Genomic DNA, 57,671 nt, shown 5'->3' with positions numbered 1-57,671 from the left:
GATTTAATTGATGGTGTTAAAAATGTATATAATTGGGATATAGCTACATTAAAAGAAGCTATTGATATGGGTTCAAAATATCCAGCAAGATCTGTTGGACTTGATAATGAATGTGGCATTTTGCAAATCGGAAGAGATGCAGATTTTATAGTTTTAGATAAAAATTTTGTATTATTAAAAACATTTATAAATGGTGAATTAAAATATCAGAAATAATTAAGGAGAATTTATGTTTGGATTATCAAAGGATGAATGGAAGAATTTAGATGGTTTGTATACAGCTTCTGAAATCTATCAACAGCCAAAATTGTGGAGTGAGGTATCTAAAATTTTAGAAGATAGAAAAGAAGAAATAAAATCATTTTTAGATAATGTGTTATCCAAAGAAAATGTGCAAATTATATTTACAGGAGCTGGTACATCTGCTTATACAGGAGATTTTATAACTCCATATTTAAATAAAAAAGTAGCACATAAGTTTAAGTCTATTGCAACTACAGACATTGTGTCTAATCCTGAAATATATTTAGATAAAGAAAGTCCTATATTATTAGTTAGTTTTGCACGCTCGGGAAATAGTCCGGAATCAGTTGCAACCTTAAATGTAGCGAATAAAGTAGTCAAAGAAATTTATCACTTAGTTATTACATGTAATAAAAATGGTAAGCTTGCAGAATATGCAGGGAATGATGAAAATGCCTTAGCTATTATTCTTCCTGAAGAATCAAACGATAAAGGTTTTGCTATGACAAGTTCATTTTCTTGTATGGCACTCACTGCTACTTTAATATTTGATAGTAATTATTCTAAAGAGGAACTTGAACTAACTGTTGAAACAGCTTCAAATATGTTAGGTAATATTGAAGAAAAATTAAATCCGATAGTTGATTTTGATTTTAATAGAATAGTATATTTAGGCTCAGGTTCATATCACGGACTTTCAAAAGAAGCTTCATTGAAATTGTTGGAATTAACTAGAGGAAAAGTTGTTGGATATTATGAAAGCAGTTTAGGATTTAGACATGGTCCAAAATCAATAGTTGATGATAAAACTGTGGTTTTAGTATTTCAGTCAAACAATGATTACTCATTAGATTATGATAAAGATATATTAAGGGAAATGTATTATGATAATGGTAACCATAAAGTTGTATCCATTGGTATAAATAAAGATGTAAAAGACTATACTCATTTTTATTTGGATATTCCTGTTGAAAAATTAAAAAATGATGTATTTTTAGGACTGTTATATGTTTTATATGCTCAGGCATTTAGCTTGTTGGCATCTGTAAAAAACGGGATAAATCCAGATAATCCAAATCCATCAGGAGCAGTAAATAGAGTAGTTAAGGGAGTTATTATCCACGAATTTAACTAAAAATAAAAAACGCCGCCACTTCAAGTTGATATTAAGCACAACTTGAAGTGGCGGCTTCCAATTTATAAATTATTTAATGTATTTTATTAATTCATTGTAAACTATTTCTTTATCGTTTGTTGAAATAAATAGATCTACTATTTCAGTTTTTTTTAGTAACTTAGCTAGACCGGATAAAATTCTTAAATGATTATTTCCTTTACCTGCTGAAGCAATTAATAATTCAGCTTTATTTCCATTTCCAAAATCAATGCCATCTTTGAATTGTAAAAATACAATACCTGATTGAATGATTAATTGTTGAGATTCTCTATCACCATGAGGGATTGCAACACCATAATCCATATATGTTGTCAATAACTCTTCTCTGTGTAACATTGATTCTACATATCCATCAGCAACATATCCGGCTTCAAGTAATTTATTTCCAGCTAATCTTATAGCTTCTTCTTTTGTTGTAGATTGTAAATTTAAAAATATATTTTCTTTTTCAATTGCGATATTTGCCATTATTCCTCCTAAAAACTTTCTATTTAATTATAACACTCTTTTTTAATTATTAAAAATTTTATTTTTTTTAATTATTTGGTACTATAAACTTAAAATAAAGTTAAAGATGAGAAACTATTAAATGGCAAGGTAGGAGAGAAAGTGACAATGTAACCAAATTCAGCGGAGGAGATTCATTAGGTAGAGGAGAAATGTTAGGTGGACTAGGGATAACTGGTAGACTTATAGTTGTAGTAATTTTATTACTTTTAGGACAAAATTCATTAAGTTTATTAGAAAATATAACTGGAACAGGGCAAACTGATACTATACAGTCACAAACATATACTCCGAGAAATAAAGAAGAAGCAGAATTAGAATAGTTATTACATTTGATTGTATAATTTTTGTTATAACCATTTAATATATACTGTCAAAATGTAATTAACATAATTTTTGGGTAATTCTGATGTCGATTTTAATTTTTTCATTTTATTAAATAATAATGAAGAAAATTGCTACAAAGTAACTAAAAAACATATCTTATAGTAACTATTTTATATAAATATTTAAAATAAAAAACTACTACAAATAATTGCAGTAGTTAAATTATAAAAATTATTTTTTTATTTCCATAATTTCAGTTTTTCCAGCAATTACATCACCGGTTTTCTTTTCTAAGTTTTTAATTTCTTCCATATTTGTTATAACTACAGGAGTTTCTGTTGGATATCCGTTTTCTTCAAGATAGTTTAAGTCAACTTCAACAAGTTTATCACCTATATTTACTTTATCACCTTCTTTTACGAATACTTCAAAACCTTTTCCTTTTAGTTCTACAGTATTCATACCAATATGTATTAAAATTTCGATGCCTTTAACATTTATGCCTAAAGCGTGTTTTGTATGAAATACTTGAATTATTTTACCGTCAACCGGAGATACAACAGTACCTTCTGTTGGTTTAATAGCAACACCATCACCTAAAAATTTTTGTGAGAAGGTAATATCTTCTACTTCTGTAATATCAACAAGTTTACCTGTCATAGGTGAAACTAATTTAATTTTTTTACTAAATAATCCCATCATTTCCTCCTAAGATTTTATCTGTAAAAATTTACATCAAAAATATTCTACCATATTTATAAAAAAAATGAAAATATCTATAATATTTGTATTTTTCTTATGCTATAATGATTTATATATTATTATAGGAGAAAATTATGTTTTTTGAATTATTTGGAAGAAAATCTATAATTGAAAAAATAAATATTGCTGATTTAGTAAGTTCTTTAGGTGGTAAAGAAAATATTTTAAGTCATGAAATATGTTCTTCTAGGATAAGGATTACAATTTTAAAATCTTCTGATTTTAATGAACAAATGTTAAAAAAATGTAATTTACCGGGATATTCACTTCCTGAGGATAATAAGGTTCATTTGATTATTGGACCTGACGTGTCAAAATTTTATGAGAAATTAAAATGTTATATATGATATAATTTATTAGGTGTGATTAAATCCATTTATTGGAGGAAATATGAGATTGGATAAATTTTTAAAAAATTCAAGAGTTATAAAAAGAAGAACTGTTGCTAAAGAAGCTGCAGAATCTGGGAGAATAAAAGTTAATGGGAAAACAGCAAAGCCGGGACTGGAAATTTCTTTAAATGATATTGTAGAAGTTACATTTGGAAATAATATAGTCAAATTTGAAGTTTTGCAAATAATTGAAAATCCTAAAAAGGATGAAGCAGATAAAATGTTTAGGATAATACAATGAGAAAAGATGTAAATTCTAGAAAAAAAATTAAAAGGAAATTTATTTCTGATCCTAGAAAAGTTAATATAATTTTTTGTATTTCGGCTATATTTTTGATAGTGTTTTTGGTTATTTTCATTGGTCAAAAAAGACAAATAAAACAACTTAAACAAAATACGAATAAGTTAGTTACTAGGCAGAAAGAATTAGAAGATAATATCTCTAAATTAAAAACAGAAATTGAAAATTCTAATTCACTGGAATATATAGAAAAAAAAGCAAGAGAAGATCTTGGAATGATAAAAAAAGATGAAAAAATTTATACAGATGATGAAAATAGTATAAATACTGTTCCAAAAGAATCACATGATGAGACAAAAAATGAAACAAAAAAAGAAAATTAGGATTTTATATGAAAATTGATAAAAATATTATTGATTTAATTAGAAAAAAAAATATTCTAATAGGGGTGAGTGGCGGAGTTGACTCAATTGTATTATTTGATTTGATAAATAAAATTAAAGATGAAATAAATTTAAATATTGAAATAGCTCATTTTAATCATTCTACTAGAAATGGAGAATCTGATGATGATGAATTATTTGTTAAAAAAATATGTGAAATAAATTCTATAAAATTTCATTCGAGAAGAGATTCTATGTCCAAATATGCAAAAAATAATAAAATCTCAGAAGAAGAGGCTGGTAGAATTTTAAGGCATAAATTTTTTTGTGATATTCTAAAAGATAAAGACGATTTAGAAAACTGGTATCTTGCATTGGCTCATAATTTGGATGACCAAATAGAAACTATTTTTATGAGAATATTTAGAGGAACCGGTATAAAAGGACTTGAAGGTATGCATCAAATAGATGGTAAAATTATTAGGCCCTTGCTTAATTTTAAGAAAGAAGAAATTTTAGAATATGCAAAAAAAAATAAATTAGAATATCATCAAGACTATACAAATTTTGAAAATATTTATACAAGAAATTCTATCAGAAATGAACTAATACCTATTATAAAAGAAAAATATAGCAAAAATATTTATGACTCTATTTTAAATTTGTCAAAGTATTCAATTGAATATAACGAATATATAAACAATAAACTTAATGAGAAACTTAATGGATTAGATATTGAGATTTCACAAGATTACACTAAAATAAAAAAAACAGATATACATAAATTTACAAGTTTTGAAAGAAATATTTTTCTTAGAAATGAAATTGATAGGATAAATAATAGTAATTATGATTTTACTAAAAACCATTATTCAGAAATAGGAAAAATAATTGATTCTGATAAAGGAGTATATGTCATAATTAATGGAATGATATTTTATAATTCATTTAATTATTTTATAATAAGAAGGTATGATGATTTTAATGAAAGCGTTGATTTTGAAGTAAAAGAAGATATAATTGATTTTGGTAAATATAAAATATTTTTTAACAAAAACTGTGATAAGCCAGGACTTTTGAAACTTAATTCAGGAGATAAAATAAAGATTAGGTTTAGAAAAAATGGAGATAAGATATGCATCAATGGGAAAATAAAAAAACTTAAGGATTTTTTAATTGATAAAAAAATAGATAGATTTGAAAGAGATTTATTGCCTGTTATTGAATATAATGGTGAGATAGTTATGGTTTCAAATTTATATAAAAGAAAAATAAAAGATAATGGGAAAATTACTATACAAATAAAGGAGAAATAATGAATAGAAGAAAACAGAGTTTTATGTCATTTTTACTTCCTATATTATTGATAATACTTGTATTTTCATATATTGGAGATATATTTAATACATCAAATAATATTGGAATTGGTGAGCTTGTAAAAAATATCAGCTCAAATAAAGTGAAGAAAATTACTACAAAAGGCTCGAAAGTGGAAGGCGTTTTAAAGGATAATTCAACTTTCGTTTCTGAATTACCGGCAGAATTTCAAAATAATTTCTATGATAATTATTTGAAAAAAAGTGTAGATGCTGGACAAATTGAATATCAAGGATTACCGGCTGATGGACCAAATATATTTATCCAAATTTTACCAACACTTATACTTTTAGGAGGGCTGAGTGTACTGTGGTATATTTTTATGGCTAGAGGTGCAAATGGAAGTTCTCAAGCTATGAAGTTTGGTAAGAGCAGGGCAAAAATGAATCTTGAAAAAAATAATAACATTACATTTGCTGATGTTGCCGGGTTAAGAGAAGAAAAAGAAGAAATGGAAGAATTAGTTGATTTCCTAAAAAATCCTAAAAAATATGTTGAACAAGGAGCTAGAATTCCTAAAGGTGTTTTACTTGTAGGACAACCAGGTACTGGTAAAACATATATTTCTAAAGCTGTTGCCGGAGAAGCAAAAGTGCCATTTTACAGTATAAGCGGTTCTGATTTTGTTGAAATGTTTGTAGGGGTTGGAGCATCAAGAGTTCGAGATATGTTTGCAGAAGCAAAGAAAAATGCCCCATGTATTATATTTATAGATGAAATAGATGCTGTTGGACGTAAGAGAGGATCAGGTTTAGGTGGTGGACATGATGAAAGAGAACAGACACTGAATCAATTACTTGTGGAAATGGATGGTTTTGAAAAAAATGAAGGAATCATAATGATCGCTGCAACAAACAGACCTGATATTTTAGATCCCGCTTTATTAAGACCGGGTAGATTTGATAGAACTATTCATATTGGAATGCCTGATGTAAAAGAAAGATATGAAATTTTACAAGTTCATACAAGAAATAAAAAATTATCAGAAAGTATAAATTTAGAAAATGTTGCAAAATCAACTGCTGGATTTTCTCCAGCGGAACTTGAAAACTTAACAAATGAAGCTGCACTATTGGCAGCAAGAAATAATCAAGAGTTTATTACTCCTGATTTAATGGACGAAGCTGCAATAAGAATTATGGCAGGTCCAGAAAAGAAATCTAAAGTAGTTATTGAAAGAGAAAGAAAACTTACAGCATATCATGAAGCAGGACATGCTGTTACAGCACAATTTTTAAAAGATTTAGATCCTGTGCATATGATAACAATTGTGCCTAGAGGTCAAGCTGGTGGATTTACAGCATATCTTCCTGATGAAGATAAAACATTTAGAACTAAAGGCGAAATGAAAAATAGAATTGTTGCTTTATTAGGCGGAAGAGCTGCAGAAGAGATTGTATTAGATGATATATCAACCGGTGCTTCAAATGATATTGAAAGAGCTACACATATTGCCAGAGCAATGATTAAAATCTATGGTATGAGTGATATACTTGGACCTGTTCAATATGATGATGCTAGTGGAAATGTATTCCTTGGAGGAAACAATTATTCAAAAGGTGATCATTATTCAGAAAAAACGGCTATTGAAATTGATAAAGAAGTTACAGATATTATTAAATCAGCTTATGTAAAAGCAAAAGAAATAATAGTAGAACATAGAGATTTGTTAGAAGAATTGGCTCAAGAATTACTAAAAAAAGAAACTATCAGAAAAGATGAGTATATTGAAATTGTAAAAAAATATGATATAAACTTTAAGGAAGAGGAAGTTTCTTTCACACAAATTGATGAAAAATAATTATAAAGGAGAATAATATGTTTTTAACTCAAACTCAGCAAGGAGGGATTAATTCATTTATATATATTTTATATGGTGGATTGATTATGTTTTTTATCTATAAATTTTATAAACAACATGTTGCTGCAAAAAGTGCAAAAGGACAAATTTTTAGATTTAGAAAAGATGTAAATAAAATAATGATTTTATTAACATTTTTAATTACCGGATTTGGAATTTATAATATAATCACTGGACAAATTATTTCAGGTGTAATAATGTTAATATTAATTTTAATATTAGGAGTTGAATATACATATCCAAATGTTTTCGCTGAAAACGGATTTGTAATTGATGGAAAATTTGTTGAATGGCATGAAGTTAAAAAATGGGGATTTGATGTTGAAAGGGGGGAACTTTTAGTAAGATTTAAAAAAGATTTTGAGGAAAAACAAGGCCTTTTAAGGATTGCAAAGAAAGACATCAAAGAGGTTGAAAATTTATTTAGAAAATATAAATTAAAAAAATAAAAAAAATAAAAAAATAAAAAAATAAAAAAATTAAAATGACTGGTATCTTTTAAGAACTAGATCGGAGGAAAAATGAATAACAAAACACAAAACATTACTTTATTAGGAATTTTAACGTCAATAATTATAATTATGACAGCAGTGCCAGGTATTGGTTTTATACCAATTGGATTAGTAAACGCAACAATTATTCATGTGCCTGTAATTATTTTAGCAATAGTTAAGGGACCAAAAATGGGGGCTATTATAGGACTTATATTTGGACTTTCATCGATGGCGAATGCTTTTTTAAGACCAACACCAGCATCGTTTTTATTTATGAATCCAATTATAGCAATAGGGCCTAGAGTTTTAATAGGTATATTTTCAGGCTATAGCTTTATTTTTATAAAGAAATTATTAAAAAATGATAGCATTTCCGCAGGTTTAGCTGCTGGTATTGGTTCAATGACAAATACAGCAGGAGTTTTGGGGTTAATTTATATAATTTATGCACAAAGATATTTAGAAGTGACAAATAGAGCGGGGCAAAATGCGTTTAATGTTTTACTAGGTATTGCAGGTGGTCAAGGAATTATTGAGATGCTTGTATGTATTGCGATTGTAATTCCGGTAGCTACAATTTTATTAAAACTAGATAAAAGAGGAATTTTATGATATTAATCATAGATATTGGAAATACCAATGTTGTATTAGGTATTTATAAACAAGATAAAAAAATCAATAGTTGGAGATTGGAAACTAGACAGACAAAAACGATGGATGAATATGGGTCACAAATTGAATCGATTTTATTACATGAAGGTATATCAGTAAATGATATTGAGGATGTAATTATTGGTTCAGTGGTTCCAACACTACAGCATACATTTAAACTTATGTGTAAAAAATATTTAAGTCATGAACCTATTGTGATTGGAGAAAATACTAGAACCGGCATGCCTATTAAATATGAAAATCCAAAAGAGGTAGGAGCAGACAGGATTGCAAATTCTGTTGCAATGATTGAGCATTATGAGTTACCGGCAATATTAATTGATATGGGAACAGCTATAACATTTGATGTTGTTAGTTCAAAAGGAGAATATTTAGGAGGAGCAATTGCACCTGGTATGAATATTGCTTCTAATGCTCTTTTTGAAAAAACATCAAAGTTACCTAAAGTTGAGTTTGATATACCGAAATCATCAATCGGAAAGACAACGGAAGAAGCTATTAAATCCGGTTTAGTTTATGGTTATGTTGGTTTAGTTGATAATATAATAGAGCAAATTCTTAAAGATTTAGGCGTTACAAAGGAAGATACGTCTATAATAGGTACTGGTGGGTATTCTAATTTGATTTCACAAATGTCTAAGTATATTACAGATATAGATAAGGATATTACACTGGAAGGTATGAGACTTATATATGAAAAAACAAAAAGGAAGGCTTAATGAAAAAATCAAAGACAAAACTTAATTTACTTGAGGGAAGTATTCTAAAAAAATTAGTATTATTAAGTGCTCCTTTGATGGCTACATCTTTTGTAAACATGGCTTACAATATGACAGATGCAGCATGGTTAGGCAGATTGGGGTCCGATTCGGTGGCAGCATCGGGATCGGCTCATTTTTTTGTTTGGATTGCTAGTGCATTAATAGGAATTTCAAGAGTGGGAACAAGTATATTTGTTGCTCATGAATATGGTTCAAATAATAAAAATAGATTAAAAAATACAATAAAAAACGGTATTGTTTTATTATTTTTAATAGTGTTGGCATATTCCTTATTAATAAATATTTTTGCTGAAAATTTAATAGGAATCTATAATCTAAATTCAAAAGTTTCAGGCCTTGCTATAACTTATCTTACAATATTTTCATACGGATTTATTTTTACAGGATTAAATATGTTGTTTTCAAATATTTATAATAGCTTGGGAAATAGTTTTTATCCATTTGTTGCTAATGTTGTAGGGTTGGTAATAAATATTTTATTAGATCCTATATTAATTTTTGGATTTGGTCCAATTCCATCAATGAGTATAGCAGGAGCAGCATATGCTTCAGTATTTTCACAATTTGTGGTTTTAGTAATTTTATTAGTTGATATCTTCAGGACTAAAAATGAAATTTATGAAGGAATATTTCAAGGTGTGGTATCTTTTAAGGATTTATCGATTAAATTTAAAAAGGGTTTTCCAGCTGGACTTATGAGTATTACCCATGCAATTATTTCTTTAACTTTAGCAAGATATACTTCATTTTATGGGACAAAGCCAATGGCTGTCGCATCAGTAGGAGCTATTATTGAATCAATAACATGGATGACAACAGAAGGACTACAAGGAGCCATAATAGGTTTTGTAGGACAAAATTTTGGAGCAAGATTACATAAAAGATTAAATAGGGTAATTAGTACATCATTAAAAATTGTATTTGGAATAGGAGTTATCGGGACATTTGTATTGATAACATTTAGATATCGTTTATTTAGCTTATTTATTCCAAATGAATCTGATACTATTGTGATAGGTGCTTCTTATTTACTAATTTTAGGAATGTCACAATTATTTATGGCTATGGAAATAGGAATTGCAGGCGTACTTAATGGTCTTGGAGAAACTAAATCTCCAGCAGTTGTTTCAATGATATTTAATATTTTAAGAATACCAATGGCTCTAGCACTTATGCCACATTATCAATTTTATGGAATTTGGATTGCAATGACAATTTCTTCAATTTTTAAGGGAATATTTGCATACATTATATTAATAAAGGAAAAACAAAAAGTTGAAAAAGTATTTGAATAATAAAAAAAGGGATGTTGAAAAATAAAAAATAGCTTTTAAATTACAAAAAATTAATAAAAATAAAACAAGCCCTAGATTTCAACATCTAGGGCTTGTTTTTAGGTATAATATTAATATGAAAAGCAAAAATAATATACCATGCTTAAATTTTAATTTAAATAACGGGACAAATTCAATTTCTAAAGTGTATAAATGTTTCGATTGAAACTTCAATTAAAAAGAAAAAGCTATTACAAAATAACATCTTTAGTTATTTTGCAACAGCCCTTTTTAAGTTTTTTACATTGTAATTGTAAAATCTGTACCTTTACCTAATTCAGAATTTACATCTATTTTAAATCCTAGTAGTTCAACATATGTCTTAGTTATTGCTAATCCTAATCCTTGACCACTTACTTTTGTATTTCTAACATTATCTACCCTGTAAAATCTTTCGAAAATATGAGGTAGATCATCTTTACTTATCCCAATTCCATTATCAGATATTGTTATAACATCTCGATTTGAAAATGATTGAAATATGATTTGAATTGTTCCATTTTCATTACTTGCTTTAATTGCATTTGATATTATATTTGCTACTACCTGTGTAAGTTTATCATAATCAGAATTTATTATTTTACTTTTATCAAAATTTTTAACTAATTTTATATTTTTTTCTTTCAGTAGAGGCTCAAAACTTGAAGATACGGTTTCTAATAAATTTACTATATCAAAATCTTCAATTTTTAACTCATTAAAGTTTTCTTTTTTATTAAATGTTATTTCCAAATTATCTATCATAGAACTAATTCTTCTAGTTTCAGATAAAAGCATTGAAATAGTTTCTTTATCTGCATCAATAATTTCATCTTTAATAGCTTCTAAATGAAGAATTAAATTTGTTATAGGAGTTCTTAATTCATGTGCTATATCATGGGAATAGTCAATTCTATATTGTTCTTGCATTTTTAAGGATTTTGATAAATAGTTTATATTATCAGATAATTCATCTAGTTCATATATATCATATTTTTTTTCAGAACTTACATATTTTTTCTCTATTAATTTTTTAGTTTTATCTTGAATTTCTTTTATAGGTATAGTGATATTTTTACTTAGTAGTACAATCAATATTGTTGCGATTATAATAGAAATAATGAAAATAACCACATACTGGGTAATTATATCTGATTGAAATACATTCATAATTTTATTGTAAGAATAAACATTGTCTATGTATGATACTTCTAATGTACCGGCAATTTCATTATTGGAATTTATTATATTATATGAAGATTTAACTATATCATTATTTTTTAGATTTTTATTATTTTTATAATCTAAATTGTCATATTGTAGTAAAAGTTTTTTTTCATTATTATAATATTTAATCAAAATTCCCTTATTTTTTGAATATAATTCCAATAGAAATGGATTTAAGCCATTTTGACTTTTTATTATTTCGGTAATATCATCTTTTATTTGATTAAATTCAGTTTGTCTTTGATTTCTAAGATAATATTTTAATGTATTATCAAATGTATATATTGATGTGAATGCTGAAATCATTAGAACAAAAATTAATAAAGAAATAAACGTAATATTTAATTTTTTACCTAGATTCATTAGTATCTCCAGCTTTATATCCTAATCCATATATTGTTTTAATATATATTGGATTTCTTGGATTATCTTCAATTTTTGCTCTAATATTTTTGATATGAGTATCAACAGCTCTGTCAAATGCATCATATTCATATCCAAATGCTATTTCAATTATTTCATTTCTTGTAAATGTTTTTGACGGGTTTTTGTATAATGTAAGAATAATCATTAACTCATTTTTTGTTAAAGCAACTTCCTCATTATTTTTTAATACTCTATTATTGGTTATATCAATTTTAAGTTTTCCATCATTTGTAGTTATAATTTCATTGTTATGTATAGTTTCAGTTCTTCTTAATACTGCTTTCACTCTCTCAACTAATTCTAATGCTGAAAAAGGTTTTCTAACATAGTCATCAGCACCTGATTTAAGTCCTTTAATTATGTCATCTTCATTTACTTTAGCTGTCACTAAAATTACAGGAATTTTAGAGGTTTCTCTAACTAATTCCAATACTTTTTCACCACTTAATTTAGGTATCATAAGATCTAAAATTATTAAATCAAAATTATTTTTATAAAATTTATCAATTGCTTCAGAACCATCTTGTGCAATTTCTGCATAAAATCCATTTTTTTCTAAATATGATTTTTCCATTCTTGCAATGCCGGGTTCGTCTTCAACTATTAGTATTTTGTATTTCATATTAACCTCCAATTTTATAAATTTAGCTGCTACATTTTGTAGCAGCTAAATAAAATTCTAAAAATCAAGAATAGACCTTCTTGTGTTTAAATTGTTTTCTTTTTGAGTTTCTTTTTGAGTTTCTTTATTATCTTCCGGATTTTGATCCGGTTTGTTATTAGTGGTTCCTTTTTTTATGTTTGTAGTTACTTTACCATCTTTTGTAGTTGTTTGGGTAATTACAGTACCATCCGGTTTTGTAGTTATTACTTCATTATCTCCATTTGGTTTAATTGTTGTAATAACAACACTTCCATCAGGGAGTTTTTTAACTTCAGGTTGTATTACTAGTGGTAAATTAGAATATTTTGTCGGTACTAAGTAAGCCCAATCTTGAGGAATAATATTATTGAATTCTCTAGGATTATATGGGATTGGTCTGTTTATAAATACTCTTTTTTCTACAATACCTAAAGGTGCATTATCAGCTGCAAGTAAATTATTTCTTTTATCTATATTTACCAATACATGAGCATTTGATACTTTTTTAGGTTCAGTACCTTTTTTAAAATATTCTGTATATACCATATTTCCTCTTGGGTCAAGAGCTGTATATTTCGATGGAAGTAATCCGTCAACTTTGCTTACTTTTACTTTTATAATATTTTTAGGTTTTTCAAATTTTTTAGCTTCCTTTCCATCTAGTAGTTTATTCATAAAATTACCGTAAAATGATGTCAAGTTTGCTGACTTACCGTACATGTGTAGATTATTATTATCAAAACCTATCCATGTAGCAGATGTATAATATGGATTAAAACCTGCAAACCAAAAATCCGCATTGTCATTATTTGTACCGGTTTTTCCTGCTGTATCAATACCATTTTTATTTAGTGCATCATTATGGTAATCAAAATCATTTACAATACCTTTTAGTACATCTGTAATTAAAAAATTTGTTTCTTTAGAAAATACTTTTATTGGTTTATATTCGTTTTTATAAATTAAACCAACTTTAGGTTTTTCAATTTTTGATATGATTGATGCAGGTATTCTTTCACCATTATTTGCAAATGTTTGATATGCATTTGCCATTTTGAATACACTAAATCCTTCAACTACTGAACCTATACCCATTGCAGGTCTTTCGTCATTCTCATTTGGATTTTCCTCCGCACTGACAAATGTATCTTTATCTGGATGTTCTTTATCTATTAATCCTAATTTTTCAAGATATGGTAATGATTTGCTTACACCTAAATCTTCTCCTAAGATTTTAACGGCAGGAGGGTTTAGTGATTCCTTTAATGCATCTCTTGTTGTTACAATACCTCTATAAATATTGTCGTAGTTAACAGGCCATGGTTGATTACCTATCAATTGATAAGGCGTGTCATCAACAGGAGTTGCTAATGTACGGCCTTCTTCAATAGCAGGTGCATAAACAGCTAGCGGTTTTATTGAAGATACAGGTTGTCTGAAGAAATTTGTAGCCCTATCAATTGTGTCATCTGTACTATTTCCTCTTTTAGCTACCATTGCTACTACCTCTGCTGTTTTACTATCTAATACAACTGTTGAAGATTGGGGTTGTACTGTACCATTTTTTTCAACTGAATAGTACTTTTTATTTATAACTAAATTGTCATTTTTAATATTGTAAAAATCTTTAACATTTTCAAAAAATTCTTTTTTTATCATAAATTTTTCGTCATTTATTTCTTTTAGATAATCATTTTTTATTTCTATATTTGAAATCCTAAATGTATATAATTGATTATCATCGCTTATTTTATAAAATGGTTTTATATATATACCATTATTAATTTTAGCTAGTCCTGATGATGAAAAAATTAAGTTTTTATCTTTATCAAATTCATACCATCCTGATGGGATATATAATTCTTCTTTGTCAGTTAAAAGATTTGACTTCTTATAATATAATTTATTTTTATCTGAATTTATAATATCTCCCAAATTATCGAATTTAATGTCTCCGAATAGGGGACCTCCATTTGTTTGATAGCTAAATATATTTGCAAAATCATTATAAGTTTCTTCTAATTTTTTTTGGGCATTCCAATCAATAGTAGTTGTTATGTCAAGACCACCGGTATAAAGAAGATTTTTTGCTTCTTCATATTTCATATCTTGAGTTTTCATTATAATGTCTATTGCTTGTGATTTAATTAGAGAAGAAATAGCGGTTGCGTATTGTTTATTCTCTTTTGAACCGGGTTTAACGCTTCCCAGCAAATCAAATTTTATTGCCTCATCATATTCTTTTTTAGTAATTTTGCCTAAATTATACATTTTTTTCAATGTGAAATTTTTTCTATCAAGTATTGAATCATTTAAAACTGCAACATATTCCACTCCTTGTAGTCTATATGTCCCAGCAGTTTTTGCATCCTTAGGCACATCAGCAGGACTATACGCATAAAATAGACTATAGTTTGATGGAGCTTGAACAATTGAAGCAATAGCAGCCGATTGAGCAATATTTAAATCTTTTGCAGACTTTGAAAAATAGGTTTGAGATGCCGCTTCAACACCATAAGAATTTTGTCCTAAGAATACTCTATTTAAGTATCCTTCAAGAATTTCATCTTTACTTATTTGTTTTTCAACACCTAATGCAAGATACATTTCCTGTATTTTTCTTTCCCAGCTTACTTCATTTGTTAAATAAACATTTTTTATAAGTTGTTGTGTAATTGTTGATCCACCTTGAGATATCCCGCCGGATGTAATATTTGTAAAAAATGATCTTATAACACTTTTCGGATCTACTCCTCTATGTGTTTCAAATCTTTCATCTTCTAAACTTATAAATGCATCTTTTAGAGATTTTGGTACATCTTTTATACTTATAATTTCTCTGTATTCATCAAACGCTATTGATTCAATTAAATTACCATCTCTATCTAAAATATTAGAATTTTGATTTAAATTTAATGAAATATTTTTAGGATTGATTTTTGGAGAATTTTCAGCAACTTTAATTATTGAAACTCCAAGCATCGCTCCAACTGTAATTACTAGTATTCCTATAACTAATACAAATAATAAAATAATTTGCACTATTATTTTTAACATGGATGTAGGAATATCAGATATTTTTTTCTTCATATTTTACTCCTTGGAAATTTAACATATTTATATTAAATTCTTGTGTTTAAATATTTTCTATTATATTATAACATAATACCCGAATAATTAAAATATACACATTCTTACTTATTTGTTATAATGAATTAAGGTGGTTTAAAATGAAAAAAGAAAAAGTAATAATAGTTGATGTAAACTTAAACAATAAATATACAGAAAGTCAATTAGAATCAAGAATTTTTGAGTTAAAAGAGCTAGTAAGGGCTTCAAATTCTGAGTTTGTAGCAAGTGTAGTACAAAATTTAAAAGAAATTAATTCTAAATATTATATTGGATCCGGTAAAGCACAAGAATTAGCAGAAATGGTTCAAAATCTTGAAATAGATACAGTTATTTTTAATAATGAGCTTACTGGCTCCCAAATGAAAAATCTTGAAGATGTGATTAATAAAAAAATTGTAGATAGAACGGGATTAATTTTAGATATATTTGCAACTAGAGCTAGAACTAATGAATCTAAGCTTCAGATTAAACTTGCACAATTAGAGTATAGATTGCCTAGATTAGTCGGATTTAGAAATTATCTTTCTAGAGAAGGTGCAGGTATTGGGACAAGAGGACCCGGGGAACAAAAACTTGAAATAGATAGAAGATCGGTTCAAATGGAAATAAATTCCATAAAGAATAAATTAAAAAATATAGAAAATAAACGTATTGTAGAAAAGAGAAAAAGATTAAATTCCAGTATACCGATAGTTTCTTTAATTGGTTATTCAAATGCTGGGAAATCAACGTTATTAAATACAATAAGTGAAAAATATGCAGAGAATGTAAAAAAAGTATATTCAGATGATTTATTATTTGCAACTTTAGATACATCTGCAAGAAAAATTAAATTGTTAAATGGTAAAGATATTATAATCACTGATACTGTAGGATTTATTTCTGATTTACCTACAAAATTGGTAGAATCTTTTAAATCTACTTTGGAGGAAGTAAGAGATTCTAATTTAGTTTTAATTGTTGTTGATGCATCAAATTATGATTATGAAATACAGATTAAAGCGACAGAAGATATATTGGCAGATATGGATTTGAGCGGAAAAAATATTTTATATGTCTTTAATAAAATGGATAAAAATCCTGATTTTAGGTTTTATAAAAAAGTTGATAATGAAATTTACATTTCTGCAATGGATGAAAATGATATAGAAAGATTAATTAAAAAGATAGAAAATCTATTATTTGGAGATTATTCAATTTATGAAGTTTTTGTATCCTATTCAGATTATGATAAAATAAAAAAACTAGTTCCTTTTTCATTAAAAAAAGACGAAAAGTTTGAAGCAGATGGAATTAAAACTTATTTATTATTAGATGATAATATGAAAATAAAATATAGAAAGTTTATTAAAAATGAAGTATAAAGAATATAAATCAATTTTAAATGAATATTCAAGTGAAATAGAAATAAATAGATCTAGATTTATTTCTAATATAAAATATTGTGAAACAGAAGAAGAATCTTTAGCTTTTATTGAAAAAATAAGTAAAAAGTATAGAGATGCTACTCATAATTGTACAGCATATATAAATGGTGATATCTCAAATATACAAAGGTATAATGATGATGGTGAACCTCAGGGAACAGCAGGTATACCTATGCTGGAAGTATTAAAAAAAGAAGAGTTAACTAATTTGTGTGTAGTGGTTACAAGATATTTTGGTGGTAAAAAACTTGGAGCATCAGGTCTTATAAGAGCATATGGAGGTGCTGTTTCAGATGTTTTAAGGGTTTCAGAAATTATAGAATTTAAAAATTATTATAAAGTTAAACTTGTATTTGATTATAATTTTTTAGGAAAAATTGATAATTATATAGGAGAACAAAACTTTTACATTAAGCAAAGAGATTATTTAGAAAAAATAGAAAATATAATGTATATAAGTGTTTTGAAATATCAAAAATTTAAGGAACAATTATTTGAAATTACAAGTGCAAATATTGATATTAAAATAATTGATGAAGTATTATTAAAAGTTAGAAATGGAGAAATTATAGACTTATGAGTATTTTTTGTAAAAAATATGCTAAATTAATAACAGTTTTATTTTCTTTTTCTTTAATATTATTTTTACTTACACTTTCAATAAATATCGGTTCAGAAGATTTTAATTTTTACAAAAATTTTTCTATTGAACATAATTTGAAAAATCAAGTTGGAGTAAGTCAAGATAATTTAGAGAAAATGTATAAAAGTTTGCAGGGACAAATAAAAACCGGGGATGAAAAAGAAATTAAACAATATTTTAATGATAGAGAAGTTTCACACATGAAAGATGTGTATAAATTGTTTAATCTTAATAGAAATATTAATAGGATTATGATGGTAATAGTTATAATTAGTTCCACTTTAGTTTATTACAATAAAGAAGACAAAGTACAGAATTCAAAATATATAATAAATTATTTACTAATTATATTAGTCGGATTTTTAATATTAGGTGGTATAGTTTATTTTAATTTTGAATCTTCATTTATTAAATTTCATGAATTATTTTTTAATAATGATTTATGGTTATTGAATCCTGAAACAGATATAATGATAAGGATGTTACCACAGGAATTTTTTATGAGTATTGCATTTAAGATTTTTTCGATATTTATTTTGTTTATGGGTATAGTAATAGCAAGTTTGATAATTTTTATTTTTGTAAAGAAAAGAGGTAAAAGAAATGTTTCAGTATAATGGAAGTAGGGTAGCATTTTCGTTTCTAGGGATAGATGTATACTGGTATGGTGTGCTTATTGTTACAGGAATGATATTAGCAGTATATCTTGTAAGTAGAGAATTAAAACGATTGGGAGAGAATCCGGATTTAATATATGATATAGCAATTTGGGTGTTACCAGCGTCTATAATAGGAGCTAGGTTATATTATGTTATTTTTGAATTTGGAAGATATGATAATATTTGGGAAATGATTAATGTTAGAGATGGTGGATTAGCAATACATGGAGGAGTAATAGCCGCCGTATTAGTAGGATTTATTTATAGTAAAATTAAAAGAATCAATTTCTTTAAGGTTTCTGATTTAGTTGCAATTTTTATGCCATTAGCTCAAGCTATTGGTAGATGGGGAAATTTTATAAATAACGAAGCACATGGGGGACCAACTAATGCACCTTGGGCTCTTATAATTGATGGACAAAAATATCATCCGACATTTTTTTATGAGTCACTTGGAAATTTTTTAATATTTTTGGGATTATTTATTTATTATAGAAAAAAATCTCCAAATACAGGGAAACTTACAGCATTGTATATGATTTTTTACGGAATATTAAGATTTTTTGTTGAGTCTTTAAGAACTGATAGTTTATGGTGGGGACCAATAAGAGTTGCTCAATTGGTATCAATTTTTGGAATTATCACAGGGGTAATTATAATTTATTTTGCAAATAAAAATAAGTTTTATTCAGAAGATTTTTATAATATTAAAAATATTTAACATTTAAGTTTTTTAAATAGAATACTATATATAGTATTCTATTTTTTTTATTACATTACATTGTGTGTTGAAATAAATAAAAAAAATTTTTTTAAAAAAAATTAAAGGAAAAATATAAAAAAAAGATAAAAAAATTTTTTATCTTTTTTTTTATATTTAAAATCTTGTAATTTACAATAAAATAGGATAGAATATAAGCAAGTGGAGAGTAAGTGGAATAAAGTGGTAGAAAGTGGTGAAAGTTATGTATATAGGAGAATATACACATTCAATAGATGACAAAGGTAGAGTTATAATGCCTTCTAAGTTTAGAGAAGAGCTTGGTGTGAAATTTTATGTCACAAAAGGCATGGAAGGTTGTATCTTCGTATACGATGAAGTTGAATGGAAAAGACTTGAAGAAAAAACAAAAAACTTAAAACTTACCTCAAAAAAAGCAAGACAGTTCGAAAGATTATTTTATGCACCTGCTAGAGAATTAGAGTTTGATAAACAAGGACGTTTTGTAATACCACAGAATTTAAGAGATTATGCAAAAATAGAAAAAGAAGCATCAATAATCGGTGTATCTTCTAGGATTGAAATTTGGGATAAAAATAAATATGAAGAGTATATTAGTGGTTCAGAAATGGATTATGATTCAATAACAGAAGATTTTGAAGATTTAGATATATAGGATGAGGGACTATGAAATTCAATCACGAACCTGTATTGTTAAAAGAAACAATAGAGGCATTAAATATTAAAGAAAATGGAATATATGTTGATTGTACAGTTGGTGGAGCTGGTCATTCTATCGAAATTTTAAAAAGAATGGGTAGTGAAGGAAGACTTGTTGCTATCGATCAAGATGAAGAAGCACTTTTAGCTGCGTCTAATAGGTTACAAGGATATAAAAATCAAGTTTATTTTATAAAATGCAATTATGCTTATTTAGGTAAAATTCTTGACGAATTATCAATCGATAAGGTCGATGGAGTTTTAATGGATATAGGAGTATCTTCTCATCAACTTGATGAAAAAGAAAGAGGGTTTTCATACCATCAAGATGCTGAATTAGATATGAGAATGGATAAAGACCAAGAATTGACAGCTAGATATATAGTAAATAATTACGATAAAGATGATCTTGAAAAAATATTTTGGCAATATGGTGAAGAAAAATGGGGAATGAGAATTGCTGAATTCATAATTGAAGCAAGAAAAGATAGAGAGATAGTTACTACTTTTGATTTGGTTGAAATTATTAAAGCAGCAGTTCCGAAAAAAGCAAGGGTAGATAAACATCCTGCAAAAAAAATATTTCAAGCATTAAGAATTGAAGTAAATAAGGAGTTAGATGTTTTAGAAACAGGGATACAGTCAGCAGTTGAAAGATTAAAGCAAGGTGGAAGGTTAGCTATCATAACTTTTCATTCATTAGAAGATAGAATTGTGAAAAATAATTTTAAGGAATTATCAAGAGGATGTACATGTCCTTCAGAATTTCCTGTATGTGTATGTAATAGAAAAGAAATAATTAAAGTTATAAATAAAAGACCTATTACAGCAACTGAAGAAGAATTAAAAAATAATAATAGATCAAGATCTGCAAAACTAAGAGTTTGTGAAAAATTATAGAGGCTAATATGGAAAATTTAAGAGAATTAAAAGTAAATAGTATGACTACCTCTATAAGAAGGGTTAGAGTAAAATCAAAACGTAAAGTAAAAATAAATTTTGAAACATTAAAATATAATATGATGTTTATAAATGTAATATTTTCTGTTGTTTTGTTTTTTATCTTAATTGCAGGATATTCAGAAATGGTACACATAAGTAGTAATAACTTGGTAATGCAAAGTAAACTTGATGCATTAGAAGTAGATCAAAATTCCTTAAAAAATATAGCTGCTCCATTACAAAATAAAAAAAGAATAGAAGCAATTGCTAAATCAAGACTGGATATGATATATCCAAATAAAGACAATATTGTTAAAGTTGATAGCATGGGAAGTGATAAAAAATTAGTATTAAGTGATTTTGATTTGAAAAGAAAATCAAATAGTAATACAAATTCAATTTTATCAATTATAACAAATATATTTAGATGAGGTTTTGATGAAGAAAAAAGCTAATGAAAAAATGCTGAAAAATTTTGAAAATACAGATGCGAAAATGTATTATTTCTTAATAGTTTTAGCATTTTTTGTTTTTATATATATTATAAGATTTTATATGTTGCAAATTGTAGATATTAATGATTATAAAATTAAAGGTCAGAATATAGTAAAAGTAGGGAGTGTTATCAATTCAGCAAGAGGATCAATATTGGATAGAAATGGCAAGGAACTTGCAATTACACAAAAAATTGATTCTTTATATATGCTTCCTGTTACAACGAAAGAGAAAAGCGAAAAAGCAGAAAAAATTATTTCAGATAGCAAGAAGTTTAATTCATTAAGTAGTGATAAACAAAAAGAAATAAAAAAACAAGCTTCTATTTCTATTTATAGGCCTGAAGAAATTGAAAAAATTTCAAATATTTTAGGTATTTCAAAAAAAATAATAGACTATAATATTAAAAATAGCAAAGAGGGGTACATTTACGATGGATTAAATAAAATTCAAAAGGAAAAGATTGAAGAGTTAAATTTGAATTATCTAAAGATTGTGCAATTAGATAAAAGACTATATCCTAATAATAATATTTTATCTAGTACTTTAGGATTTACAGAAAATAATGTCGGAGAATATGGATTGGAAAAATATTATGATAAGGTTCTTTCCGGTGAATTAGGTTATAAAGAGTTTTATAAGGCGTTACATGGAACAGAAATACCATTTTATAGCGGAAGCACTCTGGAAGCAAAAGAGTCTAGAAATATTGTAACTACAATAAATTTAGATTTACAAAAGATACTTTATAAATATACTAAAGAAGCAATGATTTCTACAAAATCACTTTCTGCTACAGCGGTATTAATGAATCCAAATAATGGAGAGGTATTGGCTATGGAGTCATTTCCATCTTTTAATCCTAATAGCCCAAGAATGTTAAATTCGGATATCGATAAGTTATTTTTAAGTAATTTAGATAAATCAAAAGAATCTGAATATTTGATATCAAGATGGAATAATAATGCTGTATCTATGAGATATGATCCGGGTTCTGTATATAAAGTAATAACCACATCTATTGCACTTGAGGCAGATAATGAAATAAAAAATAAAATATATGATGACAATGGATATTATGAAATAGCACCTGGAGTAATTATACGTAGTTGGAGATATTGGGATCCTCATGGTCAACAAAATTTAAGAGAAGCACTAAAGAATTCGTCCAATCCTGTGTTTGTTCAAGTTGCGAAAGATATAGGAAAGCAAAGATATATTGATTATGGGCAATCTTTTAGGTTTGGACATAAAACAGGAATAGATTTACCAAATGAAATTGATGGGTTTTTCCCTAATTCGCCTGCTATATCAGATGTTGATTTTGGAATAATGAGTTATGGACACTATGTAAATGTTAATCCAACACAATTATTAAGTTCTATTAACACAACTGTTAATGGAGGCAAATACTATAAACCCCATTTATTAAAAAAAATACAAAATAAAAATAATCAAGATATTTATGAAAATAAAGAAGAATATTTAGGAAAAACAATTTCGGAAACAACATCGAAAGAGGTAAGAGAATATTTAGAATATACTGCGGATAGTTATGGATTAAATACTGAAAAAGTTAAATTTGGAGCTAAAACAGGTACAACGGTAAAATATACTAATGATAATATTTTTAATCATGATAATGAAAAATATGAATCAGTTTATGCATCAATTTTTATGGCATATCCATCAGATAAACCAAAATACACACTTTTATTAGTTTTAAATGAACCGCTGACAAGTCAATTGTCATCTGATACTGCAGTACCTTTTGCAAATAAAATTATGAAAGATGTAGTATCATATGATTCCGGAGATTCTAATAAATTGAAAAAAGTTAATAGTTTTGTAAAAATACCAAATGTAATTGGATTATCTTTTGAAGAGGCTAGCGCACTATTAGATAAGAATAATGTGAAAGCTACTACTAATCAAGAGATGGGAAGATTTCATATTATAAAGGAGCAAAATCCCTCGGCTGACGGATTATTAAAAAAAGATGATTATTTAAGATTAGATTTTGATAGCAAAATAAAAGTTCCTGATTTAATAGGAAGAAATGTAAGAAATATTGGAGAATACTTAAAATTAAATAAAATAAATTATATAATAAATGGAAAGGGAAGCACTATAAAATCTCAATCAGTAAAACCAGGAGAAATTATAGATGATCAACAAATTATAAAATTAGAAACAGAATAGGAGAAGTTTATGAAAGAAATTTTATTGATGATGCTATCTATAGTGTTATCAACATTATTTGTATGGGGATTAATTCCCATTTTAAGAAAAATGAAAGCAGGACAACCAATTAGAGAAGAAGGTAATAAAGAACATTATAAAAAAGCAGGTACGCCAACCATGGGTGGTTTAGCATTTCTTGCCGCATTTCTAATTATTTCTTTAGCATTTAATTATAATTTGAATGTTTTGTTTGTAGTTTTAGGCACATTATTTTTTGGATTGATTGGATTTATTGATGATTTTGAAAAAATTGTGAAAAAACATAATTTAGGACTAAATGAAAAACAAAAATTAATATTACAATTTGGAATTTCTTTTATATTAATTTTATTAATGTATGTATTATTGGATACTAAGATGTATATGCTAAATATACCATTTATAACAAATGGTATAAACATTAGCGTTTTAGTTATACCAATCTTAATGTTTATAATGGTCGGTACAGTTAATGCCGTAAATTTAACTGATGGATTAGACGGGTTATTATCTTCAGTTTCTATTCCTGTTTATATTGGAATTTATTTCTTAGCCAGAGTTAGTCATCCAAATGTTGCAATAAGTGCATTAATTTTTGCGGGAGTTCTTTTAGGATTTTTAGTATTTAATTCAAATCCATGTTCTGTAATGATGGGGGATACTGGTTCGATGGCGATTGGTGGTTCAATAGTGGTTATGATGTTTATTATTAATAAACCAATATATTTAATTTTTATTGGAGGTATCTATTTTATTGAAGCACTATCAGTTATTATACAGGTGCTATATTTTAAGAAAACAGGTGGAAAGAGAATATTTAGAATGAGCCCAATTCATCATCATTTTGAATTAGGGGGACATAAAGAAACTAAAATAGTTGCAAGTTTTATGGTTGTAAGTGTTTTATTAACATTATTTACATTGTATATTGTTTAAGGAAGAAGTATGGATGTTAAAGATAAAAAAGTTATCGTATTTGGACTTGGAGTTACAGGTAAGTCATCAATAAGAGCGTTATCAAAATTGGGTGCTAAAGTATATATATATGACGATAGGAAATATGAAGAATATAAAGATACATTAAATGATTTAAAAGAATATGATTATCAAATAATTGAAAATAAAGATGAAATAGAATGGGAAGAAATAGAATTTATATTAAAAAGTCCGGGAATTAAACTGGACAATAAATTTATATTATTGGCTTTAGAAAAAAATATAAAAGTTTATTCCGACATAGAAGTAGCATATCAACTATGGGGAGGAGATAATTTAATTTCTGTTACAGGTACAAATGGTAAAACTACAACCACCGCAATGATAAGTCATATACTTAATAAATGTGGAATAAAATCTAAAGTTGTTGGGAATATTGGTGTAGGAATTTTATGGGAAATCTTACAAAATGGATTAGATTATAAATATGTTTTAGAGTTATCAAGTTTTCAATTATCCAGTATTGATAAATTTAGATCAAAAGTATCTATTATTACAAATATTACTGAAGATCATACAGATTGGCATGGAAAATTTGATAATTATAAAGAATCTAAATATGCAATTTTTAAAAATGTATTAAAAAATGATGTTGTTATTCTAAATAAAGATGATATTTACTTAAAAAATTTAAATATAAACAGTGATAATATATTGTATTTTTCATTGAAAAATGATGCGGATGCGTATTTAAATAATAATGATATTGTAGTTTTAGATAATAAATTTAATAAAGATAAAATACATTTAGTTGGAAATCACAATATTGCAAATACTTTAGCTGCGTGTTTGGCTATATCAAATTTATATATACCATTTAATAAAATCGTTGATTCAATCAGTACTTTTAATGCTATTGAACATAGAATTGAATTTGTAAAAGAAATTAACGGCGTAAAATATTTTAATGATTCAAAAGGAACTAATATAGATTCAACAAAAGTTGCATTAGACGGATTTGAATCCAATGTTATATTAATTGGTGGCGGATATGATAAACATGTTGAATTTGATACATTATTTAATTGTAATAAAAATATAAAATTATTAATTTTATATGGTGAAACAAAATATAAAATGGAAAAATCAGCTAAGAAATGTAATATTAAAAATATTAAAATAGTAAATGATTTAGAGCAAGCTGTAAATCTTGCATATAATTATGCGGTAAATGGAGATACTGTATTATTTTCTCCTGCAAATGCAAGTTGGGATATGTATAACAGCTATGAAGAAAGAGGGAAACATTTTAAGGAATTGGTATTAAAATATGCAAAGTAAAGTAAAAGCATTATTTAATGGTTTAAGAAAATTTAATACTAAATATTTTAATTCTGATGCATCAAAATATAGTTCCAATTCGTTTATTATTATATTTCTTTCAATTTTGAGTATATCTGGTTTAATTATTTTATTGAGTGCAAGTTCGTATTTGACAATAAAGTATGAAAGTAGCAGATTTTTCTATGTTATTAGGCAAGCTGGTTTTACTATTATTGGATTTATTGTTATGATAATATTTTCTAAAATTGATTATAATTTTTATAAAAAATATGGAGGAATGTTTTATATAATATCCATAATACTATTAATATTATGTTATGTGCCATTTATATCATCACCAATAAATGGTGCTAAAAGAGCAATAAAAATATTTATAACATTTATGCCGTCAGATGTTGCTAAGTTATTTGTGTTGATAGCTTTATCAAAACTATTAATCACTAATTATAAAGAAAATGATGAGTGGAAAAATGGATTTTTCAAAATTATGATATTCATTTTTATTCCATTTATATTGATTTTTTTTCAGACAGATTTATCTACATCGCTTGTATTACTTTTTGCATGTTTATCAGTATATTTTATATATGGATTTAACAAAAAATTTCTTTTGGTTTTAATACCGGGAATTTTAGTTTCTGTCTTATCTTTAAAGTTTATACTTAAACCTTATCAAATTGACAGGCTAATTGCATTTTTAAATCCAGAAGCATATTATGATGATATTTCTTGGCAAGTATTAAATGGATTGTTTGGATTTTCAAGAGGCGGTGTATTTGGTGTAGGGTTTGGTAAAGGGATATATAAGCATGGATATTTATCAAATGAAGTAATAAATGACATGATATTTTCTGTAGTAGGTGAAGAATTTGGATTTATTGGTGCAATTGCAATATTACTATTAGTATTTATAATTACATATTTAGTAATAAGAGAAGCTATGAAGTCTAAAGATATATATGCAAAATTATTATGTTTTGGTATAGGAATGGTTTATTTTTTTCAATCAATGATTAATATTGGTGTTACAATAAGTTTAGTTCCAAACACAGGCATTACACTTCCTTTTATATCTAATGGGGGTACATCGCTTATAGCATTTTTTGCAATGTTTGGTGTGGTATTAAATATTTCCAGACAAAATAAATATTTAGAAAAAAATGAAAATAATAAAAATAAAAAAAATGTTTAAAAAATATTAATATATTGTTATACTAATAGTAATAGCATAAAATTTTGTAAAAAATATATGATAATTTATTTGGAGGGTTAAATGAGTAATTTTGATATAGAAGTTAACAACACAGGTTTAGCTAAAATTAAAGTAATCGGTGTTGGTGGCGGTGGTAATAATGCCATCAGTAGAATGAAAGAGTCAGGTTTAGTTGGTGTTGAATTCGTTGCGATTAATACGGATAAACAAATTTTAGATGCAATTAATAGTGATGTTACATTACAAATTGGTACAAAATTAACCAAAGGTTTAGGTTCCGGTGGAAATCCTGAAGTGGGCGAAAAGGCTGCTGAGGAAAGTAAACAAGAAATCGCTCAAGTATTACAAGGATCGGATATGGTATTTGTAACTGCTGGTATGGGTGGCGGGACAGGTACAGGGGCAGCACCAATCGTTGCACAAGTTGCTAAGGAGATGGGGATTTTAACTGTTTCTGTTGTAACAAAACCATTCCTATTTGAGGGAAGAAATAGACAATTACAAGCTGAAGCTGGTATTGAAAGATTAAAGAAAAATGTTGATACATTAATTGTTGTACCAAACGATAGATTGCTACAAATTGCTGAAAAAAGAACAACAATGATTGAAGCATTTAAGATGGCTGATAAAGTATTATTAGATGGTATTAAAGGTATTTCAGATTTAATTGCAGTTCCAAACATAATTAACTTAGATTTTGCTGACGTTCAATCAGTTATGAAAGAACAAGGTGTTGCTCATATGGGTATTGGGTATGCAACAGGAGAAAATAGAGCTGTTGAGGCCGCAAAAGCTGCTATTAAATCACCATTATTGGAAACATCTATTGATGGTGCTAAAGCAGTATTGATAAATGTTACATCATCTGATTTAGGAATTATGGAGGTTCAAGAAGCTTCAGAATTAATTAGAGAACACGTAGATAAAGATGCAAATATTATATTTGGTGCCGGATACGATGATTCATTAAAAGATGAAATTAAGATTACAGTTATAGGTACAGGTTTTGATAATAAGAGAATTATTTCCTCAAATACATCAAGTACAGCATCTGCTAGAAAAGATGATAATAAAGGATTTGCGATACCAGATTTTTTAAAATAAGATAGGATAAATAAATGAAGTGTCCATATTGCGGTTTTCTTGATTCAAAAGTTATCGATTCTAGACCAACGGATGGAAATGAGTGTATTAGACGTAGAAGAGTTTGTATAAAATGTGAAAAAAGATTTACTACCTATGAAAGAGTAGAAGATCAAACCATTGTTGTAATCAAAAAAGATGATACAAGAGAACCATTTTCAAGAACAAAATTACTTAATAGCTTAATAAAATCATGTGAAAAAAGACCAATTAAGGTTGAAGTTTTAGAAGATGCTGTTGATGAAATAGAAAAAGAAATAAATTATTTAAATCAAAAAGAAGTTACATCTGCTTATATTGGAGATTTAGTTATGGATAAATTAAAAACTATAGATAAAGTTGCATATGTAAGATTTGCTTCTGTTTATAGAGAATTTGCAGATGTTCAATCTTTTGCAGATGAAATAGAGAATTTAAGAGAATAATTTAATTTAACTGCTGCAAAACATGTTTTGTAGCAGTTTTTAGGTATTACTTAGTAAATGGAGAATTAGATGGATGATAATCTAGATTTTTTTGATATTAATAAAAATGAACAATTGAATACAAATAGACCAATGGCTGCTAGATTAAGACCGAACTCTATTGATGATTTTATTGGACAAGAACATTTAATAGGAAAGGATAAGCCATTATATCGTATGATAAAAGCTGATAAATTAGCTTCTATGATATTTTATGGACCTCCGGGAACTGGTAAAACAACATTAGCGTATATAATAGCGAAAAGTACAAAAATGGATTTTGTTGAGTTATCAGCTACATCTGCGGGAGTTAAAGATATAAAAAATGTTATAGAAAGAGCAGAGAATAATTTATCATTGTATTCTATTAGAACATTATTATTTATAGATGAAATTCATAGGTTTAATAAATCGCAGCAAGATACACTGTTACCACACGTTGAAAGTGGGTTGATAACTTTAATAGGTGCTACTACGGAAAATCCATATTTTGAAGTAAATAAAGCTTTGATTTCTAGAGCACATATTTTAACTTTAGAAAGATTTAAAGATAATGATTTAAGAAAATTGATAAATAATGCTATAAATGATAAAAAAAATGGATTTGGTAATTTGAATATTGAAATAACAGATGAAGCTATTGATTATTTAATAATGACATCATCAGGAGATGCAAGACAATTATTAAATAATCTTGAAATTTCAGTGCTTTCAACCGATTCAATTGATGGTAAAATATTTTTAGACTTAAAAGTTTTACAAGATACAGTTATAAAAAAAGCAGCAATATATGATAAATCGGCTGATGAACATTATGATACTATATCTGCTTTTATAAAGTCAATGCGAGGCTCAGATCCGGATGCTTCGTTATATTATTTAGCTAAAATGTTAGTAGCTGGAGAGGACATAAAATTTATTGCAAGACGTATTTTAATTTTTGCAGCCGAAGATATTGGTGTTTCAGATCCAAATGCAATTAATATTGCTAACTCCACATTTCAAGCTATAAATGCTGTAGGGATGCCTGAAGCAAGGATTATTTTATCAAATGCTGTTATATATATGGCATTATCACCTAAATCTAACTCTGCATATTTAGCTATAGATAAGGCGATAGATTTTGTTAAAAACGGAAAGCATTATAATGTTCCGACACATTTACGTGATTCGCATTATAAAGACGCTCATAAGTTAGGAAGAGGAGAAGGATACAAATATCCTCATAATTATGATTTGGGATATGTAAATCAAACATATCTTCCACAAGAAATTCGTGATATAATATTTTATGAAAATAAAAAAATAGGATATGAAAAATCCATAAATGATAGATTAAATAAAATTAAGGAGAGACATAATAATGGAAATTAAAGAGCTATTTAAAAGCTATAAAGATTATGTAAACAAAGAAGTAGAAATACACGGTTGGATAAAAAAATCAAGAGAATCAAAAACGATAGGGTTTTTAGAAATAAATGACGGTTCATTTTTTAGTAATGTTCAAGTAATTGTAAATAGTGATTTATCAAATTTTAAGGAAATATTCTCATTAGGCATTTATGCTGCGGTTAATGTAAAAGGTGTTTTGGTTGAACCGGAAAATGCAAAACAAGATTTTGAAATTCAAGCAACAGAAATAGAAATTTTAAATGACTCTGATAAGGATTATCCATTACAAAATAAGAGACATACATTTGAGTTTTTAAGAACATTACCTTCGTTAAGAGCAAGGACTAATGCTTTTAATGCAGTATTTAGAGTAAGAAGTGAATTAGCATTTGCTATTCATAAATTTTTTAATGAAAGAGGATTTGTATACATTCATACTCCATTAATAACAGCTTCAGATGCTGAAGGTGCAGGGGAAATGTTTAGAGTAACGACATTAGATTTAAATAATCCTCCAAGAGATGAAGAAGGTAAGGTAGATAATTCAAAAGATTTCTTCGGTGCATTATCAAACCTTACAGTTAGTGGTCAACTTGAAGTTGAAGGTTTTGCGATGGCTTACTCAAAAGTTTATACTTTTGGGCCAACATTTAGAGCGGAAAACTCAAATACTCCACGTCATGCTGCTGAATTTTGGATGATTGAACCTGAAATAGCATTTGCTGAATTAAAAGATGTTATGGAAGTTGCGGAAGATATGGTTAAATATATAGTTAAATATGTGATGGAAAAATTACCTGAAGAAATGAATTTATTTGACCAATTCGTTGAAAAAGGTATTAAAGAAAGACTTACAAAACTTGTAAATTCTGAATTTAAGAAAGTAACATACACAGAAGCGGTTGAACTTTTACAAAACTCAGGTAAGAAATTTGAATATCCGGTTAAATGGGGTTCTGATTTACAAACAGAACATGAAAGATATTTGACAGAAGAGGTATTTAATGGCCCTGTTTTTGTTACAGATTATCCAAAAGATATTAAATCATTCTATATGAAATTAAATGATGACAAAAAGACGGTTGCTGCGATGGATATGTTAGTTCCGGGTGTTGGAGAATTAATAGGTGGTTCTGAAAGAGAAAATGATTTAGAAACATTATTACAATTAATGGAAGAAAAAGGAATTAATGCAGAAGATTATAAATGGTATTCAGACCTAAGAAGATTTGGTGGTGTAAAACACGGAGGATTTGGATTAGGTTTTGAAAGAATGGTTATGTACATGACAGGTATGAAAAATATTAGAGATGTTTTACCATATCCAAGAACAGTACACAGCATGAAAGAAGTTAAATAGTTAGTAAAAGCCGGATTAGATAATCTGGCTTTTTTGTAATAAAATATTAAATATAGGTTATTTAACAACACTATTTATTGTAGAACCTATTAATTAAATATTAGTGTGACAATGTAAGGCTCTTCTTTTTTTTCAAGATTTTTCCATTTAAATATTATTTTTTTATTATTTATTTCTTTATTATTAATAATATATTGTTGCAATTCACTGGAATATCCATCACGCCTCTCTGCTTCTTTTATATCTAATTCTATTTGATTATATTCTTTAAGTATATTATCATTTTCTATCTCTAATTTCCATGCATGCGTTGGATATAATTTAGGTAATATAATTTTAGTATAACTCTTTGAAGATTTTTTAACATTAAGCTCTATATTATCACCTAATCCATCATATCCAAAATTTTTTAATCCATAAGACTTATTATCTATTAAAATCACTTTATTAGGATAACCTTTTTTATCAGTTGGAAATTTATTAAAACTTTCTTTATTACAGGAAACTAATATAAATATGCAAGATATTATAACTACACTTTTTAGAATTCTATTGTATATACCCATGCGTTTGAACCTCCCCCTAAAGAATAATAAAAATTATTATCTTTTAAGGTTAACATCTTTCACCTCCTCTTTAATATTATTTTTTCTATATTATTTATGTCATTATAACATATAATTTTTATATATATCAATAAAGATTAATAAATTTAATATCATAAAATGTATAAAAGATGGAATATTTGGAATATTAAATTTATTGATTATTTATGGTAAAATAAATCAAACGGATAAATAAGATAAATATATTTATAAACTTATAAATCAATGGTCTAAAATATATTCTCCTTCTACAAGTTTTTATTTTGGAAGTGCAGGATTTTTGTATACATATCTAAATTTATATGAGTATACGAAAGATAATAGTTTTATTGAAAATGCTAAGTTATATTACAATGATACATTAATTACATTAAAAGATAATAAATTTTGCAATCCTAATTTAAAAATTAATTTAGATAATTTTTTAGAAGGAAAATATGGCATTTATTGTGTGTTAAAAATGTTTGAAGATGGAATAGTTTTTAATATATTTCCGTTTATATAGGAGAAAACATGAAATTTAATAAAAAATTACAAATAAATTATTTTAATGAAGCACTATTATTAGCTAATTATCTATTTAATAATGATGAATCATTTGATACTGAAATATTTGATGAAAATGAAAAATATGTACTTAATAAAAAACAACTAAATTCAGATTTTAATCAATTGGAAGAATTTTTAATTAAAATTAGGAAGAAAGGTAGAAAATTAATAAAAGAAAATTCAGAATTTGAAAATTTATTTTACATCTATAAAGAAGAAAATAATCCAAATATCATGTATATGATGATTTATTCAAATTTAAAAACTAGTATATTAGAATATAATAATGATGAATTAAGTAAACTATTTAATAAAATGTTTATTTCAAACATGGAGTCTCAAGGATTTAATTATGAAGATAATAATATGATTAAATTTATTGATGAAATCAGCATTTTTAATGATAAGCAAAAATATGCAATACTTAAATTTATGAATAATATAAATGGTATGTTTTATAGATTTATAGATTTTATTGAAAAATTAGAAAATATTATTAAAGAATATATAAAAATTATTGAATATAAACTTTTAGATTTTGATTTAGATTTTGATGAAATAATTAAATTTAAGGATTTTAATATAATTAAAGACACAGATGTTTATAAACAAATTAAAGAAATTGATTTGAAAATTTTTATACAATTAAATCAATTGATTGCCTTTAGTGTGGAGGAAAAAAATAAAAAAATATTAGGAACATTCTTCTTGGGATACATTCCATTATTGAAAAAAATGCATTTAAGAGATGAGCAAACTGAGGAAGATATTTATAATAAATTATGTGCTATCTCTGATGAAAAACGATTTGAACTATTAAATATTTTATCTAATGGTAAAAAATATGGTAAAGAGTTATCTGATTTACTTGGAATAAGTACTGGTACGGTAAGTCATCACATAACAAGTTTAATGGAAAATAATTTAATTAATTCAGAAATCGATGGTAAAAAAATATATTACACAATTAATAAAAAATCAATTGAAAGTATTATTAAATACTTACAAGAGATAATAGAGAGATAAATTATGACGGGATTTACTATTAAATTGATTGCTATTATTGCGATGTTAATAGATCATGTTGGTGCTTATTTTCAATTAAGTGGAAGTGAGATAATTCCATTTCAATATGCTTTTTTAATGAGAAGTATAGGAAGGCTTGCATTACCTATATTTTCATTTTTCTTAGTTGAAGGATATTTAAAAACAAAAAATTTAAAAAAATATATTGATAGATTACATGTGTTTGCGTTAATAACACAAATTCCATTTGTTTTTTTATTTACTCAAGAAAATTATATGCTCGGAGGACTTGCTTCAAATTATTTTACATTTTCATACAAGTTTGAATATTTAATTTTTATTGCATTTATAATTTTTGCATATTGGAAATATATATGTGATGAAAAATTTAAGACTTCATTATTTTTAATTTTATTTGCTTATTTAATAGTTCCATTAAAATTAGAATATAATGGATATGTGCTACTTTCTGCAGATAATTTAAATATTATGTATGAATTGGGGATTTCTCTGATATTCATGAGATTGATAATAGTTATTGAAAAATACATGGAATATAAAAAATATAAAAAATTAATTATTCCAGTGATTGCACTAATTGTTAGTGTGTATTTTATGGGAACAGTAGCAAATTATAATTATAATGCTATTATGCTTATTATGTTTATATTTTTACTTAGAAATGACAAAGTTAGACAGCTTGTACTTATTGCTGTTTGGGCAATTTTTACATATTATGCAAATGTTCAACTTGCAGTATTTGCTGTGTTATCAGTTTTATTTATATATTTATATAATCAAAAAAGAGGATTATCAGTTAAATATTTATTTTATATAATATATCCGCTACATATAGTGTTTATATCTTTATTTAAAATTTTAATAAAATAAGTTCATGGCCCCAGCGAAAGACAAAAAGATAGAAAAGCTGATGCCAAATTTAATGAAAATGAAGCAATGTGGCCCCTGCAAAATAAGGAAAAGGGAAAAAGTATGGGCTGGATTTTTTAAAAAAATTGAGATATATCTCTAGCTAAATAAAGAAAACAAGATATGATGGGGTCAGAAAATAAAAAAATAAAGAAAAATAGCCCCAGCAAAAGAGAGAAGTAAACAAAAGCTGGGGCTACTATGAAAAAATCTATATAAAAATATCCCTAGCTAAATAAAGAAAACAAGATATGATGGGGTCAGAAAATAAAAAAATAAAGAAAAATAGCCCCAGCAAAAGAGAGAAGTAAACAAAAGCTGGGGCTATTATGAAAAAATCTATATAAAAATAGCCCTAGCTAAATAAAGAAAACAAGATATGATAGGGTCAGAAAATAAAAAAGTAAGGAAAAATAGCCCTAGCAAAAGAGAGAAGTAAACAAAAGCTGGGGCTACTATGAAAAAATCTATATAAAAATATTCCTAGCTAAATAAAGAAAACAAGATATGATGGGGGCAGAAAATAAAAAAGTAAAGAAAAATAGCCCCAACAAAATAGGGAAATGTAAAAAAGCAGGGGTTAAATTTAGAAAAATAAAAGATTTGCTTATACCACCTCCGCAGACCTAAGGGCGAGGACTAGTGACATAAGTAAATCTTTTATTTTTACTAAACATAATTAAAAACTTATGGTATTATAATATATATTAAAAGTTACAGGAGATGAATAATGGTTGAAAGATATAACCCAAATGCAATTGAAAAAAAATGGCAAAAGATTTGGGAAGAAGAAAAAACATTTAAGACAGTAATGGATAAGAGCAAAGAAAAATTTTATGCTTTAGTAGAATTTCCATATCCATCGGGAGCTGGACTTCATGTAGGACATCCAAGATCATATACTGCATTAGATGTCGTTTCCAGAAAAAGAAGAATGCAGGATCAAGTGGTGCTATATCCAATGGGATTTGATGCCTTTGGATTGCCTACAGAAAATTTTGCGATAAAAAATAAAATACATCCAAGAATAGTTACAGAACAAAATATCGAAAATTTTACAAAACAATTAAAATCTATCGGATTTTCGTTTGATTGGGATAGAGTTATAGATACCACTCAACCTGATTATTATAAGTGGACTCAATGGATTTTTATTCAAATGTTTAAAAAAGGTTTGGCGTATAAAAAAGAATATCCAATAAATTGGTGTCCAAATGATAAAGTAGGTTTATCAAATGAAGAAGTAGTTAATGGACATTGTGAGAGATGTGGAGCTAAAGTTGAACATAGAGTAAGAAATCAATGGATGCTGAAGATAACAGAATATGCAGACAGATTAATTGATGATTTGGATTTGGTGGATTATTTGCCACATATCAAGCAACAGCAAATTAATTGGATTGGAAGATCAAAAGGAGCAGAAATTAATTTTTCTATAAAAAATCACGATGAAAAATTAACTGTTTATACAACCAGACCGGATACTATTTATGGAAGCACATATATGGTCATTGCTCCTGAACATAAGATTATTGATATATTAAAAGATGAAATTGAAAACTACGATGAAGTTTTGAAATATAAAGATTTAGCAAATAAAAAATCGGATTTTGAACGTGGAGAAATGAATAAAGATAAAACAGGTGTTGAATTGAAAGGGGTTAAAGCTATAAATCCTTTAACAAATGAAGAAATACCTGTATGGATTTCAGATTATGTAATGGTTACATATGGTACAGGAGCGATTATGGCAGTGCCTGCTCATGACACACGTGATTATGAGTTTGCTAAAAAATTCAATCTTCCAATAGTTGAAGTTGTAAGTGGTGGAAATGTTGAAAATGAAGCATATACAGATACACAAACAGGAACTATGATTAATTCAGGTATTTTAGATGGATTAGAAGTAAAAGATGCTAAAGAAAAAATTATAAAATACATTGAAGAAAATGGTTTAGGTGAAAAGAAAACTAATTTTAAATTGAGAGATTGGGTATTTTCAAGACAAAGATATTGGGGAGAACCGATTCCAATGGTATATTGTGAAGAACATGGTTGGAACCCTATAGATGAAAAAGAATTACCATTATTGCTTCCGGAAGTTGAAAATTATGAACCAACAGATGATGGTTCATCTCCATTATCAACAATACCGGAATTTGTAAATACAACATGCCCAATTTGTGGTGGACCAGCACATAGAGAAACTGATACAATGCCACAATGGGCAGGGTCATCATGGTATTATTTGAGATATATGGATCCAAATAATCAAGATGCTTTAGTAGGTAAAGATGAAGTTGAATATTTTTCACCAATTGATTGGTACAATGGTGGTAATGAACATACAACACTCCACTTATTGTATTCAAGATTTTGGCATAAATTCTTATATGATATAGGAGTAGTACCCACAAAAGAACCATACATGAAAAGAACTTCTCATGGTATGATTTTAGGTGAAAATAATGAAAAAATGTCAAAATCAAGAGGTAATGTTGTAAATCCAGATGATATTGTAGAAAACTATGGAGCAGATACTCTTAGAACTTATGAGATGTTTATTTCTGAATTTGATAAATCAGTTCCATGGTCAGATGAATCTTTAGTAGGAGTTAGAAAATATCTTGATAGAGTGTGGAGATTGCAGGATATTTTAGTTAAGGGAAATGAATATTCGTCAGATATGGAAGTGTTAATTAATCAAACAATCAAAAAAGTCACAGACGACTATGAATCAATGAAATTTAATACAGCAATTTCACAATTGATGATATTACTAAATTCATTTACTAAAAAAGGACAAATTAATAAAAAAGAACTTGAAACATATTTAATTTTATTAAATCCTTGTGCACCTCATTTAACTGAAGAAATTTGGCAAATACTTGGCCATAAAACACAAATGGCTAATGCTAATATTTGGCCGACATTTGATGAAAGTAAGTTAACAAGTGATATGGTAGAAATTCCGGTACAAGTAAATGGTAAAGTTAGAGGTAAAATAGAAGTTTCTAAAGATGCAAGTAAAGAAGAAATTATAGAAAAATCTCAACAAGAAGAAAACGTAAAAGCATTTTTAGCAGGAAAAAATGTAAGAAAAGTTATATTTGTGCCAGGAAAGATATTAAATATTGTTGCAAATTAAGATATTTAGAGAATTAGAGAATGAAATTTCTAATTCTCTTTCATTTTTTATTTAAATATATGTATTGATTGATAATAGTATAAAATGATCTATTGCAAAATAACTTTTTTATTTATCTTGCAACAGTACTTTTCCTAATATGCATATAAGGTTAAAAATAGATAATTTGTTTTTTATTTTTGAAATAATTCTATATGTAAAATTTTAAAAAAATTATGCATTTATATTAAATAAATATTGAATTTTACACAATTTTATAACAAATAAATATTCCTTTTTCCTTTACAATGGGGGGCATTATTTGATATATTTATATATAGATTATGAAGAATGGAGGGAAATATGAATTTGACCACTAAAAGCGAATATGGATTAAGAGCATTAGCATATTTAAGGGATAAATATGATAAAGGTCCGGTTAATATTTCTGAAATTTCTACACAATTAAATTTAAGTAAAACATATATAGAGCAGATATTTAGAAAACTGAAAAAAGCCAATATTATTGAAAGTTATAGAGGAAAAGAAGGTGGGTATAAATTAAAAAGTGACCCTTCTAAAATAAATGTAGGGCATGTAATAAGAATATTAGAAGGCAACATTGAGCTTTCACATAGATGTAATGATGAGAAGTGCTTATTGCAGGGTTGTGCTTCCAGACAAGTTTTTTCTAAAATAGATAATGCTGTATCTAATGTAATTGATCATTTAACATTGGATCAAATATAAAAATAGAGGGTATAATGAAAAAATTAAATTTTAACCAATTGAGAAAAGAATTTTTAGATTTTTATGAATCTAAACAACACATAAGGCTAAAGAGTTATTCTTTAATTCCAAATAAGGATAAAAGTTTATTATTGATAAATGCCGGAATGGCTCCACTTAAAGAATACTTTATGGGAACGAAAAAGTTTTCTAAAAATAGAGCGACATCTTCTCAAAAATGTATTAGAACAGGTGATATTGACAATGTTGGGAAAACACATAGACATGCTACATTTTTTGAAATGTTAGGTAACTTTTCATTTGGAGATTATTTTAAGAGAGAAGCTATAAACTGGGCTTGGGAGTTTTTGACAAAAGTTATTGAACTTGATCCGGAAAAATTATCAGTTACAGTTTATTTAGATGATGATGAAGCATATGAAATTTGGAATAAAGAAATTGGACTTTCTGAAGATAAAATTTCAAGATTAGGAAAAGAAGATAATTTTTGGGAAATTGAAGAAGGTCCATGTGGCCCATGTTCTGAAATAATGTATGATAGAGGTGAAGAATATGAAGGCGACGATAGATATTTAGAAATTTGGAACTTAGTATTTACACAATTTAATAAGACCTCAAACGGTGAATATTTACCACTAGATCATCCAAATATTGATACAGGTATGGGGTTAGAAAGACTTGCATTGATAGTTGAAAATGCAGCTAATATATTTGAACTTGATACATTTAGACCATTGTTAAAAGCAATCGAAGAATTATCAGGTAAAAAATATGGTGAAAGTGAAAAGATTAATGAGTCATTTAGAGTTATTATGGATCATTCAAAGGCAATGTCATTTTTAATATATGATGGAGTTATTCCTTCAAATGAAGGAAGAGGTTATGTTTTAAGAAGATTAATCAGAAGAGCATATCGTCATGGTAAACATTTAGGCATAAATGGACACTTTTTAGAAAAGTTAATCAAAATTGTTATGGAAATATATTCTCCGGAATATCCAGAATTACTTGAAGATAAAGACAGAGTATTTAAGATTGTTAATAGAGAAGAATCAAAATTTCAAGAAACAATTGATCAAGGCTTAGAAATATTAAATAATATGTTAGATCAATTAGAGTTAAGACAAGAAAAAATATTATCAGGAATTGATGCATTTAAACTTTATGATACATATGGATTTCCTGTCGATTTAACTGAAGAAATTGCTAAAGAAAGAAATATTGAAATAGATAGAGATGGTTTTTCAAAGGAAATGGAAGCTCAGAAAGAAAAATCTAGATCAGGTAAGAGTTTTGAAGGTGGTTGGGAAGACGACAAAATTGAAATTTCAGGATATCAAGCAACAAAATTTATTGGATATGAAAATATTGAATCAAACTCAAAAATTATTGGTATCGAAAATTCAGAATTAAAGTCTATTTCAGAAGGACAAAAGGCAATTGTTATTTTGGATATAACACCATTTTATGGAGAAGGTGGTGGACAAATTGGTGATAGAGGGTATTTAGAAAGTGAAAATGGTATATTAAAAGTTTTAGATACTAAAAAAACTGCTGATAATATTTATTATCACTTTGTTGAATGTGAAACTGGGGAGTTTAATGTTGGCGATGAAGTAGTAGCTAAAATTGATGTTAATAGAAGAAATTCAATTGTGAAAAATCATTCTGCAACACACTTATTAAATAAAGCTTTAAAGACAGTTTTAGGAAACCACATTAATCAAGCCGGTTCATTAGTTACAGATGAACGACTAAGATTTGACTTTACACATTTTGAAGCAATAAGTGAAGAAGATTTAAGTGAAATAGAAAGATTAGTAAATGAATCAATATTTTCAAATTATCCTGTTAAAATAGTCGAAACTACACTTGAAAAATCTCAAGAACTTGGAGCAATCGGATTATTTGAAGATAAGTATAAAGATATAGTTAGAGTTGTAAGTATGGGAGATTACTCAGTTGAACTATGTGGTGGTACTCATGTTAGAAATACTTCTGAAGTTATGATGTTTAAGATTATTTCTGAGTCAGGTATTGCCGCAGGGATTAGAAGAATAGAGGCTATTACAGGTTTATCTGTTTATAGATATCTAAATGATTTGAAAATGAAGGAAGAAAATATTTCTAAATTACTTAAAACACAAAAAGATGGTATTGAATCTAAAATTAACAGTATGATTGCAGAAGAAAAATCCTTAAAAGAAAAAATTGATCAATTTAAGTCATTACAAGAAAATTCATTAATTAATGAAATTTCCTCGGAAATAAAAGAATTTGAAGGATTGAAATTATTAGTGAAAAAATTGAAAGAAGTTGATAGTCAATCACTAAAAAATATCTCTGATAAACTTCAAAATAATGAAAAAAATTTAGTTGTATTATTAGCAAGTGTATTTAGCGATAAAATATTATTTATTTCGTCTGTATCAAAAAATTTAATAAAGAATAATATTAAAGCTGGAGATATTGTAAGAAGTGTAGCACAAGCCACAGGTGGAAATGGTGGCGGAAGACCGGATTTTGCTCAAGCTGGGGGTAAGGATATTAATAAATTAGATGAAGCACTGTCAAAAGTAGAAGAATTTGTTAAGGAAAAATTTAATTAGGAGATTTTATGACAAATAAATTTGAAGAAACAATGAAATTTAAATTGGAAGTTAATAAAGAAGATAAAACTGTTGAAATATTAAAAAAGGTATATGTTTCTTTAAAAGATAAAGGATATGATCCGGCAAATCAAATAATAGGATATATTTTATCTGGAGATCCAACATATATTACAAGTTATAATGATGCTAGAAAAATTATAAAACAAATTGATAGAAATGAATTACTGGAAAATATTTTAAATTTTTATTTTGAAAAAAATGATATTAATAAATAAAATATGGGTAGAATTTTCTGCCCATTTTTGTGGTTAATATAATGAGGAACTATGAAAAGATATATTGGACTTGATTTAGGTACTAAAACAATAGGGGTTGCCATTTCCGATCCCTTATTGATATTTGCTAATGGATTGGTAACAATAAAGAGAAAAGATATCGATAGTGATATTCAAGAAATTAAAAAAATTATAAATGATAATGAGGTAACTAAAATAATAATTGGTATGCCTTATAATATGGATGGTTCAAAAGGACCATCAGCTCAAAGAGTAATGAGCTTTGTAGATTTACTAAAAAAAGAAATTGACAATGAGATTATTTATGTTGATGAGAGACTAACAACAGTTTCGGCAGAAAGAGTTTTAATTGAAAATAAAGTAAGAAGGGAAAAAAGAAAGGATCATGTAGATAAGATTGCAGCGACATTTATTTTACAATCTTATTTAGATGCAAGGTAATTATGGAAAATAAAGAATATATTGAAATTAGTGATGGAGAACAAACTCTTAATTTATTAATTGTTGATACATTTGGAGTAGATGAAAAGGATTATGCTGCTTTATTAGATGAAAAAACTGATGAATTATATTTGTTTGAAATCAAAATAGAAAATGAAGAGGTTACATTTAAGACAATAGAAAACGAAAAAGAATTAGAAGAAATCCTTGCAATTTATCATGATCTTTTAGAATCGGAAGATGAAGAAATTGAAGAATAGGATAGATAAAATGAATAAATATTATAGAAAAAAAAGAAAATCGAGTATTAAAATTATTCCACTTGGTGGGGTTGGAGAAATTGGGAAAAATATGACTGCATTGGAGTATAAAAATCAAATTTTTATAGTTGATGCGGGACTTACATTTCCTGATGAAACAATGCCGGGAATTGATATTGTAATACCGGATTTCACATATTTAGAACAAAATAAACATAAAATTAAAGGGTTGTTTGTAACCCATGGACATGAAGATCATATAGGTGCTGTACCATATTTATTAAAAAAGATAAATATGCGAGTATATGCAACACCTCTAACGCTTGGATTGATAGAAGCTAAATTGGAAGAACACGGATTAAATAAATCCGTATTAAAAACGGTAAAACAAGGTCAAACAATAAGGATTAGTGATGTAGATGTTGAATTTATTGCAGTTACACATTCAATTCCTGATTCGTGTGCATTAGCATTTCACACAGATATAGGAATCGTATTTTTTACAGGAGATTTTAAGGTTGATTTCACACCTATTGACGGAGTTAAAATGGATCTGCAAAGACTTGGTGAGTTAGGAAAACAAGGCGTTTTATGTATGTTTGGAGAGAGTACAAACATTGAAAGACCGGGATCGACTTTAAGTGAATTAACTATAAGAGAAACATTTAAAAAAGTATTTGCGGATTCAAAAGGTAGGATTTTGGTTGCAACTTTCGCATCAAATCTTCATAGGGTACAACAGGTATTGGATGCTACTGAATTTAATAATAAAAAATTATTTGTATCAGGAAGATCAATGCTTAGAAATGTTAAGATAGCAATTGAACTTGGATATTTAAAAGTAAAAAAAGATACTATTCAAGATATGAATAAGATAAATAAATTTAAGCCTGAAGAAATTGTAGTTTTGACAACTGGAAGTCAAGGTGAACAAATGGCTGCTCTTACAAGAATGGCAAGAGAAGAGCATAGTAAATTAAAATTAACTGAAAAAGATACTGTTGTAATATCTGCAACGCCAATACCGGGAAATGATGCAGCTATGGGCTCGGTAATAAATAACTTAACAAAATTAGGTGTAAATGTTGTTTACTCAAAACTTGCAGATGTTCATGTTTCGGGGCATGCATCCAGAGAAGAATTAAAATTAATGTTGGCATTAATACAACCAAAATATTTTATCCCTGCTCATGGTGAAATTAGACACCAAGTTATGCATAAAAATCTGGCTATTTCAATGGGTGTTAAAGAAGAAAATGTATTTATTACAGAAGTAGGAGATGTTGTTGAAATAGGACTACATGGAGCACAAATGAAAGAAAAAGTTCCGGCAGGTAAAGTTTTAGTTGATGGACTTGGTATTGGTGATGTAGGAAATGTAGTTTTAAGAGATAGGATAAAATTAGCAGAAGATGGTATTATTAATGTGGCGATGTCGTTTGATAAAAACACAGGTAATATTATTGGAAAACCACAGATGAATACAAGGGGATTTGTATACGTAAAAGATTCAAAGAACTTAATGGAAGGCACATATAAAATTTTAGAAAATGCTAAAAATGAAATAAATGCAAAGAGAATTTCTGATACAAATCAAATGAAGTATTTGATAAATGAAAAATTAAGAGTATTTTTCTATACTGAGCTAAAGAGAAATCCGATGATTATGACAATGATATTAGAAATATAGAAATGAGAATATAATGAGAAATAAAAATCTTTTGTATAAAAAAATTAATAAGGTTTTATGGATTTTATTCGGAACACTTATTATGGCTTTTGGAACATTTTTGTTTAATGTTCCGTCAAATATTGCAGCCGGAGGAGTTACAGGTTTTTCACAGGTTATAAAGCATTTATATCCTGCAATAAATATTGGTTTTATTATGGGGGTTCTTAATTTACTGTTGTTTGTTTTAGGTTCATATTTTTTAGGTAAAGAATTTGGGATTTTTACAGTTATAGGAGCAGGTTCATATACAATATTTATGGGGATTTTAGATTTTTTATTTACAGTTAAAGAACCTATATTAAAAGATACATTAGCTAATTTAGCCCTTGGTGCTATATCAATAGGGATAGGTTTGTCATTTGTATTTAGACAAAATGCTTCAACAGGAGGGACGGATGTTTTAGCTAAAATAATTGAAAAATATTCTGAATTTAGTGTAAGCAAGGGAATGTTAATAGTTGATACATCTATAATTGTTTTTGCTGGAACAGTATTTGGATTACAAAGTGGGATTTACTCATTTATTTCACTATATATCACTACTTATGTTTTAGATGTTTTCATTGCAGGATTTAATTCTAAAATTGCAATGACAATTATTTCAAGTCACGTAGATGTAATAAATAATTATGTAATGAATGAAATAAATAGAGGTACTACACTTTATTTGGCAAAAGGTGGTTATACTAAAACAGAAAAAGAAATTTTAGTAACAGTAGTGGATAAAAAACAATATGTAAAAATTAGAAATTTTATAAAAAGTATTGATGATGATGCCTTTGTATATATCAGCAATATAAATGAAGTTTATGGATATGGATTTTCAAGGGAGTTTAATCATGTTGAAGCTAGGGAAGACACAAAAATTAAAGATTAAAAGACTTACATCAGTAGGAGCTTTTTTAGGAAATAATGAACATAACGATGATGACGATGTATTATTACCAAGAAAATATTTAAAAAAAGAAAAGGAAATTGGTGATGAAATAGAGGTTTTTGTATATAAAGATAATAACAATAGACCAATTGCTACGACAAAAAGATCCAAAATTGAATTGGGAAAATTAGCTATATTGCAAGTTGTTGATACAACCAAAATAGGAGCATTTTTAGATTGGGGATTAGATAAGGATCTATTATTGCCTTTTGATGAGCAAAAAGGAACTATAAAAAAACATAGCTATCATCTTGTTGGATTATATATTGACAAGTCGCAAAGATTGACAGCTACTATGAAAGTTGAAGATTTTTTTGAAAAAAATATTGAAATTAATGAAAATGATTGGGTCAATGGACAAATTTATTCTTATGACTCAAACTTCGGGGCATTTATCTTGGTTGAAGGTAAGTATAATGGAATGCTTGCTCAAGAAGAGATACAAGGTGTTCCAAAGGTTGGAGATAATTTACGTTTAAGAGTAAAAAGAATAAAAGATGATGGGAAAATTGATCTAACTACCAACAATAGAGCTCACGTGGAATTAAATAAGGATGCAGATTTTATATACAATACTTTACGAGATAATGGTGGATTTTTAAAAGTAAATGATAAATCGGATCCTAAAATTATCAAAAGAGTATTTAATATGAGTAAATCTCAATTTAAGAAATCTATAGGAAGATTATATAAACATCGAAAAATAATATTTAAAAATGACGGTATAATGATTGTCAAATAGGAGGTAAAATGGAAAATAAAGTATATTATAAAATCGGGGATAAGGAAATAACTCAAAATGAGGTACATGATTTTGTTCATAATTTAGGACAGGAAGGCATGAGATTTCATAATGAAGAGGGATTTAAGCAAATAGCCAAAGAATTATTAAATCAAGAATTATTTTTACTTGACGCAAAAGAAAATAAATTAGATGAAGAAGAAGATTTTAAGAAAGAATTAGAATTTGCAAAAGAACAAATATTAAAACAATATGCTATGAGAAATGTGTTGTCTAAAGCAAAAGTATCTGATGAGGAAGTTGAAAAATTTTATAACGAAAATAAAAATCAATTTAAGGATGTATACACATTTAGAGCATCACATATATTGGTTGATAATGAAGAAGAAGTTAAAAGTATAAGAAAAGAATTAGAAGATGCAGCAAGATTTGCAGAGTTAGCATCAGAAAAATCAATGTGTCCGTCAAAAGAAAGAGGCGGGGATTTAGGAGAGTTTCAAACAGGACAAATGGTTCCGGAATTTGAAAATGCATTATTGGATATGAATGTAGGAGAAATTTCTGAACCTGTCAAGACACAATTTGGATACCATATAATTAAATTGGAAAATAAAGAACTGGTTAAAGAAAATACTTTTGAAAATTATAAAGAAAATTTAAGAAGAAATATTTTATCTCAAAAACAACAAGAATTATATTTAAATAAATCAGAAGAATTAAAGAAAAAATATGATGTAAAGGAAATGTAATTATGCAAAGATTATTGAATTCAAGTGCATATGATGTGTTTAAAAATTTTGAAAAAATAAGTAAAATTCCTAGATGTTCTCATGATGAAGAGGCAATATCAAAATTTATTTATGATTTCGGCAAAAATCTTGGGTTAGAAACTATAAGGGATCAACATGGTAATGTTATTATCGTTAAACCGGCTTCAAAAGGATATGAAGATAAAGAAACTGTAATTTTACAAGGTCATATGGACATGGTTTGTGAAAAGTCAGATTCATCGACACATGATTTTACATGTGATCCAATTGAATTAATCGTTGAAGAAGATTTTATTCATGCTAATAATACAACATTAGGAGCTGATGATGGTATTGCTGTAGCGATGATGATGGCAATTCTTGAAAATGATTCTTTGAAGCATCCTAAACTTGAGGCTTTATTTACAACAACTGAAGAAACGGGAATGGATGGAGCGATAGGATTATCTGAAAATGTATTGACAGGAAAAAATTTAATTAATATTGATAATGAAGAAGATAAAATTATTATTGTTGGTTGTGCCGGCGGAATAAATGCTTATTTGGAAAAGAGAATTTCTAAAAACACCAAGAAATTACAAAATTTTGAATTAAAAGTGAGTGGTTTGCAAGGTGGACATTCTGGAATAATGATTAATGAAAATAGACTAAATGCTATTAAGATATTAGATGAAATATTATTAAAATTATCAAATGATATTGATTATTTTTTATATTCAATAAATGGGGGGACAAAGCATAATGCAATTCCTTCAAGTGCATCAGTAATAATCGGTATTTATGAAAATGATAAAAATTTATTGTCTGAAAAATTGGAAGAAATATTTAATGATTTAAGACCAAATTTACTTAAAGATGAAAAAGATTTACAATTTACATTAAATGAAATTGAGGCTGGCAATTTATATATTAATTGTGAGGAAAAGAAAGAAATACTTAATATACTAAATGAGTTTCCTCATGGAGTAAATACTTTAGATGAAGATTTAAATATTGTTAAATCTTCAAACAATTTAGCAATTTTAAAAACGGAAGATGATATTGTAAAAATTCAAACATCTATAAGAAGTTCTGATTCCAGTGATTTAGATTATTTAAAAAATAAAGTTAGAGAAATAGCTGAAAAATATAATTTTGATGTTAAATTTTCTGAAGGTTATCCAATGTGGAAACCAAATTTTGATTATGTATTATTAAATCATGCTAAAGAAATTTACAAGGAATTAAGAAATGAATATCCTGAAGTAGCAGTTATTCATGCCGGACTAGAAACAGGAATTTTAAGTCAAAAATATCCCGATATAAATATGATAAGTATCGGACCTGATATTTTCGGTGCTCATACACCGGTGGAAAGGCTTTCCATCAGCTCTACAGAGTTTTCATTTAATTTTGTGAAAAACATTTTAAAAAGCTTGTAATTTTTATGAAAATTAGGTATATTTAAATAAACAAGGAGGTATCTATGACAGACAAACTTGATTATGAAAACGAAAATCTAGATGATGAACATTTAGATGAAGAAGAAGATTTTAAGGAAGTAATATTGACACTTGATGATGATACGGAACTTAAATGTTTAGTAATTGCACAATATGATGTTAATAAACAAGATTATATTGCATTGCTTCCAATTGAAGATGATGAACCGGGTGAAATTTTATTATATAGAGCAACTTATGGTGAAGATGAAACATTTGATGTATCTTTAATCGAAGATGAAGAAGAGTTTCAAGTTGCAGCTGATGCTTATTATAACTATATCGAAGAAGAAGAAATAGATGTAGATAGTATTGATTATCATGAGCATCACCACCATCATAAAGAAGAACATGAATGTAAATGTGGACACCACCATCATGAAGAAGAACATAAATGTAATTGCGAACATAAACACGAGTAGTAATATTAGCAAATTAACAAATTTAAGGAAGGTTTTATATGGTTAAATTAGTTTTAGGAAAATCAGGTAGTGGAAAAACAAAATATCTAATAGATAATGCAAATGAGGAAAAGTCAAGAGGAAATGGTAATATTGTTTTTATAGATACAGATGATTCACATATTTTTTCTTTAGATTATGCTGTTAGATTGATAAATGCAAAAAAATATGGTATAGATAATATTGAATCATTATATGGGTTTATTGCAGGTATAGTTTCAAGAGATTATGATATTGAAAAGGTATATTTGGATGGGTTATATCAAATAGTGGAGTTCACACCTGAAAATACTAAAGTATTTGTTGAAAAATTAAATAAATTGACAGAAGAATCTGATTTGGAAATACTTTTAGGTTTAGATTTTGAAGATGAATCTGAATTTAAGGATTTAGAAGTAGAAGTTCAGGTATTGTAGTGTATTTGTCTGAAAAAGATAAATTAAATGAATTTATTAAATTAAGAAATAAATATATTGATTTATTAAATGAAAGTAAAATTAATAAATCAGAATTTAATCATAAGAATAATGAAATATTTTCAAAAATTAATCTAAGGCCGTTTACGGTCTTAGATTCTTTTAATAAAGCTTTATATAATTATAATTATTATAATACTAAAGCAAAATTAGCATTAGAAGAATTTAAGATGTATCGTATGGCGAAAAATTTGAAAAAAGCTAAATTATCAGAAAATGCAAAGTTAAATAATTATTATCTAAAGGATCAAGCCATTTTAGCTATGGTTGAATTAGAAGATAGTTCTAAAATAGAGGCTTATTATGTAAGTATGCATTCAAAAAATTTAAAAGATCAAATTTTTGAAATTTATTTTAAGGATAGAGAAAAGGTAATATTACACACTAAAAATGAAAATGTAAAAAATTTGCTAATTTCAAAGAAATGTTTTTCTTATGAAATTAGACAATCATTAATAGATAGTTATATAAATAGATGAAAAATGAGCTGCTCCAAAAGTTCGTCTTAATTGAAACTTTTGGAGCAGCTCATGGTGTTATTTAGCTAATATGATATCTTTTATCTGATCAAAGGCTAAATTTTTTCTAATCTTATGTGTGCCGTAAATAATATTTTTTTTAGATTTTTCTAGGTATTTTGTAAAATTATCCTTATCCTTAATTATTTTATATTCAAATAATATTTCAGATAGTTGTTTATAATTGATACCTTTAGGTATGGTTACTTCTATTTCTGAATTATCTTCTTTTTTTAAATTATCTTCCTTTATAATATTCGATGCTTTTGATTCAATGTTAACTAAATTGTTAAAATTAAAGTACAAAACAAAACTTATTCCTAATATAATAATTAAAGCAAAAATAAGGTCTGAAAAATTATAAAAGAAATCTTTAATGTATTTCATATTTACCTCTTTTAATTTTCTTATGCTATAATAATATCATAATGAGGTAAAAAAATAAAATGAGACATATAAAAATTGATATAAATGATGATAATCAAACATTAATAAAGTTTTTGAATAAGTATTTTTCAGAAGCACCTAATTCATTAATATATAAGTGGCTGAGAACTAAAAAAATAAAAGTAAATAAGAAAAAATCGGAGCCAAGTACATTGATTTTTAAGGATGATATAATTGATATATATATTTATGATGAAGAAATTGAAAAATGGAAAAAGGATAAAATTTCAGTAAGAAATAAGTTAAATTTAGACATTGCATTTGAAAATGAGGATATAATTATTATTGATAAACCACAAAATGTTCTAGTTCATGCTGCATCTAAAGCAGATTATGGAAAAAATGTAGTAGATTATATTGTGGATTTATTAATTGAACGTAAAGAGTATATACCAAGATTAGAACCTACATTTAGACCATCAGTTGTAAATAGAATTGATAGAAATACAATGGGATTAGTTATTGGTTGTAAAAATAGAAAAACTTTATTAGAATTAAATAATTCAATAGAAAAAAATGTTCATAAGTATTATCTTGCAATAGTGCATGGGAAAATTTCTAAAAAATTAGAAATTAAAAATAAATTAGAAAAAAATGAAAAAAATTATGTTAGCGTATCTAAAAATGGAAAAGATTCTGTTACAATTATAAATCCATTACAGTATAACGACTTGTATAGTTTGATAGAAATAAAATTGTTAACAGGAAGGACGCATCAAATTAGAACTACGCTCGCAAACATTGGTCATCCTGTAATTGGAGATAGAAGATATGGGCTAAAAGATAACAGTAAATTATATAAAGATCAACAGCTTGTAGCCTATAAATTAAAGTTTGATAATAAAATTACTATAGATAGTTTGAAAAATTTAATAATTGAAAGTAAGTATAAAAAACTTATTTATGATTTATATAGAAAATTGATTTAGGAGGAATATTTTGAATAAAGTATTATTGGTTGAGGATGAAGTTGCAATAAGAAAATTTACAAAAATTAATGTTCAAAAAGCAGGATTTGAAGTTTATGAAGCTGGTAGCGGAGAAGAAGGTATAGAAATGGCATTAGATATAAAGCCTGATGTTGTAATATTAGATGTAATGCTTCCCGGAATGAATGGATTTGAAGTTTGCAGTGTTTTGAGAAATGAAATGCCGGATTTAGGGATTATAATGTTGACAGCAAAATCTCAAGATGTTGATAGAATTTTAGGATTAGAACAAGGTTCAGATGACTACATGACAAAGCCATTTAATCCACAAGAACTAGTTTTAAGGATAAAGTCTTTAGTTAGAAGAATTAATTTAATTTCAGAAGAAGAACATAAAGATGATAATCTTTCATATGGACCATTTAAAATTGATTCATATTCAAAAAAATTTACTAAAAATGGCCAAATTATAGAATTAACACCAACAGAGTTATCGTTAATGAAAATATTTTTAACAAATAAGGATAAGGCTTTTACTCGTGAGGAATTAATGGATTTAGCATGGGGAAATGAAAATAAAGCAGATACAAAAATAATAGATGTTAATATTAGACGAATCAGAGCGAAAATTGAAGATAGTCCGGCAAATCCTAAGTATTTGCATACTGTTTGGGGTGTAGGATATAGATGGGGAAATTGAAATTATTATTAAATCAAATTAAATATAATTTAAAATTTAGAATAATATTCTTTTATATGATAGTATTTGTTATATTTATTTCAATATTTGAAATTTTTACATATATATCACTAAAAGATTATTATTTTAGTAATATTAAATCTAATATGCTGGCTCAAGCAAAATATAGTATCGAATTATATGATTCATCAATATCAGAGTATTCTTTATCAGAAGTTGTATTAAATGAAAGATTTGAATTTTTGAATAATATTCAAGGACAAGTCCAAATTTTAGATAATACAGGCGTTTTGTATTATGATAATACGGGTTCTTCAGATATAGGTAAAAATATAATTAAGGTAAGTAATTTAATAGAAACTAAAGAAAATTATAGATTTGATCATAGTGATAATTTAATTTCATTAATTTATCCCATTAAATCTAATAATATACAAATAGGAATATTGAGAATTATAAGTGCTACAAATAATTTATATAGAGAAATAACATTAAAAATGATAATTTTTGTTATTTTTGGTTTATTTTCCATTTTAATCGGCTTGCTTGTATTGTACTATTTTGCTAAGAAATTTTTAGTCCCTATAAACAAATTAACAAATTTAGCAAATAAATTGTCTGACGGTCAATATAGTGAAAAATCCAATATGGATTATCATGGAGAAATTGGTGAGCTGGCACGTACGATGGATGAGTTAAGTGAAAATATTATAAAAAAGGAAGAAATTAAAACTGATTTTATATCGTCAATTTCTCACGAGCTGCGTACCCCTTTAACTTCCATTAAAGGATGGGCAATGACGCTTCAAGATAGGGACATTGACGAAGAAACTGTAGAAGATGGATTAAAAATTATTGAGAAAGAAGCAGATAGATTATCTGCAATGGTAGAAGATTTACTAGATTTTTCAAGATTTACTTCTCCTAGATTTACTTTATCAAAATCTCATTTTGATATAGTTCCTGTTGTTAAAAATATTGTAAATCAATTAAAACCTAGAAGTTTGGAAAAAAAAATTAATCTTATTTATGATTATTCTGATCAAAATATAATGATAGTAGCTGATGAAAATAGGCTAAAACAAGTATTTATTAATTTGATTGATAATGCTATAAAATTTACACTTGAAAATGGCTCGGTAGTAATAACTATTAAACAAGATATACAAACAGAGATGCTTATTTGTGAAGTTGTAGATACAGGAATCGGTATAAACGAAGATGAAATTAATCTTGTAACTACAAAATTTTATAAAGGAACGTCTGAGGGATCGCACACCGGACTTGGTTTATCAATTGTTGAAGAAATAATTTTACAACACAAAGGCACGCTTGAAATAAAAAGTAAAATAAATGAAGGTACGACAATTCATTTTGAAATTCCAATTGGAGGTAAAGATGAAGAAATTTAAGATTTTTCTATTTATTATTTTTACAATTTTATTAACCTCTTGTTCAAGTTCAAATATTGATATAAGTAAGAATTTAACTTCAATTGAAAAACCGGATAACAAATTGGATATTACTGGAAAATGGAAATTATTAGAAACCATTGATATTTCTACAGGTAAAAATACTGATGAAGTTGGCAATGCTACTACCCTGTTTATTTCAAAAAAAATATTTGATTTTAATGACACCTATATATTAGAACCGAACATTACTTCAAGATATGTAAATTATCTTACTTATTTGAATAATAAAATTTCAAAAGTTCCGGAAAAATTATTAATCAAAAAAGATACGACTGTAGTTTATAAAATCTTTAATAATATATCATATTCACAAGAGTTTACCAAAATATCTGATACAAAAATAATAACTATTGATTTAGGTAAAGTTTATATTTATGAAAAAGAAAAAAATTTAAGCAAAAAAGAAATAGAAAATAAATATAATGAAATAAAGTCAATAACAGACGGAAAACAAATAATTAAAAATCCAAGATTTGGATTATCGATTGCTTTTAGAAATAAAAAGTCAGATAAAAATGGGAAAATAGACTATGATTATTACACATATTATATAAAAAAAGACGATAAGGATGAAAAAGCAAATATACTAAAAGTTGAAAATATTGTAATACCAAAATCTTCAGGATTATGGACTGTTTCAAGTGTTTTTAATAGAAATGCCGAAACTGATTATGGAAAATATACGTTATCAGCTAATTCAACATTTTTAGATGAAGATTTAAAGAAAAATGTGATAACTGACAGTTTTTATAAAAGAATTGATTATGTAAATAAGGATTATATTGCTGTTACAAATTTTAATTATCAAGGAAATACAGTTTCGGAAAATTATAATATTTATAACATAAATAATATATCTACTAATCAACCTCTAGATATAAATAAGATTGCAGGTATCCAAGGTAATAACATTTATCTTTCAAAATATAAAGAATATTTTAATATTTTAAGTGAAAGACAAGATCTGAAAAATCTAGATTTTAAGCCTAACACAAGTAATATTGGTATTATTAGAAGTAGTAATAATTGGAAATTTATATCCGGTATTGATCAAGTAATTGATAATGATAAAGGCTCAAGATTATTTAGGCAATTTAACCTGGACATTACTCCTGTTGTTAATATAGGTCAAAGTGATTCGACATCATTTTCATGGAGGGAAATAATCTCTAGAAAGCCGGGCTCCATAGATGCTGTAGTGTCACCGGATAAAACTTATATTTTGATTCAAACAGAAAATTCAATAGAATTGTATCCAATATTTTTTAACTATATAGGAAATAATCCGCTATTTATAATACAAAACACGAAAAATTATGAACTTGTTATGAGTCAATGGGCAACAGATGAAAATATTAACGGATTGTACAATGAGTATAATAAATTAAGAAAAATTAATAGTTATACTATATATCCAAAGACACCTACAAATTAAATATTAGAATATGTATGTTTATGGTTTTCTTGTATCATGAATGATAATATCATAACAAAATACGCTAATTGACAAAATAATTAAAATTTGATATTATTTCCCGTGCATATGACAAAAAAATATAAGTTTTAAATAGTGCATTTTTATTTAAGATTAAAAAGTTGTTAATGATGATTATTTATCATTTTTATAATGCGACTATTTAAAACTTATTTAAATATAAATACAATATATACAATATAGTAGGAGAATTAATGATTAAAAAAAGAAAAAATAAGATATTAAAATATTCCATAAGACGATTATCGATAGGGGTAGTGTCTGTAGTTGTTGGAGCATTTGCTATATTTGGAGCTTCAACATTTGAAAATTCAAAAAGCTATGGAGTTGTTTATGCGAATAGTTATAGTGATATGGAAATTACAATAACACCAAATAATAAAGATTATAATATTGTATTATATTCAAAAGGATTTTTAGGAAATTATAGCTTGAAAAATGTAATATTAAGTATTATTGAGGATAATTTTAGTATAAATTTACAGCGAAATAGTGAAAATAAAAATATTTATAATGGAAATATAAGTAAAAATTATTTTGGAAAACATTTCAATGTTGAATTAATAGGTCATAATAATAAAAAAACAATATATATAACAAATGATGGAGCTTTAACTGAAAAATTATTTAGAGAGCATTTGGAATTAAAGGCAGAAGTAGAGGCAGCAAAGAAAAAGGCAGAAGCAGAAGCGAAGAAAAAAGAAGAAGCCGAAGAAGCAAAGAAAAAGGCAGAAGAGGCAAAGAAAAAAGCAGAAGAGGCAAAGAAAAAAGCAGAAGAGGCAAAGAAAAAAGCAGAAGCAGAAGCAGCAAAGAAAAAAGCAGAAGAAGCAAAGAAGGCTGAAGAGGCAAAGAAAAAAGCAGAAGTAGCAAAGAAGGCTGAAGAAGCAGGAAAACAAGATTTAAGATTTGATTCTGTATCAGATAAAGTATTTTTAGGAAAAAATGCTAAAACATTAGTAGTTAAGATAAATGCTCCTTTGAGTTCATTTGCGTCAGTTAAAGTTGATGGAAATGAATTAAAAATAGATGAAGATTACACATTAAAGTCAGGAAGTACAATTATCACTTTAACAAAGAAATATTTAGCAAGTTTATCATCGGGTAAGCATAATTAGCAAATTAGATTTAATAAAAATTATTTAACAAAATCCGGTACATTGTCAACAAGTTTCGTTGTAGATAATTCAAATATAAAAAATACTGATTCAAATCGCAAAATAAAGGATTCTGAAAATAAGAGAAAAAATCCAAATACAAGCGATGCAGGTGTATTATTTAGTTCAGCAACATTATTATCATCATTAGGTGCATTATTTGTACTAAAAAACAAAATAAGAAAAAATAATTAAAATTTAAGGAGAGAATTGGATAATAAACAATTCTCTTTTATTTTTATGTGAAAAAACAATTTTGGGAAAGTTATGTACTTGTATACATTTTAGAGTTATCAGATAAAACTTATATATTAATAAAAATAAAAAATTAATGGTGTGTTATATCTTATTTTGTTATTTAAATATAGGATATAACGCATATATAGTATGTTTAAGTTTTTGTTTTGTCATGGAATGAAAATATCATAACAAAATAGGCTATTTGACAAAATAATAAAAATTTGATATTATCTCTAGTGCATATGACAAATATAAAAATTTTAAATATTGCATTTTTATTCAAAATTTAGATTTGCATATAATAATTATTTATGACTAATTTAAATGCAACTATTTAAGATTTGCTCAAATATAAATATAATACATTAGGAGAATTGATGAATAATAGAAAAAATAGGGTGTTAAAATATTCTATAAGAAGATTATCTATAGGAGTAGTATCTGTAATTGTTGGGGCATTTGCTATATTTGGAGCTTCAACATTTGAAAATTCAAAAAGCTATGGAGTTGTTTATGCGGATGATATTGTTCCTGAAAAATATAAGAATAATAAAGTAAGTGTGGTTGATCAAGATGTAACGCTGTTGCTAGATGGTTTTTCAAAATATTTAAATGAGATAAATCGCATTCATGAAGTAAATATAATGTTTGAAAGTGATGGTTATAATAAAATAAAAATGGAGAAATATGAAGGAAATGGTAAAGCTTATAAGGCTAAAATAGATAAAAAATATTTTGATAAGAAAGGTAAATTTAAAATTGAAATAAAAGAAAATGAAATATATATATACTTTAGTACGGATAAAGGTATACTATTGAAAGATATTAATCAAAATTTAATTCAAGTAGAATCTCCTGCCGAAGAAGCAGAGGAAGCAAAGAAAGCAGAGGAAGCAAGAAAAGCCGAAGAAGCAAGAAAAGCCGAAGAAGCAAGAAAAGCTGAAGAGGCAAGAAAAGCTGAAGAGGCAAGAAAAGCTGAAGAAGCAAAAAAGAAAGCAGAAGCGGAGGCAGCAAAGAAAAAAGCCGAAGAAGCAAAAAAAGCCGAAGAAGCAAAGAAAAAGGCAGAAGCAGAAGCAAAGAAGGCTGAATTAGAAAAGAAACAAAAAGAAGAAAGAAATCAATTAAAACCTGGAATTAAAAAAGGTTGGTCGCAAGTATCTGATAAATGGTATTTTGTAAAAGATAATGGCGAATTAGCTAGATCAGAATGGTTATATGACAATAATTACTCATCATGGTATTATTTCAACAATAATGGAGATATGGCGTCAAATGAATGGATAAAACACACAGACAATGAGTGGTATTACTTATTCAAAAATGGTAAGATGGCAAAAAATGAGTGGTTTTATGATAATAATTACTCATCATGGTATTACTTCAACAATAATGGGGGCATGGCATCAAACAAATGGATAAAAGATACAAATAGCAAATGGTATTATCTATTAGGAAATGGAAAGATGGCAAAATCATATTGGTTATATGACAATGGCTATTCATCATGGTATTACTTCAATAATAGTGGAGATATGGCTACAAATAAATGGGTAAAAGATACAAATAGTAAATGGTACTATTTATTAGGAAATGGTAAGATGGCTAAATCAACAACAATTAATGGTTGGTACGTAAATGCTAACGGTGTTTGGGAAAAATAAATACGTTAATAATAAAAATGTTGCTATACCAATAACTGATGTACAATCATTCAAAAAATTGAAAGTTCCCTTTTCAAATACCCATAGGGCACAAGTAGTGTTGGTGAAGAATTAAAGTAAGACTTTAAGAGAATTAAAAGGTAAAATTTTTAATGGTTATGTAAATAATTTTGTGTATCAGTCTATTACTGATTAAGATATATTGATATTTTTGAA

The 57,671-nt window shown here is 26.7% G+C and carries 59 protein-coding genes (1 of these 59 running past the window's edge); 52 read left to right on the top strand and 7 right to left on the bottom strand.

The window, feature by feature from the left end; genetic code table 11:
- On the top strand, positions 1–216 hold the end of the coding sequence (gene nagA / locus ABGF45_RS04835) for an N-acetylglucosamine-6-phosphate deacetylase (RefSeq protein WP_134711708.1). It extends 921 nt beyond the left edge of the window; the window shows 216 of its 1,137 coding nt (coding positions 922–1,137); its start codon lies beyond the left edge, outside the window; its stop codon occupies positions 214–216.
- A gap of 13 nt (positions 217–229) precedes the next feature.
- Positions 230–1,378 (top strand): SIS domain-containing protein, encoded by a 1,149-nt coding sequence (locus ABGF45_RS04830; RefSeq protein WP_134711709.1) that lies wholly within the window; start codon positions 230–232, stop codon positions 1,376–1,378.
- A 69-nt stretch (positions 1,379–1,447) separates the two neighbouring features.
- On the opposite strand, the gene ABGF45_RS04825 is transcribed toward ABGF45_RS04830, so the two are convergent.
- Positions 1,448–1,888, bottom strand: a complete 441-nt coding sequence (locus ABGF45_RS04825) for a PTS sugar transporter subunit IIA (protein ID WP_134711710.1) — start codon at positions 1,886–1,888, stop codon at positions 1,448–1,450.
- Positions 1,889–2,004: 116 nt separating this feature from the next.
- Here ABGF45_RS04825 and ABGF45_RS04820 point away from each other — a divergent pair, with 116 nt between their 5' ends.
- A complete protein-coding gene (locus ABGF45_RS04820; protein WP_134711711.1) occupies positions 2,005–2,250 on the top strand; it encodes a neutral zinc metallopeptidase in 246 nt (81 codons plus the stop codon).
- Positions 2,251–2,485: 235 nt separating this feature from the next.
- Here the strand turns inward: ABGF45_RS04820 and ABGF45_RS04815 are convergent, their stop codons facing one another.
- Positions 2,486–2,953, bottom strand: coding sequence for a PTS glucose transporter subunit IIA (locus ABGF45_RS04815; protein WP_134711712.1), 468 nt, complete (start codon positions 2,951–2,953; stop codon positions 2,486–2,488).
- A 137-nt stretch (positions 2,954–3,090) separates the two neighbouring features.
- On the opposite strand from ABGF45_RS04815, the gene ABGF45_RS04810 reads away from it, so the two are divergent.
- From ABGF45_RS04810 to ABGF45_RS04770, 9 genes are all read left to right on the top strand, one after another.
- The gene (locus ABGF45_RS04810; RefSeq protein WP_134711713.1) at positions 3,091–3,363 is read left to right on the top strand and encodes a PTS transporter subunit EIIB; all 273 of its coding nucleotides are present in this window, start codon (positions 3,091–3,093) and stop codon (positions 3,361–3,363) included.
- A gap of 43 nt (positions 3,364–3,406) precedes the next feature.
- Positions 3,407–3,649 carry an RNA-binding S4 domain-containing protein gene (locus ABGF45_RS04805; RefSeq protein WP_134711714.1) on the top strand — a complete coding sequence of 81 codons (243 nt, stop codon included), beginning with the start codon at positions 3,407–3,409 and terminating at the stop codon, positions 3,647–3,649.
- Entirely contained in the window at positions 3,646–4,032 is a 387-nt protein-coding gene (locus ABGF45_RS04800) for a septum formation initiator family protein (protein WP_134744369.1), read from the top strand. Before ABGF45_RS04805 ends, ABGF45_RS04800 begins: the two co-directional genes overlap by 4 nt.
- Positions 4,033–4,040: 8 nt before the next feature.
- Entirely contained in the window at positions 4,041–5,348 is a 1,308-nt protein-coding gene (tilS, locus tag ABGF45_RS04795; RefSeq protein ID WP_134744368.1) for a tRNA lysidine(34) synthetase TilS, read from the top strand.
- Positions 5,348–7,210 (top strand): ATP-dependent zinc metalloprotease FtsH, encoded by a 1,863-nt coding sequence (ftsH, locus tag ABGF45_RS04790; protein ID WP_134744367.1) that lies wholly within the window; start codon positions 5,348–5,350, stop codon positions 7,208–7,210. The genes tilS and ftsH overlap by 1 nt, the downstream gene beginning before the upstream one ends.
- A gap of 17 nt (positions 7,211–7,227) precedes the next feature.
- Positions 7,228–7,719 carry a DUF5673 domain-containing protein gene (locus ABGF45_RS04785; RefSeq protein ID WP_134711718.1) on the top strand — a complete coding sequence of 164 codons (492 nt, stop codon included), beginning with the start codon at positions 7,228–7,230 and terminating at the stop codon, positions 7,717–7,719.
- Positions 7,720–7,791: 72 nt separating this feature from the next.
- Positions 7,792–8,376 carry an ECF transporter S component gene (locus ABGF45_RS04780; protein ID WP_134744366.1) on the top strand — a complete coding sequence of 195 codons (585 nt, stop codon included), beginning with the start codon at positions 7,792–7,794 and terminating at the stop codon, positions 8,374–8,376.
- Positions 8,373–9,155, top strand: a complete 783-nt coding sequence (locus ABGF45_RS04775) for a type III pantothenate kinase (RefSeq protein WP_134711720.1) — start codon at positions 8,373–8,375, stop codon at positions 9,153–9,155. Before ABGF45_RS04780 ends, ABGF45_RS04775 begins: the two co-directional genes overlap by 4 nt.
- A complete protein-coding gene (locus ABGF45_RS04770; RefSeq protein WP_134744365.1) occupies positions 9,155–10,513 on the top strand; it encodes an MATE family efflux transporter in 1,359 nt (452 codons plus the stop codon). The genes ABGF45_RS04775 and ABGF45_RS04770 overlap by 1 nt, the downstream gene beginning before the upstream one ends.
- 279 nt (positions 10,514–10,792) lie before the next feature.
- On the opposite strand, the gene ABGF45_RS04765 is transcribed toward ABGF45_RS04770, so the two are convergent.
- The 3 genes from ABGF45_RS04765 to ABGF45_RS04755 are packed head-to-tail and all read right to left on the bottom strand — an operon-like array spanning position 10,793 to position 15,917.
- Positions 10,793–12,121: a cell wall metabolism sensor histidine kinase WalK gene (locus ABGF45_RS04765; RefSeq protein WP_134711722.1), complete on the bottom strand. Its 1,329-nt coding sequence runs from the start codon at positions 12,119–12,121 to the stop codon at positions 10,793–10,795.
- Positions 12,108–12,806, bottom strand: a complete 699-nt coding sequence (locus ABGF45_RS04760) for a response regulator transcription factor (protein ID WP_134711723.1) — start codon at positions 12,804–12,806, stop codon at positions 12,108–12,110. The genes ABGF45_RS04765 and ABGF45_RS04760 overlap by 14 nt, the downstream gene beginning before the upstream one ends.
- A 57-nt stretch (positions 12,807–12,863) precedes the next feature.
- On the bottom strand, positions 12,864–15,917 hold the full coding sequence (locus ABGF45_RS04755) for a transglycosylase domain-containing protein (protein ID WP_134744449.1): 3,054 nt from the start codon (positions 15,915–15,917) through the stop codon (positions 12,864–12,866).
- Positions 15,918–16,057: 140 nt separating this feature from the next.
- Here ABGF45_RS04755 and hflX point away from each other — a divergent pair, with 140 nt between their 5' ends.
- From hflX to asnS, 15 genes are all read left to right on the top strand, one after another.
- Entirely contained in the window at positions 16,058–17,323 is a 1,266-nt protein-coding gene (gene hflX, locus ABGF45_RS04750; RefSeq protein ID WP_134744448.1) for a GTPase HflX, read from the top strand.
- A complete protein-coding gene (locus ABGF45_RS04745) occupies positions 17,313–17,966 on the top strand; it encodes a YigZ family protein (RefSeq protein WP_134744447.1) in 654 nt (217 codons plus the stop codon). Before hflX ends, ABGF45_RS04745 begins: the two co-directional genes overlap by 11 nt.
- On the top strand, positions 17,963–18,646 hold the full coding sequence (locus ABGF45_RS04740) for a TIGR01906 family membrane protein (RefSeq protein ID WP_134711727.1): 684 nt from the start codon (positions 17,963–17,965) through the stop codon (positions 18,644–18,646). Before ABGF45_RS04745 ends, ABGF45_RS04740 begins: the two co-directional genes overlap by 4 nt.
- Positions 18,633–19,409 (top strand): prolipoprotein diacylglyceryl transferase, encoded by a 777-nt coding sequence (gene lgt, locus ABGF45_RS04735; RefSeq protein WP_134711728.1) that lies wholly within the window; start codon positions 18,633–18,635, stop codon positions 19,407–19,409. Before ABGF45_RS04740 ends, lgt begins: the two co-directional genes overlap by 14 nt.
- A 244-nt stretch (positions 19,410–19,653) precedes the next feature.
- Positions 19,654–20,085: a division/cell wall cluster transcriptional repressor MraZ gene (gene mraZ, locus ABGF45_RS04730; RefSeq protein WP_134711729.1), complete on the top strand. Its 432-nt coding sequence runs from the start codon at positions 19,654–19,656 to the stop codon at positions 20,083–20,085.
- Positions 20,086–20,096: 11 nt separating this feature from the next.
- Positions 20,097–21,029, top strand: a complete 933-nt coding sequence (gene rsmH, locus ABGF45_RS04725; protein WP_134711730.1) for a 16S rRNA (cytosine(1402)-N(4))-methyltransferase RsmH — start codon at positions 20,097–20,099, stop codon at positions 21,027–21,029.
- An 8-nt stretch (positions 21,030–21,037) separates the two neighbouring features.
- Complete coding sequence (locus tag ABGF45_RS04720; protein WP_134711731.1) at positions 21,038–21,502, top strand: septum formation initiator family protein; 465 nt, start codon at positions 21,038–21,040, stop codon at positions 21,500–21,502.
- Between the two features lie 7 nt (positions 21,503–21,509).
- Entirely contained in the window at positions 21,510–23,768 is a 2,259-nt protein-coding gene (locus tag ABGF45_RS04715; RefSeq protein ID WP_134711732.1) for a penicillin-binding transpeptidase domain-containing protein, read from the top strand.
- A 9-nt stretch (positions 23,769–23,777) separates the two neighbouring features.
- A complete protein-coding gene (gene mraY, locus ABGF45_RS04710; RefSeq protein ID WP_134711733.1) occupies positions 23,778–24,725 on the top strand; it encodes a phospho-N-acetylmuramoyl-pentapeptide-transferase in 948 nt (315 codons plus the stop codon).
- Positions 24,726–24,734: 9 nt separating this feature from the next.
- Positions 24,735–26,066, top strand: a complete 1,332-nt coding sequence (gene murD / locus ABGF45_RS04705; RefSeq protein WP_134744446.1) for a UDP-N-acetylmuramoyl-L-alanine--D-glutamate ligase — start codon at positions 24,735–24,737, stop codon at positions 26,064–26,066.
- Positions 26,056–27,261, top strand: a complete 1,206-nt coding sequence (locus ABGF45_RS04700; RefSeq protein WP_134744445.1) for an FtsW/RodA/SpoVE family cell cycle protein — start codon at positions 26,056–26,058, stop codon at positions 27,259–27,261. Before murD ends, ABGF45_RS04700 begins: the two co-directional genes overlap by 11 nt.
- An 81-nt stretch (positions 27,262–27,342) precedes the next feature.
- Positions 27,343–28,386, top strand: coding sequence for a cell division protein FtsZ (gene ftsZ / locus ABGF45_RS04695; RefSeq protein ID WP_134711736.1), 1,044 nt, complete (start codon positions 27,343–27,345; stop codon positions 28,384–28,386).
- A 14-nt stretch (positions 28,387–28,400) separates the two neighbouring features.
- Positions 28,401–28,850: a transcriptional regulator NrdR gene (nrdR, locus tag ABGF45_RS04690; RefSeq protein WP_134711737.1), complete on the top strand. Its 450-nt coding sequence runs from the start codon at positions 28,401–28,403 to the stop codon at positions 28,848–28,850.
- Between the two features lie 69 nt (positions 28,851–28,919).
- Positions 28,920–30,263, top strand: a complete 1,344-nt coding sequence (locus tag ABGF45_RS04685; protein ID WP_134744444.1) for a replication-associated recombination protein A — start codon at positions 28,920–28,922, stop codon at positions 30,261–30,263.
- The gene (gene asnS / locus ABGF45_RS04680; RefSeq protein WP_134744443.1) at positions 30,253–31,641 is read left to right on the top strand and encodes an asparagine--tRNA ligase; all 1,389 of its coding nucleotides are present in this window, start codon (positions 30,253–30,255) and stop codon (positions 31,639–31,641) included. The genes ABGF45_RS04685 and asnS overlap by 11 nt, the downstream gene beginning before the upstream one ends.
- A gap of 89 nt (positions 31,642–31,730) precedes the next feature.
- Here asnS and ABGF45_RS04675 read toward each other — a convergent pair whose 3' ends face one another.
- Positions 31,731–32,207, bottom strand: coding sequence for a hypothetical protein (locus ABGF45_RS04675; protein WP_134744442.1), 477 nt, complete (start codon positions 32,205–32,207; stop codon positions 31,731–31,733).
- Between the two features lie 244 nt (positions 32,208–32,451).
- Between ABGF45_RS04675 and ABGF45_RS04670 the strand changes: the two genes are divergently transcribed.
- The 18 genes from ABGF45_RS04670 to ABGF45_RS04585 all read left to right on the top strand — a co-directional run bounded on the left by ABGF45_RS04670 (position 32,452) and on the right by ABGF45_RS04585 (position 49,315).
- Entirely contained in the window at positions 32,452–32,751 is a 300-nt protein-coding gene (locus tag ABGF45_RS04670; protein WP_134744441.1) for a hypothetical protein, read from the top strand.
- Between the two features lie 8 nt (positions 32,752–32,759).
- Positions 32,760–33,821, top strand: coding sequence for a helix-turn-helix transcriptional regulator (locus tag ABGF45_RS04665; RefSeq protein WP_134768834.1), 1,062 nt, complete (start codon positions 32,760–32,762; stop codon positions 33,819–33,821).
- A gap of 3 nt (positions 33,822–33,824) precedes the next feature.
- Positions 33,825–34,712 carry a TraX family protein gene (locus ABGF45_RS04660; protein ID WP_134744406.1) on the top strand — a complete coding sequence of 296 codons (888 nt, stop codon included), beginning with the start codon at positions 33,825–33,827 and terminating at the stop codon, positions 34,710–34,712.
- A 546-nt stretch (positions 34,713–35,258) separates the two neighbouring features.
- Positions 35,259–35,381, top strand: a complete 123-nt coding sequence (locus ABGF45_RS04655) for a hypothetical protein (protein ID WP_280633973.1) — start codon at positions 35,259–35,261, stop codon at positions 35,379–35,381.
- Positions 35,382–35,481: 100 nt separating this feature from the next.
- Complete coding sequence (leuS, locus tag ABGF45_RS04650) at positions 35,482–37,899, top strand: leucine--tRNA ligase (protein WP_134744405.1); 2,418 nt, start codon at positions 35,482–35,484, stop codon at positions 37,897–37,899.
- Between the two features lie 342 nt (positions 37,900–38,241).
- A complete protein-coding gene (locus ABGF45_RS04645; RefSeq protein ID WP_167554104.1) occupies positions 38,242–38,628 on the top strand; it encodes an Rrf2 family transcriptional regulator in 387 nt (128 codons plus the stop codon).
- A 14-nt stretch (positions 38,629–38,642) separates the two neighbouring features.
- On the top strand, positions 38,643–41,237 hold the full coding sequence (gene alaS, locus ABGF45_RS04640) for an alanine--tRNA ligase (protein ID WP_134744404.1): 2,595 nt from the start codon (positions 38,643–38,645) through the stop codon (positions 41,235–41,237).
- A gap of 8 nt (positions 41,238–41,245) precedes the next feature.
- Positions 41,246–41,515 (top strand): IreB family regulatory phosphoprotein, encoded by a 270-nt coding sequence (locus tag ABGF45_RS04635; protein ID WP_134711574.1) that lies wholly within the window; start codon positions 41,246–41,248, stop codon positions 41,513–41,515.
- 51 nt (positions 41,516–41,566) lie between these two features.
- On the top strand, positions 41,567–41,977 hold the full coding sequence (gene ruvX / locus ABGF45_RS04630; protein ID WP_134711575.1) for a Holliday junction resolvase RuvX: 411 nt from the start codon (positions 41,567–41,569) through the stop codon (positions 41,975–41,977).
- Between the two features lie 2 nt (positions 41,978–41,979).
- Positions 41,980–42,237 carry a DUF1292 domain-containing protein gene (locus ABGF45_RS04625; protein WP_134744403.1) on the top strand — a complete coding sequence of 86 codons (258 nt, stop codon included), beginning with the start codon at positions 41,980–41,982 and terminating at the stop codon, positions 42,235–42,237.
- A 10-nt stretch (positions 42,238–42,247) separates the two neighbouring features.
- Positions 42,248–43,927 carry a ribonuclease J gene (locus ABGF45_RS04620; protein WP_134711577.1) on the top strand — a complete coding sequence of 560 codons (1,680 nt, stop codon included), beginning with the start codon at positions 42,248–42,250 and terminating at the stop codon, positions 43,925–43,927.
- A 13-nt stretch (positions 43,928–43,940) separates the two neighbouring features.
- Positions 43,941–44,846: a YitT family protein gene (locus ABGF45_RS04615; RefSeq protein ID WP_134744402.1), complete on the top strand. Its 906-nt coding sequence runs from the start codon at positions 43,941–43,943 to the stop codon at positions 44,844–44,846.
- On the top strand, positions 44,809–45,648 hold the full coding sequence (locus ABGF45_RS04610; RefSeq protein WP_134711579.1) for a S1 RNA-binding domain-containing protein: 840 nt from the start codon (positions 44,809–44,811) through the stop codon (positions 45,646–45,648). Before ABGF45_RS04615 ends, ABGF45_RS04610 begins: the two co-directional genes overlap by 38 nt.
- Before the next feature lie 8 nt (positions 45,649–45,656).
- Complete coding sequence (locus ABGF45_RS04605) at positions 45,657–46,397, top strand: peptidylprolyl isomerase (RefSeq protein ID WP_134711580.1); 741 nt, start codon at positions 45,657–45,659, stop codon at positions 46,395–46,397.
- A gap of 2 nt (positions 46,398–46,399) precedes the next feature.
- Entirely contained in the window at positions 46,400–47,839 is a 1,440-nt protein-coding gene (locus ABGF45_RS04600) for an aminoacyl-histidine dipeptidase (protein WP_134711581.1), read from the top strand.
- A gap of 44 nt (positions 47,840–47,883) precedes the next feature.
- Positions 47,884–48,321 (top strand): DUF1292 domain-containing protein, encoded by a 438-nt coding sequence (locus ABGF45_RS04595; RefSeq protein WP_134744401.1) that lies wholly within the window; start codon positions 47,884–47,886, stop codon positions 48,319–48,321.
- 38 nt (positions 48,322–48,359) lie between these two features.
- A complete protein-coding gene (locus ABGF45_RS04590; RefSeq protein ID WP_134711583.1) occupies positions 48,360–48,776 on the top strand; it encodes a hypothetical protein in 417 nt (138 codons plus the stop codon).
- A gap of 5 nt (positions 48,777–48,781) precedes the next feature.
- Entirely contained in the window at positions 48,782–49,315 is a 534-nt protein-coding gene (locus tag ABGF45_RS04585; RefSeq protein WP_134711584.1) for a DUF6648 family protein, read from the top strand.
- A gap of 57 nt (positions 49,316–49,372) precedes the next feature.
- Here the strand turns inward: ABGF45_RS04585 and ABGF45_RS04580 are convergent, their stop codons facing one another.
- The gene (locus tag ABGF45_RS04580; protein ID WP_134744400.1) at positions 49,373–49,741 is read right to left on the bottom strand and encodes a hypothetical protein; all 369 of its coding nucleotides are present in this window, start codon (positions 49,739–49,741) and stop codon (positions 49,373–49,375) included.
- A 59-nt stretch (positions 49,742–49,800) separates the two neighbouring features.
- Between ABGF45_RS04580 and ABGF45_RS04575 the strand changes: the two genes are divergently transcribed.
- From ABGF45_RS04575 to ABGF45_RS04545, 7 genes are all read left to right on the top strand, one after another.
- Complete coding sequence (locus ABGF45_RS04575; protein ID WP_134744399.1) at positions 49,801–50,730, top strand: RluA family pseudouridine synthase; 930 nt, start codon at positions 49,801–49,803, stop codon at positions 50,728–50,730.
- A gap of 7 nt (positions 50,731–50,737) precedes the next feature.
- Positions 50,738–51,430: a response regulator transcription factor gene (locus ABGF45_RS04570; protein WP_134711587.1), complete on the top strand. Its 693-nt coding sequence runs from the start codon at positions 50,738–50,740 to the stop codon at positions 51,428–51,430.
- Positions 51,418–52,842, top strand: coding sequence for a cell wall metabolism sensor histidine kinase WalK (locus ABGF45_RS04565; RefSeq protein WP_134744398.1), 1,425 nt, complete (start codon positions 51,418–51,420; stop codon positions 52,840–52,842). The genes ABGF45_RS04570 and ABGF45_RS04565 overlap by 13 nt, the downstream gene beginning before the upstream one ends.
- Entirely contained in the window at positions 52,829–54,340 is a 1,512-nt protein-coding gene (locus ABGF45_RS04560; protein WP_134744397.1) for a hypothetical protein, read from the top strand. The genes ABGF45_RS04565 and ABGF45_RS04560 overlap by 14 nt, the downstream gene beginning before the upstream one ends.
- A gap of 254 nt (positions 54,341–54,594) precedes the next feature.
- Positions 54,595–55,515, top strand: coding sequence for a YSIRK-type signal peptide-containing protein (locus ABGF45_RS04555; RefSeq protein WP_134744396.1), 921 nt, complete (start codon positions 54,595–54,597; stop codon positions 55,513–55,515).
- Positions 55,516–55,557: 42 nt separating this feature from the next.
- Positions 55,558–55,749, top strand: coding sequence for a hypothetical protein (locus ABGF45_RS04550; protein ID WP_134744395.1), 192 nt, complete (start codon positions 55,558–55,560; stop codon positions 55,747–55,749).
- Between the two features lie 422 nt (positions 55,750–56,171).
- Positions 56,172–57,455 (top strand): YSIRK-type signal peptide-containing protein, encoded by a 1,284-nt coding sequence (locus ABGF45_RS04545; RefSeq protein ID WP_134744394.1) that lies wholly within the window; start codon positions 56,172–56,174, stop codon positions 57,453–57,455.
- Positions 57,456–57,671: the final 216 nt, after the last annotated feature.

The organism is Helcococcus sp. KG196 (assembly GCF_046035495.1).
GTDB classification, from domain to species: domain Bacteria; phylum Bacillota; class Clostridia; order Tissierellales; family Peptoniphilaceae; genus Helcococcus; species Helcococcus ovis.
This window is presented reverse-complemented; position numbering and strand designations above follow the sequence as displayed.

Excerpts from the sequence above, each read along its gene's own strand:
- ABGF45_RS04610 (WP_134711579.1), top strand. The coding sequence starts at position 44,809 with ATGTTGAAGCTAGGGAAGACACAAAAATTAAAGATTAAAAGACTTACA.
- ABGF45_RS04635 (WP_134711574.1), top strand. The coding sequence starts at position 41,246 with ATGACAAATAAATTTGAAGAAACAATGAAATTTAAATTGGAAGTTAAT.
- ABGF45_RS04830 (WP_134711709.1), top strand. The coding sequence starts at position 230 with ATGTTTGGATTATCAAAGGATGAATGGAAGAATTTAGATGGTTTGTAT.
- ABGF45_RS04745 (WP_134744447.1), top strand. The coding sequence starts at position 17,313 with ATGAAGTATAAAGAATATAAATCAATTTTAAATGAATATTCAAGTGAA.
- hflX (WP_134744448.1), top strand. The coding sequence starts at position 16,058 with ATGAAAAAAGAAAAAGTAATAATAGTTGATGTAAACTTAAACAATAAA.
- leuS (WP_134744405.1), top strand. The coding sequence starts at position 35,482 with ATGGTTGAAAGATATAACCCAAATGCAATTGAAAAAAAATGGCAAAAG.
- ABGF45_RS04815 (WP_134711712.1), bottom strand. The coding sequence starts at position 2,953 with ATGGGATTATTTAGTAAAAAAATTAAATTAGTTTCACCTATGACAGGT.
- ruvX (WP_134711575.1), top strand. The coding sequence starts at position 41,567 with ATGAAAAGATATATTGGACTTGATTTAGGTACTAAAACAATAGGGGTT.
- ABGF45_RS04715 (WP_134711732.1), top strand. The coding sequence starts at position 21,510 with ATGAAGAAAAAAGCTAATGAAAAAATGCTGAAAAATTTTGAAAATACA.
- ABGF45_RS04800 (WP_134744369.1), top strand. The coding sequence starts at position 3,646 with ATGAGAAAAGATGTAAATTCTAGAAAAAAAATTAAAAGGAAATTTATT.
- ABGF45_RS04580 (WP_134744400.1), bottom strand. The coding sequence starts at position 49,741 with ATGAAATACATTAAAGATTTCTTTTATAATTTTTCAGACCTTATTTTT.
- alaS (WP_134744404.1), top strand. The coding sequence starts at position 38,643 with ATGAAAAAATTAAATTTTAACCAATTGAGAAAAGAATTTTTAGATTTT.
- ABGF45_RS04700 (WP_134744445.1), top strand. The coding sequence starts at position 26,056 with ATGCAAAGTAAAGTAAAAGCATTATTTAATGGTTTAAGAAAATTTAAT.
- ABGF45_RS04625 (WP_134744403.1), top strand. The coding sequence starts at position 41,980 with ATGGAAAATAAAGAATATATTGAAATTAGTGATGGAGAACAAACTCTT.
- ABGF45_RS04655 (WP_280633973.1), top strand. The coding sequence starts at position 35,259 with ATGATGGGGGCAGAAAATAAAAAAGTAAAGAAAAATAGCCCCAACAAA.
- lgt (WP_134711728.1), top strand. The coding sequence starts at position 18,633 with ATGTTTCAGTATAATGGAAGTAGGGTAGCATTTTCGTTTCTAGGGATA.
- ABGF45_RS04600 (WP_134711581.1), top strand. The coding sequence starts at position 46,400 with ATGCAAAGATTATTGAATTCAAGTGCATATGATGTGTTTAAAAATTTT.
- ABGF45_RS04775 (WP_134711720.1), top strand. The coding sequence starts at position 8,373 with ATGATATTAATCATAGATATTGGAAATACCAATGTTGTATTAGGTATT.
- ABGF45_RS04660 (WP_134744406.1), top strand. The coding sequence starts at position 33,825 with ATGACGGGATTTACTATTAAATTGATTGCTATTATTGCGATGTTAATA.
- ABGF45_RS04825 (WP_134711710.1), bottom strand. The coding sequence starts at position 1,888 with ATGGCAAATATCGCAATTGAAAAAGAAAATATATTTTTAAATTTACAA.
- ABGF45_RS04755 (WP_134744449.1), bottom strand. The coding sequence starts at position 15,917 with ATGAAGAAAAAAATATCTGATATTCCTACATCCATGTTAAAAATAATA.
- ftsH (WP_134744367.1), top strand. The coding sequence starts at position 5,348 with ATGAATAGAAGAAAACAGAGTTTTATGTCATTTTTACTTCCTATATTA.
- ABGF45_RS04785 (WP_134711718.1), top strand. The coding sequence starts at position 7,228 with ATGTTTTTAACTCAAACTCAGCAAGGAGGGATTAATTCATTTATATAT.
- ABGF45_RS04685 (WP_134744444.1), top strand. The coding sequence starts at position 28,920 with ATGGATGATAATCTAGATTTTTTTGATATTAATAAAAATGAACAATTG.
- ABGF45_RS04620 (WP_134711577.1), top strand. The coding sequence starts at position 42,248 with ATGAATAAATATTATAGAAAAAAAAGAAAATCGAGTATTAAAATTATT.
- ABGF45_RS04595 (WP_134744401.1), top strand. The coding sequence starts at position 47,884 with ATGACAGACAAACTTGATTATGAAAACGAAAATCTAGATGATGAACAT.
- rsmH (WP_134711730.1), top strand. The coding sequence starts at position 20,097 with ATGAAATTCAATCACGAACCTGTATTGTTAAAAGAAACAATAGAGGCA.
- ABGF45_RS04780 (WP_134744366.1), top strand. The coding sequence starts at position 7,792 with ATGAATAACAAAACACAAAACATTACTTTATTAGGAATTTTAACGTCA.
- ABGF45_RS04805 (WP_134711714.1), top strand. The coding sequence starts at position 3,407 with ATGAGATTGGATAAATTTTTAAAAAATTCAAGAGTTATAAAAAGAAGA.
- tilS (WP_134744368.1), top strand. The coding sequence starts at position 4,041 with ATGAAAATTGATAAAAATATTATTGATTTAATTAGAAAAAAAAATATT.
- ABGF45_RS04575 (WP_134744399.1), top strand. The coding sequence starts at position 49,801 with ATGAGACATATAAAAATTGATATAAATGATGATAATCAAACATTAATA.
- ABGF45_RS04560 (WP_134744397.1), top strand. The coding sequence starts at position 52,829 with ATGAAGAAATTTAAGATTTTTCTATTTATTATTTTTACAATTTTATTA.
- ABGF45_RS04645 (WP_167554104.1), top strand. The coding sequence starts at position 38,242 with ATGAATTTGACCACTAAAAGCGAATATGGATTAAGAGCATTAGCATAT.
- ABGF45_RS04720 (WP_134711731.1), top strand. The coding sequence starts at position 21,038 with ATGGAAAATTTAAGAGAATTAAAAGTAAATAGTATGACTACCTCTATA.
- ABGF45_RS04605 (WP_134711580.1), top strand. The coding sequence starts at position 45,657 with ATGGAAAATAAAGTATATTATAAAATCGGGGATAAGGAAATAACTCAA.
- ABGF45_RS04770 (WP_134744365.1), top strand. The coding sequence starts at position 9,155 with ATGAAAAAATCAAAGACAAAACTTAATTTACTTGAGGGAAGTATTCTA.
- ABGF45_RS04810 (WP_134711713.1), top strand. The coding sequence starts at position 3,091 with ATGTTTTTTGAATTATTTGGAAGAAAATCTATAATTGAAAAAATAAAT.
- ABGF45_RS04615 (WP_134744402.1), top strand. The coding sequence starts at position 43,941 with ATGAGAAATAAAAATCTTTTGTATAAAAAAATTAATAAGGTTTTATGG.
- ABGF45_RS04565 (WP_134744398.1), top strand. The coding sequence starts at position 51,418 with ATGGGGAAATTGAAATTATTATTAAATCAAATTAAATATAATTTAAAA.
- ABGF45_RS04760 (WP_134711723.1), bottom strand. The coding sequence starts at position 12,806 with ATGAAATACAAAATACTAATAGTTGAAGACGAACCCGGCATTGCAAGA.
- ABGF45_RS04675 (WP_134744442.1), bottom strand. The coding sequence starts at position 32,207 with ATGGGTATATACAATAGAATTCTAAAAAGTGTAGTTATAATATCTTGC.
- asnS (WP_134744443.1), top strand. The coding sequence starts at position 30,253 with ATGGAAATTAAAGAGCTATTTAAAAGCTATAAAGATTATGTAAACAAA.
- ABGF45_RS04665 (WP_134768834.1), top strand. The coding sequence starts at position 32,760 with ATGAAATTTAATAAAAAATTACAAATAAATTATTTTAATGAAGCACTA.
- ABGF45_RS04740 (WP_134711727.1), top strand. The coding sequence starts at position 17,963 with ATGAGTATTTTTTGTAAAAAATATGCTAAATTAATAACAGTTTTATTT.
- ftsZ (WP_134711736.1), top strand. The coding sequence starts at position 27,343 with ATGAGTAATTTTGATATAGAAGTTAACAACACAGGTTTAGCTAAAATT.
- nrdR (WP_134711737.1), top strand. The coding sequence starts at position 28,401 with ATGAAGTGTCCATATTGCGGTTTTCTTGATTCAAAAGTTATCGATTCT.
- ABGF45_RS04765 (WP_134711722.1), bottom strand. The coding sequence starts at position 12,121 with ATGAATCTAGGTAAAAAATTAAATATTACGTTTATTTCTTTATTAATT.
- mraY (WP_134711733.1), top strand. The coding sequence starts at position 23,778 with ATGAAAGAAATTTTATTGATGATGCTATCTATAGTGTTATCAACATTA.
- murD (WP_134744446.1), top strand. The coding sequence starts at position 24,735 with ATGGATGTTAAAGATAAAAAAGTTATCGTATTTGGACTTGGAGTTACA.
- ABGF45_RS04590 (WP_134711583.1), top strand. The coding sequence starts at position 48,360 with ATGGTTAAATTAGTTTTAGGAAAATCAGGTAGTGGAAAAACAAAATAT.
- mraZ (WP_134711729.1), top strand. The coding sequence starts at position 19,654 with ATGTATATAGGAGAATATACACATTCAATAGATGACAAAGGTAGAGTT.
- ABGF45_RS04545 (WP_134744394.1), top strand. The coding sequence starts at position 56,172 with ATGAATAATAGAAAAAATAGGGTGTTAAAATATTCTATAAGAAGATTA.
- ABGF45_RS04555 (WP_134744396.1), top strand. The coding sequence starts at position 54,595 with ATGATTAAAAAAAGAAAAAATAAGATATTAAAATATTCCATAAGACGA.